The 57,671-nt window shown below is 39.0% G+C and carries 47 protein-coding genes, 2 tRNA genes and 2 pseudogenes (2 of these 51 only partly in view); 29 read left to right on the top strand and 22 right to left on the bottom strand.

Going from position 1 to position 57,671, the window contains the following annotated elements:
* Together MKX14_RS10045 and MKX14_RS10040 are read left to right on the top strand one after the other, a co-directional pair.
* Positions 1–307: the end of an aromatic ring-hydroxylating oxygenase subunit alpha gene (locus MKX14_RS10045; protein ID WP_240282371.1), read on the top strand. 770 nt of this gene lie to the left of the window's left edge; the window shows 307 of its 1,077 coding nt (coding positions 771–1,077); its start codon lies beyond the left edge, outside the window; its stop codon occupies positions 305–307.
* A 12-nt stretch (positions 308–319) separates the two neighbouring features.
* Complete coding sequence (locus MKX14_RS10040; RefSeq protein ID WP_240282370.1) at positions 320–1,264, top strand: PDR/VanB family oxidoreductase; 945 nt, start codon at positions 320–322, stop codon at positions 1,262–1,264.
* A gap of 41 nt (positions 1,265–1,305) precedes the next feature.
* On the opposite strand, the gene vanR is transcribed toward MKX14_RS10040, so the two are convergent.
* The 3 genes from vanR to mhpT form a co-directional block, all read right to left on the bottom strand.
* The gene (gene vanR / locus MKX14_RS10035; RefSeq protein ID WP_005802836.1) at positions 1,306–1,998 is read right to left on the bottom strand and encodes a GntR family transcriptional regulator; all 693 of its coding nucleotides are present in this window, start codon (positions 1,996–1,998) and stop codon (positions 1,306–1,308) included.
* Between the two features lie 123 nt (positions 1,999–2,121).
* Positions 2,122–2,577: a MarR family winged helix-turn-helix transcriptional regulator gene (locus MKX14_RS10030; RefSeq protein WP_014206159.1), complete on the bottom strand. Its 456-nt coding sequence runs from the start codon at positions 2,575–2,577 to the stop codon at positions 2,122–2,124.
* 70 nt (positions 2,578–2,647) lie between these two features.
* On the bottom strand, positions 2,648–3,880 hold the full coding sequence (mhpT, locus tag MKX14_RS10025) for a 3-(3-hydroxy-phenyl)propionate transporter MhpT (RefSeq protein WP_240282369.1): 1,233 nt from the start codon (positions 3,878–3,880) through the stop codon (positions 2,648–2,650).
* Positions 3,881–4,128: 248 nt separating this feature from the next.
* Here mhpT and hcaA point away from each other — a divergent pair, with 248 nt between their 5' ends.
* From hcaA to MKX14_RS09980, 9 genes are all read left to right on the top strand, one after another.
* The gene (hcaA, locus tag MKX14_RS10020) at positions 4,129–4,968 is read left to right on the top strand and encodes a p-hydroxycinnamoyl CoA hydratase/lyase (RefSeq protein WP_169538806.1); all 840 of its coding nucleotides are present in this window, start codon (positions 4,129–4,131) and stop codon (positions 4,966–4,968) included.
* Between the two features lie 37 nt (positions 4,969–5,005).
* Positions 5,006–6,457, top strand: coding sequence for an aldehyde dehydrogenase (gene hcaB / locus MKX14_RS10015; protein WP_240282368.1), 1,452 nt, complete (start codon positions 5,006–5,008; stop codon positions 6,455–6,457).
* 82 nt (positions 6,458–6,539) lie between these two features.
* Positions 6,540–8,426: a feruloyl-CoA synthase gene (gene hcaC / locus MKX14_RS10010; protein ID WP_240282367.1), complete on the top strand. Its 1,887-nt coding sequence runs from the start codon at positions 6,540–6,542 to the stop codon at positions 8,424–8,426.
* 74 nt (positions 8,427–8,500) lie between these two features.
* Complete coding sequence (gene hcaD / locus MKX14_RS10005; protein WP_133480663.1) at positions 8,501–9,640, top strand: acyl-CoA dehydrogenase family protein; 1,140 nt, start codon at positions 8,501–8,503, stop codon at positions 9,638–9,640.
* A gap of 81 nt (positions 9,641–9,721) precedes the next feature.
* Positions 9,722–10,972 carry an OprD family porin gene (locus MKX14_RS10000; RefSeq protein ID WP_240282366.1) on the top strand — a complete coding sequence of 417 codons (1,251 nt, stop codon included), beginning with the start codon at positions 9,722–9,724 and terminating at the stop codon, positions 10,970–10,972.
* 57 nt (positions 10,973–11,029) lie between these two features.
* Positions 11,030–11,566 carry a DUF3237 domain-containing protein gene (locus MKX14_RS09995; RefSeq protein ID WP_046812362.1) on the top strand — a complete coding sequence of 179 codons (537 nt, stop codon included), beginning with the start codon at positions 11,030–11,032 and terminating at the stop codon, positions 11,564–11,566.
* A 41-nt stretch (positions 11,567–11,607) separates the two neighbouring features.
* On the top strand, positions 11,608–11,997 hold the full coding sequence (locus MKX14_RS09990) for a PaaI family thioesterase (RefSeq protein WP_046812363.1): 390 nt from the start codon (positions 11,608–11,610) through the stop codon (positions 11,995–11,997).
* A gap of 32 nt (positions 11,998–12,029) precedes the next feature.
* Positions 12,030–13,781: a tannase/feruloyl esterase family alpha/beta hydrolase gene (locus MKX14_RS09985; RefSeq protein ID WP_240282365.1), complete on the top strand. Its 1,752-nt coding sequence runs from the start codon at positions 12,030–12,032 to the stop codon at positions 13,779–13,781.
* A gap of 144 nt (positions 13,782–13,925) precedes the next feature.
* Positions 13,926–14,822, top strand: a complete 897-nt coding sequence (locus tag MKX14_RS09980) for a DMT family transporter (protein ID WP_240282364.1) — start codon at positions 13,926–13,928, stop codon at positions 14,820–14,822.
* 15 nt (positions 14,823–14,837) lie between these two features.
* On the opposite strand, the pseudogene MKX14_RS09975 reads toward MKX14_RS09980, so the two are convergent.
* Positions 14,838–15,907: pseudogene (locus MKX14_RS09975) on the bottom strand (AraC family transcriptional regulator).
* 129 nt (positions 15,908–16,036) lie between these two features.
* Here MKX14_RS09975 and MKX14_RS09970 point away from each other — a divergent pair.
* Positions 16,037–17,497 carry a coniferyl aldehyde dehydrogenase gene (locus tag MKX14_RS09970; RefSeq protein ID WP_240282363.1) on the top strand — a complete coding sequence of 487 codons (1,461 nt, stop codon included), beginning with the start codon at positions 16,037–16,039 and terminating at the stop codon, positions 17,495–17,497.
* A gap of 51 nt (positions 17,498–17,548) precedes the next feature.
* On the opposite strand, the gene MKX14_RS09965 is transcribed toward MKX14_RS09970, so the two are convergent.
* The 4 genes from MKX14_RS09965 to MKX14_RS09950 form a co-directional block, all read right to left on the bottom strand.
* Positions 17,549–17,914 (bottom strand): hypothetical protein, encoded by a 366-nt coding sequence (locus MKX14_RS09965; protein ID WP_017400408.1) that lies wholly within the window; start codon positions 17,912–17,914, stop codon positions 17,549–17,551.
* Between the two features lie 239 nt (positions 17,915–18,153).
* The gene (locus tag MKX14_RS09960) at positions 18,154–19,617 is read right to left on the bottom strand and encodes an amino acid permease (RefSeq protein ID WP_000042092.1); all 1,464 of its coding nucleotides are present in this window, start codon (positions 19,615–19,617) and stop codon (positions 18,154–18,156) included.
* 398 nt (positions 19,618–20,015) lie between these two features.
* Positions 20,016–21,110 carry an arginine N-succinyltransferase gene (gene astA, locus MKX14_RS09955; RefSeq protein WP_240282362.1) on the bottom strand — a complete coding sequence of 365 codons (1,095 nt, stop codon included), beginning with the start codon at positions 21,108–21,110 and terminating at the stop codon, positions 20,016–20,018.
* Positions 21,107–22,342 (bottom strand): aspartate aminotransferase family protein, encoded by a 1,236-nt coding sequence (locus MKX14_RS09950; RefSeq protein WP_240282361.1) that lies wholly within the window; start codon positions 22,340–22,342, stop codon positions 21,107–21,109. The genes astA and MKX14_RS09950 overlap by 4 nt, the downstream gene beginning before the upstream one ends.
* 135 nt (positions 22,343–22,477) lie before the next feature.
* On the opposite strand from MKX14_RS09950, the gene MKX14_RS09945 reads away from it, so the two are divergent.
* The gene (locus MKX14_RS09945; RefSeq protein WP_002001056.1) at positions 22,478–22,900 is read left to right on the top strand and encodes an Lrp/AsnC family transcriptional regulator; all 423 of its coding nucleotides are present in this window, start codon (positions 22,478–22,480) and stop codon (positions 22,898–22,900) included.
* Positions 22,901–23,012: 112 nt separating this feature from the next.
* Here MKX14_RS09945 and MKX14_RS09940 read toward each other — a convergent pair whose 3' ends face one another.
* Positions 23,013–23,462 (bottom strand): hypothetical protein, encoded by a 450-nt coding sequence (locus tag MKX14_RS09940; RefSeq protein WP_240282360.1) that lies wholly within the window; start codon positions 23,460–23,462, stop codon positions 23,013–23,015.
* A gap of 468 nt (positions 23,463–23,930) precedes the next feature.
* On the opposite strand from MKX14_RS09940, the gene MKX14_RS09935 reads away from it, so the two are divergent.
* From MKX14_RS09935 to MKX14_RS09900, 8 genes are all read left to right on the top strand, one after another.
* The gene (locus MKX14_RS09935) at positions 23,931–25,361 is read left to right on the top strand and encodes a gamma-aminobutyraldehyde dehydrogenase (RefSeq protein ID WP_240282359.1); all 1,431 of its coding nucleotides are present in this window, start codon (positions 23,931–23,933) and stop codon (positions 25,359–25,361) included.
* Between the two features lie 28 nt (positions 25,362–25,389).
* On the top strand, positions 25,390–26,160 hold the full coding sequence (locus MKX14_RS09930) for a nuclear transport factor 2 family protein (protein ID WP_016802970.1): 771 nt from the start codon (positions 25,390–25,392) through the stop codon (positions 26,158–26,160).
* A gap of 55 nt (positions 26,161–26,215) precedes the next feature.
* Positions 26,216–26,935 carry a FadR/GntR family transcriptional regulator gene (gene rmpR, locus MKX14_RS09925; protein ID WP_032004087.1) on the top strand — a complete coding sequence of 240 codons (720 nt, stop codon included), beginning with the start codon at positions 26,216–26,218 and terminating at the stop codon, positions 26,933–26,935.
* A 65-nt stretch (positions 26,936–27,000) separates the two neighbouring features.
* The gene (locus MKX14_RS09920; RefSeq protein ID WP_240282358.1) at positions 27,001–27,708 is read left to right on the top strand and encodes a cache domain-containing protein; all 708 of its coding nucleotides are present in this window, start codon (positions 27,001–27,003) and stop codon (positions 27,706–27,708) included.
* Positions 27,709–27,894: 186 nt separating this feature from the next.
* Positions 27,895–29,226, top strand: a complete 1,332-nt coding sequence (gene puuP / locus MKX14_RS09915) for an APC family permease (protein ID WP_002120563.1) — start codon at positions 27,895–27,897, stop codon at positions 29,224–29,226.
* Between the two features lie 18 nt (positions 29,227–29,244).
* On the top strand, positions 29,245–30,690 hold the full coding sequence (puuB, locus tag MKX14_RS09910; RefSeq protein WP_240282357.1) for an NAD(P)/FAD-dependent oxidoreductase: 1,446 nt from the start codon (positions 29,245–29,247) through the stop codon (positions 30,688–30,690).
* A gap of 145 nt (positions 30,691–30,835) precedes the next feature.
* On the top strand, positions 30,836–32,194 hold the full coding sequence (locus MKX14_RS09905) for an amino acid permease (protein ID WP_141315089.1): 1,359 nt from the start codon (positions 30,836–30,838) through the stop codon (positions 32,192–32,194).
* Positions 32,195–32,569: 375 nt separating this feature from the next.
* Positions 32,570–32,929, top strand: a complete 360-nt coding sequence (locus MKX14_RS09900) for a hypothetical protein (RefSeq protein ID WP_002120526.1) — start codon at positions 32,570–32,572, stop codon at positions 32,927–32,929.
* A gap of 208 nt (positions 32,930–33,137) precedes the next feature.
* On the opposite strand, the gene MKX14_RS09895 is transcribed toward MKX14_RS09900, so the two are convergent.
* From MKX14_RS09895 to MKX14_RS09880, 4 genes are all read right to left on the bottom strand, one after another.
* Positions 33,138–33,491: a hypothetical protein gene (locus tag MKX14_RS09895; protein WP_240282356.1), complete on the bottom strand. Its 354-nt coding sequence runs from the start codon at positions 33,489–33,491 to the stop codon at positions 33,138–33,140.
* Positions 33,492–33,702: 211 nt separating this feature from the next.
* The gene (locus tag MKX14_RS09890; RefSeq protein ID WP_240282355.1) at positions 33,703–34,056 is read right to left on the bottom strand and encodes a hypothetical protein; all 354 of its coding nucleotides are present in this window, start codon (positions 34,054–34,056) and stop codon (positions 33,703–33,705) included.
* Positions 34,056–35,303, bottom strand: a complete 1,248-nt coding sequence (locus MKX14_RS09885; protein ID WP_240282354.1) for a hypothetical protein — start codon at positions 35,301–35,303, stop codon at positions 34,056–34,058. The genes MKX14_RS09890 and MKX14_RS09885 overlap by 1 nt, the downstream gene beginning before the upstream one ends.
* 2 nt (positions 35,304–35,305) lie before the next feature.
* On the bottom strand, positions 35,306–38,071 hold the full coding sequence (locus MKX14_RS09880; protein WP_240282353.1) for a type VI secretion system Vgr family protein: 2,766 nt from the start codon (positions 38,069–38,071) through the stop codon (positions 35,306–35,308).
* 356 nt (positions 38,072–38,427) lie between these two features.
* Here MKX14_RS09880 and MKX14_RS09875 point away from each other — a divergent pair, with 356 nt between their 5' ends.
* Entirely contained in the window at positions 38,428–39,516 is a 1,089-nt protein-coding gene (locus MKX14_RS09875) for a YjgN family protein (RefSeq protein WP_069122592.1), read from the top strand.
* 20 nt (positions 39,517–39,536) lie between these two features.
* On the top strand, positions 39,537–40,637 hold the full coding sequence (locus tag MKX14_RS09870) for a M48 family metallopeptidase (protein WP_240282352.1): 1,101 nt from the start codon (positions 39,537–39,539) through the stop codon (positions 40,635–40,637).
* An 11-nt stretch (positions 40,638–40,648) separates the two neighbouring features.
* Here MKX14_RS09870 and MKX14_RS09865 read toward each other — a convergent pair whose 3' ends face one another.
* The 3 genes from MKX14_RS09865 to MKX14_RS09855 all read right to left on the bottom strand — a co-directional run bounded on the left by MKX14_RS09865 (position 40,649) and on the right by MKX14_RS09855 (position 43,540).
* A complete protein-coding gene (locus tag MKX14_RS09865; protein WP_080759572.1) occupies positions 40,649–40,966 on the bottom strand; it encodes a hypothetical protein in 318 nt (105 codons plus the stop codon).
* Between the two features lie 368 nt (positions 40,967–41,334).
* Positions 41,335–41,424: transfer RNA gene (locus MKX14_RS09860), tRNA-Ser, on the bottom strand.
* An 85-nt stretch (positions 41,425–41,509) separates the two neighbouring features.
* A complete protein-coding gene (locus MKX14_RS09855; protein ID WP_016802556.1) occupies positions 41,510–43,540 on the bottom strand; it encodes an NADPH-dependent 2,4-dienoyl-CoA reductase in 2,031 nt (676 codons plus the stop codon).
* 297 nt (positions 43,541–43,837) lie between these two features.
* Between MKX14_RS09855 and argG the strand changes: the two genes are divergently transcribed.
* Positions 43,838–45,196 carry an argininosuccinate synthase gene (gene argG, locus MKX14_RS09850; RefSeq protein WP_014206117.1) on the top strand — a complete coding sequence of 453 codons (1,359 nt, stop codon included), beginning with the start codon at positions 43,838–43,840 and terminating at the stop codon, positions 45,194–45,196.
* 61 nt (positions 45,197–45,257) lie between these two features.
* Here the strand turns inward: argG and MKX14_RS09845 are convergent, their stop codons facing one another.
* The gene (locus tag MKX14_RS09845; RefSeq protein ID WP_240282396.1) at positions 45,258–46,520 is read right to left on the bottom strand and encodes a GGDEF domain-containing protein; all 1,263 of its coding nucleotides are present in this window, start codon (positions 46,518–46,520) and stop codon (positions 45,258–45,260) included.
* Between the two features lie 149 nt (positions 46,521–46,669).
* Here MKX14_RS09845 and pyrC point away from each other — a divergent pair, with 149 nt between their 5' ends.
* The 5 genes and pseudogenes from pyrC (at position 46,670) to MKX14_RS09820 (ending at position 51,639) form a co-directional block, all read left to right on the top strand.
* The gene (gene pyrC, locus MKX14_RS09840) at positions 46,670–47,704 is read left to right on the top strand and encodes a dihydroorotase (RefSeq protein ID WP_199992661.1); all 1,035 of its coding nucleotides are present in this window, start codon (positions 46,670–46,672) and stop codon (positions 47,702–47,704) included.
* Positions 47,689–48,351 (top strand): ribonuclease T, encoded by a 663-nt coding sequence (gene rnt, locus MKX14_RS09835; protein ID WP_002117536.1) that lies wholly within the window; start codon positions 47,689–47,691, stop codon positions 48,349–48,351. The genes pyrC and rnt overlap by 16 nt, the downstream gene beginning before the upstream one ends.
* A gap of 18 nt (positions 48,352–48,369) precedes the next feature.
* A tRNA-Glu gene (locus MKX14_RS09830) sits at positions 48,370–48,445 on the top strand.
* A 176-nt stretch (positions 48,446–48,621) separates the two neighbouring features.
* A pseudogene (gene fhuA / locus MKX14_RS09825) lies at positions 48,622–50,736 on the top strand (TonB-dependent siderophore receptor).
* Between the two features lie 219 nt (positions 50,737–50,955).
* On the top strand, positions 50,956–51,639 hold the full coding sequence (locus MKX14_RS09820) for a glutathione binding-like protein (RefSeq protein WP_240282351.1): 684 nt from the start codon (positions 50,956–50,958) through the stop codon (positions 51,637–51,639).
* Between the two features lie 5 nt (positions 51,640–51,644).
* Here the strand turns inward: MKX14_RS09820 and noxB are convergent, their stop codons facing one another.
* From noxB to MKX14_RS09795, 5 genes are all read right to left on the bottom strand, one after another.
* Entirely contained in the window at positions 51,645–52,889 is a 1,245-nt protein-coding gene (noxB, locus tag MKX14_RS09815; RefSeq protein WP_240282350.1) for an NADH:flavin oxidoreductase/NADH oxidase family protein, read from the bottom strand.
* Between the two features lie 188 nt (positions 52,890–53,077).
* Complete coding sequence (gene yejF, locus MKX14_RS09810; protein ID WP_240282349.1) at positions 53,078–54,673, bottom strand: ABC transporter ATP-binding protein; 1,596 nt, start codon at positions 54,671–54,673, stop codon at positions 53,078–53,080.
* Positions 54,648–55,658, bottom strand: coding sequence for an ABC transporter permease (yejE, locus tag MKX14_RS09805; RefSeq protein ID WP_046812815.1), 1,011 nt, complete (start codon positions 55,656–55,658; stop codon positions 54,648–54,650). The genes yejF and yejE overlap by 26 nt, the downstream gene beginning before the upstream one ends.
* Positions 55,658–56,710 (bottom strand): microcin C ABC transporter permease YejB, encoded by a 1,053-nt coding sequence (yejB, locus tag MKX14_RS09800; RefSeq protein WP_240282348.1) that lies wholly within the window; start codon positions 56,708–56,710, stop codon positions 55,658–55,660. Before yejB ends, yejE begins: the two co-directional genes overlap by 1 nt.
* Positions 56,711–56,741: 31 nt before the next feature.
* Positions 56,742–57,671, bottom strand: the 3' portion of a protein-coding gene (locus MKX14_RS09795; protein WP_240282347.1) for an extracellular solute-binding protein. 906 nt of this gene lie beyond the right edge of the window; only the last 930 of its 1,836 coding nucleotides appear in the window; its start codon lies off the right edge, out of view; the stop codon is at positions 56,742–56,744.

Raw genomic sequence — 57,671 nt, 5'->3', positions numbered from 1 at the left:
TATTACACCAGAAACTAAAACCTCACACTGGTATTTCTGGGGAATGGCGCGTAACTTCCAGCCAGATAATGCTGAACTCACCGATCAAATTCGTGAAGGCCAAGGCAAAATCTTTACTGAAGATTTAGAAATGCTGGAGCAACAGCAGCAAAACATTTTAAACAATCCACATCGCAAGTTACTGATGCTCAATATCGACGCAGGCGGTGTCCAGTCTCGTAAGGTCATTGACCGACTCCTTGCCGAAGAAAATAAAACGCCTCCTGAAACGTCCACACAGAAGTTTCCAAACATTCGGATTATTTAAAGGAGCATGAACATGGACGTTATCATTCAAAAAATTCACCAGCTCACCCCGACTATTCGTGCATTTGAATTGGTTGCAGCAAATGGTACGGAGCTGCCGAGTTTTGAAGCAGGTGCACATATTGATGTGCACCTGAAAAATGGTCTAACCCGTCAATATTCACTTTCAAACTGCTGCACTGAAAAGCATCGCTATGTCATTGGTGTTTTACATGATGCCAATTCACGCGGTGGCTCACGTTGCATCCACACTGAATATCGTGAAGGCGATCATTTAAAAATTGGTGAACCGCGTAATTTATTTGAAATCCATCCTAAAACAAAACAAGCGGTTTTATTTGCGGGTGGTATTGGTATTACCCCTATTTTGTCGATGGCGTATCGGCTTAAGTCGGCCAATATTCCTTTCGAATTGCACTACTTTGTTCGTAGTCATGAAATGATTGCCTTCTATGGCAACTTAACTGAGCACTTTGGTGACCAAGTCCATTTTCACATTCAAGATCAACCCGACACCGAATGTAATATGGCAGAGGTTTTAGGCCAAGCTTCATCTGATAAACACTTATATGTGTGTGGACCTACAGGGTTTATGCAGTTTGTCATGAGCTCGGCTGAACAAGCGGGTTGGCATAGTGAACAGTTACATCAAGAGCATTTTGTCGCGCAAAAAGTAGATACGTCTAACGATGAAGCTTTTACCATCGAAGTAAAAGGTACAGGCCGTCGAATTGAAGTACTACCAGAGCAGACTGCTACTGAAGCATTAATTGCAAATGGTTTTGATATTCCTGTTTCATGTGAACAAGGCATTTGCGGGACCTGTATTACCCGCGTAGTAGAAGGCACGCCAGATCATCGGGATATGTTTATGACCGATGAGGAACATGCATTGAATAACCAGTTTACACCCTGCTGTTCTCGTGCAAAAACTAAAAATCTTGTAATTGAACTTTAACTCTTGAGTTCCTTTATTCAAAAATAAAGGAACATTTCACCTTAAGCGCTGAGAACATTTCTTAGCGTTTCACCCAAAATCACCACACTACTGTGTTCACGCATTAAAGTTTCAGCACGCCCTGCCTGACGATGTACCAATGCATCGAAAATCGAACAATGCTGTAAATGCGCATAGTGCAAACGACGATATTCCGATAAAGCTTGGTTCTGGTCATAGGTAATGGCTTGGGCAGACGCCATCGGCAATTGATTGTTTTTCGCTAAGGCTTGGATGAGTGCGACGTTTTGCGCACCTTCAATAATCGTGTCATGAAAAATGACGTTGAAATGGTGATAACGTTCCAGTTCAGCATCACCAAACTCGTCTGTTTCATTAAATAGTTTTTCAGTTTCTTGAATGCAATGTTGCAGTGTCTTTTTCTGCTCTTCGCTTAAGCCTTGTTCTGCCAAAGTTTTTGCAGCCAACCCTTCCAGCACACCGCGCACTTCGAGCGCATCATGAACGAGTTGTTCTGAAATTTCACGAACCGTGTAACCACGAGTTGGGTTTTTAATAAGGAGGCCTTCTTGCTCGAGCAACCGAAAGGCAATACGAACAGGCTGCCTTGAAACACCAAGTAACTCGGCAGTCGGAATTTCGGCAATTCTGGCACCGCCTTCAAGTTCCCCTGAAATAATCATTTTTCTTAGTTTAAGTAAAACTTGTTGTCCTGAAGACATTCGCTGCCACACATCACCAAAAACGTCACTTCGATGCTAGCAAGTTCATTTGTAAAATGAAATAAATTTTCTGTGCGAATCAGTGCTTAAACCATTTGTACAGCGTTTAATAAATTAAATTGCAACTACACTTGATCAAAGGTTCTTAAGATTATTGACCATAATATCGAGATTATTGCGGATTAAATAAGCTAAGTTAATATCAATGCCTTCAAGCATTTTTTCTTCAACTTTTAAAACCACTTCATTGCATTTATTTAACTTTTCAACACCACTTTCGGTCAGGGTAATTAAAATACGGCGGCCATGTGTTGGGTCAGGTTTTTTCTCAATCCAACCATTCACCAGTAAATCTTGCAAAATTTTGTTGGCTGATTGCGGCTTAATGAAAGAGCGCTCAGCAAGCTTGGCATTGGATAAATTACTTTTTGAAGCTAAAACAGAAAGTGCAGTAAATTGCGGCAAGGTAATTTCAAGCTCTTTTAAATGTTCTGTTAAATGTTTACTAATAATTCGGTCAACACGAGCAATCATATAACTTAATTTAGGCTCATCTTCTACTTTTTTTGGAACTAAATTCGAACGTACCATAACCTTTCATTCATCATAAGAAAATCTGTAGTGAAAGTATGAGGTTCTAACCCCATACTTTCGTTAAAACTTAGCGAGCACCTGAGCTTTGCACTAAATGTACAGGCTGTTTAGGTTTTTTGACAAGAAGTAATGCAGAGATCGCTGCAATTAAAATCACTGGAATGCTTGAACCAATCACGATGGTCGAGCTTTGTCCAAGCGAGAGTAAAAACCCTGCCATTAAAGGCCCTGCAAACGAACCAATACGGCCAATTGCAACTGCTGAACCTACACCAGTTCCACGCATTTCAGTTGGATAATACATAGCAGCCAGACCATACAGCGCCGATTGTCCACCCACAATGAATAAGCCACAACCCACTGCCGAAAGTGCAAGTAAAGCCACTGTCGGAGAAATTGCTAAACAGCATAGCGAAAATAAAATGCCGAGATAAATCAGCTTAATCACAAAGCTCATGCGTAATTTATCAAGCAATACACCCATGAGGATTGAACCTAAAATTCCGCCAACGTTGTAGCCCATCTGTACATAGTTTGCCTGGAGTTTTGATAGGCCTTGCGCGCCCATCAGCAATGGCAACCAGTTCAACAAGAAATACAGTACCACTAGCGTGCAGAAAAAACTGACCCAAAGCTGAATGGTTGACATACGACGCTCTTTCGCAAATAAAACTTCCAAGAATGGTGTGGTTTTTTGCGCTTGAACTTTACGTTGCAGGTAATCATTTGACTCAGGTAAAAAGCGCACAATCAGTGGAATGAGTAAAATAGGTGCAATCCCACCAATATAGAAAATATGACGCCACTCTGCATCGCCTGCCAACGACATCGCAACCACAGAAGTGAGTAATCCGCCAAAAGGAATGCCGCTATACATAATACTCACTGCGGTGCCTTTGTGCTGGTCAGGAACAGCTTCAGAGGCAAGTGTAATCATCATCGGGAGTGCCCCACCCATTCCTAAACCTGTACAAAAACGAATGAGCAATAGCAAACTAAAGTTAGCAGCATAAGCCGTTAGCAAAGACATAATTCCAAAAAGTAAAATACTAAAAATCAGAATTTTCTTACGCCCGACAATATCAGCAAACCGACCGCCTAATATTGCACCTGGTAACGTCCCTAAAATTGCAGCACTAAACGCCCACGCCATCTGGGCATTGTCCAACATAAACTCAGCCCGCATTCGTGGAGCGGCTACCCCCATTGATTGAAGATCAAACCCTTCAAAAATTGCTATGGCAAAGCACAGTAGCAACGTGATTTTTGCCCTTGAAGGCTGTCCTGATATTTTTTCCATTGTGTTGTCCTTTATTGACTAGTCGTTCCATTTAGCCCTTTGTGTATTGTTGTTTAAACACACCAAAAATATCAGTTAAACTTACTAAAAAATCAACATATTTTTATATTAAATTAATTTGAAAAATAATTAGTACTTAAAATACAATGAATTAAAAAATATTTATGAAATTTTATAAAAAAGACTTGAATGTAAGTTTAACTGATATTAGATTAAATCCCAGAACAGCTAAAAATCATTCAAGGAGTATGAAGATGAGTTATGAAAACCGCTGGGAAACAGTAGATGTCAAAGTTGAAGATGGAATTGCATGGGTAACACTAAACCGCCCAGAAAAGAAAAATGCCATGAGCCCAACACTCAATCGTGAAATGATTGATGTGCTCGAAACTCTTGAGCTTGATCAAGATGCGCGTGTTTTAGTTTTGACTGGTGCTGGTGACTCTTGGACAGCGGGTATGGATTTGAAGGAATATTTCCGTGAAGTCGACACTCAGCCTGAAATTTTCCAAGAACGTATTCGCCGTGACTCTTGTCGCTGGCAGTGGCAACTTCTTCGTATGTATTCAAAACCAACCATTGCTATGGTCAACGGCTGGTGCTTTGGAGGCGGTTTCTCACCTTTAGTGGCTTGTGACCTAGCAATTGCAGCAGATGAAGCAACTTTCGGTTTATCTGAAATTAACTGGGGTATCCCACCGGGCAACCTTGTAAGTAAAGCAATGGCAGATACCGTAGGTCACCGTGCATCTTTGTACTACATCATGACGGGTAAAACCTTTAGCGGTAAAGAAGCTGAAACCATGGGCCTTGTCAATAAAAGCGTACCGCTTGCCCAATTAAAAGCAGAAGTGACTGAACTTGCAAATTGCTTACTTGAGAAAAACCCTGTGGTTCTTCGTACAGCTAAAAATGGCTTTAAGCGTTGCCGTGAACTGACTTGGGATCAAAACGAAGACTACTTATATGCCAAACTTGATCAATGTATCCACCGCGATACAGAAAATGGCCGCCAAGAAGGTTTGAAACAATTCTTAGATGAAAAATCAATTAAACCGGGTTTACAGAGTTATAAACGTACTGGTTAACTTTTGATACTTTAATGGCAATGTAAGGACGCAACCCATGCAAAATGTACAGTTACTTATTCACGGTCGATCTGTTGATGCATCAAATCAGGCAACTTTTGAGCGTATTAGCCCAATTGATGGATCAGTAGCCAGTAAAGCTGCTGCCGCAACACTGGAAGATGTTGACCGTGCAATCGATTCGGCACAACAAGCTTTTAAAGTATGGTCGAAACTCTCGCCTACCGAGCGCCGCTTACGCTTATTAAAAGCAGCCGATTTAATGGACCAAAAAACCGAGCAATTCATTCAAACTGGAATGCAAGAAACAGGTTCAACTGCAACATGGTATGGGTTTAACGTTCACCTTGCTGCCAATATGTTACGTGAAGCAGCAGCGATGACCACACAAATTGACGGAAGCTTAATTCCATCAGATGTGCCGGGCAATCTTGCGATGGGTGTACGAGTTCCTTGCGGTGTCATTGTTGGCATTGCACCTTGGAATGCACCTGTCATTTTGGCAACGCGTGCGCTTGCTATGCCTTTGGCTTGTGGTAACACGGTTGTGTTAAAAGCATCGGAAGCCTGCCCAGCAACACATCGTTTAATTGGTGAAGTGTTACATGAAGCAGGTCTGGGTGAAGGTGTGGTGAATGTGATTACACATGCCGCAGAAGATGCGCCACAAATCGTAGAGCGTTTAGTGTCTCATCCAGCCGTGAAGCGCATTAATTTTACCGGTTCAACTAAAGTCGGCAAAATTATTGCAGAGACTGCTGCTAAATATTTAAAACCTGTTTTACTTGAATTGGGTGGTAAAGCCCCTGTTGTGGTTTTAAATGAGGCTGATATTAATGAAGCCGTAAATGCAGTCGCTTTTGGAGCATTCTTTAATCAGGGTCAAATTTGTATGTCGACCGAACGTGTTTTAGTTCAAGACAATATTGCCGACCAATTTATTGAAAAACTGATTGAAAAAACCCGCTCTATTCAGGCAGGTAATCCAACCTCAAAAGACAATGTACTCGGTGTTTTAGAAAGTCGCCGTGCTGCAAGCCGTATTCAGCATTTGCTAGAAGATGCCCAAAACAAAGGGGCTGACTTACCTTTAGGCATCCATATTGAAGACACCACCATGCAACCGACGTTGGTGCTCAATATTAAACCTGACATGCTGCTTTACCGTGAAGAATCATTTGGCCCTGTATGCACAGTTCAACATTTTTCAAGCATTGAAGAAGGTGTAGCACTGGCAAATGACAGCGAGTTTGGTCTGTCTTCGGCAGTGTTTAGCCAAAATATTTCACAGGCATTAGAAGTTGCTCAACAGATTGATTCGGGTATTTGTCACATTAACGGCGCAACCGTACATGACGAAGCTCAAATGCCATTTGGCGGAACAAAATCGAGTGGTTACGGACGTTTTGGTAGTAAAGTCTCTGTTGCAGAATTTACCGAACTACGCTGGATTACTATTCAAACCCAATCACGTCATTACCCGATTTAGTCAGGCTAATGCGAACACAGACATATTAAATAAAAATTGCATGATGCAAAAAAATAAAGCGCAGTGATGCGCTTTCCATGGAGTGAAAGAAATGCAAATGAATGCCACTCAATCACAAGACCGCGAACGGTTCGTAAAATTAGGGCAACATGATATTCATTATCACCATAAAGATGACACGCTCTATATCAGCCCAAAAGAGCAATTAAAACCGTATCCACAAAAACTGACAGATCGGTTAATTCATTTTGCACAAACCAAACCAGACCATATTTTTGCAGCAAAACGCAATGCTCAAGGAGAATGGGTCAAACTGAGTTATGCAGAAGTTTTACAACGCGCATGGCACATTGCTCAAGCTTTACATGATCGTAATTTAAGCCAAGAAAGACCACTGGTTATTTTAAGTGGTAATGATCTCGAACATTTAACACTCTCTATGGCTGCCATGCTGGCGGGTGTGCCTTTCTCTGCTATTTCCCCTGCCTACTCTCTGATTTCTCAAGACTTTGGCAAACTTAAACATGTGTTTGAAGTGCTCACTCCTGGTATGGTCTATGCCAGCGATGGACAAGCCTTTGCCAAAGCCATTCAAGCATGTATTACATCCGATATTGAAGTGGTGACCAATAAAGGGATTGTGGGCGATCAGATTTGCACATCTTTTCAATCGCTTTTAGATATGCCAGTTTCAAATGTTCAAGAATTTTATCAGACCCTTGATGAAAACCAGATTGCCAAATTCTTATTTACATCAGGTTCAACCAAATTACCTAAAGCTGTACCGACCACACATTTAATGTTGTGTGTTAATCAGCAAATGCTATTGCAAACTTTCCCTGAGTTTGAAGAAACGCCGCCTGTCCTACTCGACTGGCTGTCTTGGCACCACACATTTGGCGGCAGTCACAATGTCGGCATCGCACTCTATAACGGTGGTACGATTTACATTGATGATGGCAAACCCGTTACCGGAAAATTTGACGAAACTATTCGTAATCTCAAAGAAATTTCTCCGACAGTTTATTTAAATGTGCCAAAAGGTTGGGAAGAACTCACCGAAGCCTTAGAAAAAGATGAAGAATTAAGAGACCGCTTTTTTGCCAAAGTTAAAATTCTATTCTTTGCAGGTGCAGCGCTTTCAGAAGCGGGCTGGAACAGGCTCGATAGAATTGCTCAGCAACATTGTGGAGAAAAAATTCGTATCATGAGCGGACTGGGCATGACTGAAACTGCACCATCTTGCGCTTTTACAACTGGCCCACGTGTGATGGCTGGCTTTATTGGCTACCCTGCTCCGGGATGCGAAATTAAACTAGTTCCATGTGGTGACAAACTTGAGTTTTGCGTTCGTGGCAAACATGTCATGAAAGGCTATTGGCGGTTAAAGGCGGACCAGCAAAGCACTATTTTCGATGATGAAGGCTTTTTCCATACAGGCGATGCCGTTCGTTTAGTCGATGTCAATGATCCAACCAAAGGACTGATGTACGACGGACGAATTGCCGAAGACTTTAAACTCAATACGGGTACTTTTGTGAATGTGGGCACACTACGCAACAAAGTACTGATTCAAGGTAATTTACTGATTCAAGATGTTTGTATTAGTGGTTCAAACCTGAATGCTGTTGGTTTTCTGATTTTTCCAAAATTAGAAGCTTGTGCTCAATATGCAGGTCTTAAGCTTGGTGATCATTCTGCAACAGAGATATTGCAGCACCCTAAAGTCCAGCAATGGTTCCGCCAATTTTTAACGACCTTTAATAAAGATGCGACTGGCAGCTCAAATACAGTCTCAATGCTTTATTTAATGACCGAACCACCTCAACTCGATGCAGGCGAAGTGACCGATAAAGGCAACCTCAATCAAAGCAGTATTACCAAGCGTCGTGCAGCTTTAATTGATGAACTTTATCAAAAGCAGACTGATAACCCGCTGATTATTCGGGTGCCCACCTTAAAGCAATAAGCAATTGAAATAGAAAAGAAAGCTCAAATTTCGGTTTGAGCTACAGCCTCACTTTTGCCTAAAAAAGGTTCAACATGCCACACGATACAGAATTTGAACTATTTCGGGACAGCTATCGCAGGTTCTTAAAAGAACAGGTTGCCCCGTATTATGAACAGTGGGAACACGATGGCCTTATCCCACGTGAACTATGGCTTCGTCTTGGGGAAAATGGCTTTTTGTGCGTCGATGTACCCGAGGAATATGGCGGCTACGGTGCTCCTGTTCATTACTCCCTCATGCTGGTTCAAGAAACTGCTCAAGCTGGCTTTGCATCTTTGGCAGTTGCCATTGGCGGGCAAAATGAGCTGGTCTCTCCTTATCTGCAAAATATTGGAACTGAAGAGCAAAAACGTTATTGGTTACCCAAAATGGTGACAGGCGAAGTTGTCACTGCAATTGCCATGACCGAAGCCAATGCTGGTTCAGACTTACAAGCCATACGCACTCAAGCGATTTTAGAAAATGACCACTATTGTATTAATGGTTCAAAAACGTTTATTTCAAATGGATTGCATGCCGACCTGATTGTTCTGGTGGCGAAAACCGATCCGCAAGCCAAAGCAAAAGGCATTTCGATTTTTCTAGTTGATGCTGCTTTAGACGGCGTTAAAAAAGGCCGTTCATTACAAAAAATCGGGCTGCATGCCCAAGATACAGCCGAATTATTTTTTGATGATGTTTGTGTGCCTGCAACTCAGCGTTTAGGTGAAGAAGGACAAGGCTTTGCTTATTTAATGCAAGAGTTACCGCGTGAACGTTTGAGTATTTCTATGATGGCGTTGGGGTCAATTTTAGGCGCCATCGAACTAACCAAAGACTATGTATTAGAGCGTAAAGCTTTCGGACAACCTTTAAGCCAAATGCAAAACACACGCTTTGTGCTCGCAAACGCGCACATCAAAGCAAAAGCCGCTCAAGCTTTTGTAGATCAATGTGCGGCGCTGTATCAACAACACCAGTTAAGCGTCACTCAAGTTGCCGCACTGAAATGCTTTATTACCGATGCTCAATGTGAAGTGATTGATCAATTACTTCAGCTTTTTGGTGGCTACGGTTACATGCAGGAATACCCGATTTCACGCTTTTTTGTGGATGCGCGGGTACAAAAAATTTATGGGGGAACCAATGAAATTATGAAAGAAATCGTCGCCCGAGAACTGCTCGGAAAATAATTCGATTTAAAACCAAACAAGGCAGACACAACAACTATGCCTTGTTTAAAACAAAAAAATGTTATTTCAGGAAGAAATGCTATGTCGAAATTATGGATGTACTCTACCCTCATGCTCTCTGGTTCAGTGTGGGCTGGCAATTTTATTGATAACAGTTCAGTAGAACTCACCACACGAAATTTCTACTTTGACCGCGACTATCAAGAGCAATCTGCTTACCCTGCTGCCAAGGACTGGACACAAGGATTTATTCTCAAAGCCAATTCAGGCTATACCGAAGGAACCGTTGGTTTTGGACTGGATGTGCTTGCAACGGCGGGTTTTAAACTCGATGCCGACGCAGAGCATGGCGGTACAGGAAACTTACCTAGAGACACGCGTACCAATGAACCTGCTGACTCTTATGGGGAAATTGGGGTCACCGCAAAAGCAAAAATGAGCCAAACCGAGCTACGCGTTGGTACGCTCATGCCAATGAACCCTGTTTTAGTGGCTTCACCTGCTCGTTTACTTCCCCAAACTTATCGAGGCATTTCACTGACCAGTAAAGATATTAAAGATTTTGATTTACAGGCAGCTTACCTCGATAAAGTGAATCATCGTGATTCAACCAACTATGAAAAAATTAAAATTTCTGGAGTGAATGGACGATTTAAAAGTGCTGAAACTGACGGACTCTATTATTTAGGTGGAAACTATCAGTTTAATCCGGCACTCAAGCTCACCGCTTTTTACATGGATGTTGATGATCTTTATAACCAAACCATGGTCGGTGCTTTACATCAACACAAAATTAATGACACCACTAACTTTAGCTCACAATTACGTTATTACCGTAGCCGAGATGACGGACAAGCAAAAGCAGGTTTAGTCGATAATGACCTTTATCATGCGCATTTCGAACTCAAACATCAAAACCATAAATTTATTTTTGGAACCTTCCAACATCACGGTGATACAGCTTTTCCGTATTTGACGGGAGGTGAAACGGGTCTACTCATTGATACATGGCCGGGCGAGTTTTTAAACCCAAAAGAAAAAGCATATAGCTTCCGCTATGAATACGACTTTAAAGATTATGTGCCGGGTTTACGTTTTATGACTCGTTACACCACAGGTCACAATATTTATGCACCTAACTTAGGCGGAACCAATCTAAAAGAACGCGAAACAGACTTTGATTTAGGCTACACCATTCAAAGTGGCTGGTTAAAAAATTTAGGGTTACGCGCGCGCTATGCCATTTATGACAACAACATGCTCTCTACAGCGAACATCAAACCTGTAAACGAAACCCGCATCAACATCGACTACACATGGAAATTTAAATAATTCAAAACAGGAGGTTCTGTCACACATAGAACCTCTTTTTATTTTGGGAAATTCATCATGAAGAAAGTTGTAACGCTGCTCTGCGGCATCAGCCTCATTAGCCTGACTCATGCCGAAACACAATATAGTCCACCACCTATTCAGCTTGAACCTTTAGCAAAATTTAGTGTTGATCTAAATGCGCCTGTTTGGGAGTTAGGCACCACCAGTGATGCTGGTAAACGCCGAATTATTCCTATTACAGGTGGCACATTTGAAGGCAAAACACTTAAGGGCCGTATTTTAAATAATGGCGCAGATTGGCAAATTGTCGACAGTAAAGGGCTAGCCATTATTGATACGCGATATTTGTTAGAAACTGACGACGGTGCGCTTATTTACCTTCAAACCAAAGGTTACCGACATGGCTCAGCAGAAACGCTAAAACAGCTTGCCCAAGGCAAAGATGTCGACCCGAAAAATTACTATTTCAAAATTACAATGCAGTTTGAAACCAGTTCACCTAAATACTCATGGCTTAACCAGACCGTTGCGGTAGGTAGTGCAATGCGGTTGGGTAAAGCGGTTATTTATGATGCCTATACCCTGAAATAATAATTTTTATAACACCAACAAAAAAGGATGGACCCTTCATTATGGATCAAAAAACTTTAGAACACTTACCTCCCATCCATCACCATTTGGGTGGACATAATATCCATTGGAATGACCAAAACACTGAACTCACCATCCACTACACGGCGCTAGAAAGCTTTACCAATCCACGCGGCACCGTTGAAGGCGGCATGATCTGCGCCATGCTTGACGATGTGATGGGACTTTTTGCATTTCTTGCAAATGACAGTAAACCCGCCACCACCATCAATTTAACGATGGATTTTTTAAGGCCCTGTGCTGTGGGTGAAGTCATTACAAAATGCCGATTCATTAAACAAGGCAAAACCGTACTGAATATCGAAAGTGAAGCTTGGCAAAACAACAAAATGATTGCACGAAGCACAGCTAATTTTCTGGTTTTAGATTAATTACACCATTCATTCAATAAGGATATGAATAAATGAATTACACCAGTAATAAACGAATTTTGACCCACTCCGCTTTAGTACTTGCCATGCTTGGTTCTTTGGCAGGCTGTGGAAGTGATAGTGATGACACAACGTTTCCCTCAACAACGAAACCACCTCAGTTGTCTCCTGCTGTGGGCGTAAAAATGACAGGAAGCTGTACGGACTTACTCGGATTTCAATACAACAATACGGTCATTAGCTCAGCTACCCTTCAAGAAGCAGGTACCTTGACTGTCGCCAACAAACCGATTGGCGCTCATTGTTTGGTCAAAGGTTATATGGACCAACGTGTAAGCCCTGTTGATGGACAAACCTATCAAATTGGTTTTGAAATGCGCTTACCAATAGACTGGAATGGCCGTTTTCTCTATCAAGGCAATGGTGGAACCGATGGTAATCTAGTTCCTGCAACGGGTCAGGTCGGCAGCGGTGGCCCGCTGACCAATGCTCTACATGATGGTTTTGCTGTTATTTCTTCCGATGCTGGACATAATGCTTCACAAAATCCAATGTTTGGTTTAGACCCTCAAGCCAGAATTAACTACGGCTACGGTGCGATTACCAAACTCACGCCTATGGCAAAAAATCTAATTAAAGCCGCCTATGGTAAATTGCCAGACCGCTCCTATGCAGGCGGCACATCGAACGGCGGACGTCATGCCATGATTGCCGCAACCCGTTTGGGCGACCAATATGATGGAATTTTGGCAAGTACACCGGGTTTTCACTTACCTCGTGCAGCCGCGGCTCAACTCTACACAGCACAACAGCTTCGTCGTGTCGCAACAGATGAAAATGACCTAAGTACTGCTCTAACTCTTCCAGAGCGCAAAGTATTAGCAAAAGCTATTTTAGATCGATGCGATGCCTTAGACGGTGTTGCAGATGGGCTGGTTCAAGATGTCGAAGCTTGCCGTACAGCTTTTGATATTCACAAAGATGTACCCGTTTGCTCAAGCACAAGAGATGGTACTTGTTTAAGCACCGAACAAATTGATGTATTAGCCAACATTTACCGTGGTCCTGTAAACTCTGCTGGACAAGCCCTCTATGCAACCCAACCTTTCGACCCCGGTTTAGTCGGTAGTAACTGGGCAAGCTGGAAATTCGAATCTTCGGTGGGAACAGCACGTGACCCCGTTGCAGTCGGCATTCTTTTTCAGGTTCCACCAGACCCAACTGTGACTCAAAACTCTAGACAATTTGCCTTTAATTTTAACTTCGATACTGACTATCCAAAACTCTCGGCAACCAATGATGTCTATACCGAAAGTTCGATGTCCTTCATGATGCCGCCCGATGAGCTTAATCTAGATAAACTCCGTAATCACGGTGGAAAAATGATTGTGGTACAAGGCACAGCAGACGGCGTTTTCTCTGTAGATGACACCCAAAATTGGTACGATCAACTGCTACAACACTATAAAAATGATGCGAAAGGTACAGCACCTGAATTTGCGCGTTTCTTTAGAGTTCCGGGTATGAACCATACCCGTGATGGCATTGCGACCGACCAATTTGACGCATTAACTGCTTTAGTTAATTGGGTGGAATATGGGCAAGCACCTGACAAAATCATTGCGACTGCACGCGGCGCAGGTAATCCGAGTGGTCAAGTGAATACTGAACTTCCACAAGACTGGGCACCAGACCGTACCCGTCCACTTTGTCCTTACCCACTGATTGCTCGTTACAATGGTCAAGGTGATAGCGAAAAAGCTGAAAACTTTAGCTGTAAATAACACCCTATAAAATTAAAAGAGAGCTGACCTAGGCTCTCTTTTTTATTTTGCTAAGTATCACTATTGAATCATTATCAAATGATATTTCATCCAATGCCTGCATCGCTGCTAAGATAACACCGAAAACCAAAAACTCATTTCTCTATGCAAAATCAGACTGCTCCAAATCTCCCCTCAACTCAACTTGGAAAAGCTCTGCTTTGTCTTATGACATCGGCATTATTATTTTCCATTATGGGAGTGTGCATTCGTTTTGCTTCACAAACAGTAGACAATGCGACCGTCGTGTTTTTTAGAAATGCAGTAGGTTTATTTATTTTTATTCCAATGTTGTTTAAACAGGGTTTAGACTTTATTAAAACCGATAAACTCTGGATGCATACTTGGCGAAGTATTGTTGGGCTAGCCGCCATGTATGGTTTTTTCTATGCCATTGCGAACTTAAAACTATCGAACGCTATGGTTTTTAGTTATTCATCTCCTATCTTTATTCCACTGATTGCATGGCTTTTCTTAAAAGAAAAAATTACCAAATCGATGATTTTTGCCGCTGTGATTGGTCTCATTGGGGTTTTATTTGTCGCTAAACCCGACCAAGGTCTACTTAACGCATTATCTTTTATTGGCTTAGGTGCATGCTTTTTATCAGCAATGGCCTTTGTGACTGTAAGAGCTTTAACCAGTACAGAGCCGCCTGAACGTATTGTTTTTTACTTTTGTGTTTTTGGTAGTTTAATTTCCTCTATTCCAATGTTCTGGCATTGGCGTATTTTCACTTGGCACGAATTAAGCCTACTCATTGCCGCAGGACTTTTAGCAAACATTAGCCAACTATTTATGTCTTATGCTTATAGCTTAGCCCCAGCAGGACAAATTGGCCCCATGAATTATATTGCCATTATTTTTGCAGGAGTTTGGGGATTTGTTTTTTGGCATGAATTACCTGATCTGTTTAGCATTATCGGCATATTTATTATTTTATTTGCGATTTTGCTCTGTAATCCATTTTTGCAGAAAAAGTTACTTTCTCGATTTAAATAACAAACAAACCTTAATCTAATTTAGGTACTGTATTCGATACTCATTTGGCGAAATGCCTGTCCAATGGCGATAGGCTTTTCTAAAATTAGAAGTATCTGAAAAGCCAATTCTCTCAGCAATTTCATCTATGGTTAAGTTGTTTCTCGCAAATACTCATCCGCAAGACGGCGCCGAGTCTCATCTAACAATTCTTGATAGGTTAAATCAAAACCTGCCAAACGCCGATGTAAAGTCCGCTTTGATATATGTAAGCGTTCAGCCATTTCTTGAGCTGATGGAAAAAGCCCTGTTCCATCCAATAGTATTAAACGAATCGTTTTCACCAACTCGGGCTCTTCAAGTTCAGCAGCGCCTAGCATCCGCTCACAAAACGACTTACACATGTCCGCAGTAATCGGGTTGGCATTTGGACAAGGTACATCGAGCCACTTTAAATCAAAATGCCATTGCATCACCCCAGCATTAAACTGAACGGGACAATGGAAAACTTTTTCATATTCTTCTGCATAGTCAGGCGCTGGGTATGGTAATAAAAGCTTCTTCGCTTGAAATGGTCCTTCAAGTACTCGTTCAATTAAGGTTTGCATAGAGCTAAACCAAAACTCGCATACCAAAGGCAGAAGCTTACCAAGCGCAATAATGTCCTGCCCTTCAAAAACGGCAACATCATCTCGAATATAAAATGACTTCTTTAAAATAGGACCGGCAAGCTTAATGTGTCGAATGCCAAGCTCTACCGCTTGTCTAAAATTACGTGAGGAATATAACGCATAGCCATATACCCCAAAATCAGACAACAGCTGCTTTTGCCCTGCGCGTAGTCCAATGAGCGGATCATGTGACAAACGTTGAATATTTTGAAATAGCTGAATTTTTTGGACTTGGGAAATATATAAAGAGGATTGATTCATCTCAACTGTTGAAATATTCGTGCCAGATAAAACATCGGATATTGAATGGCCTTGCAAACCCATTTCATCAAATAAACTGGTCAAACCTAGCAAATATGTATTGGCACCTAAGAGTGTATTATCATAATTTCCTTCGATAATAGCATTTGTATCTTTATAAAGATTTTTAGGCATTTAACTCACACCATCCCTAGAGCGACGTGCATAATGGCACTAAACTACCTCTTGTTGTCTCAATTTAACATCGACCATACGACGCTTCAAGCATAAAGTATGATAAGCAAAAGTATGGAAGGAATAATAATGGAACAGTCCACCTTAAAAGAATATAGCGGCTCTGCCACTGAACATATGGAACTTATTTTTTCCAAACAACGTGCCAATTTTGAGGCAGATCCTTACCCAAGTCTTGAAGCACGCCGCACAAAACTGCATCAACTCAAAAAACAAATTATCCGTTATCAAGATGCTTTAGCTGCTGCGATTAATTCTGATTTTAGTTCAAGATCACTTGATGAATCTAAGCTATTAGATTTGCTTGGTTCTGTGTTAGAAGCTGATCATGCGATTCATCATTTACGCCGCTGGATGCGCCCAAGTAAACGCCGTACCGAGCTTTTATTTTTATCAAACCGTTTAAGTGTGCAATACCAACCTAAAGGCGTGGTTGGTGTAATTGTTCCTTGGAACTTCCCCGTTTATTTAGCACTTGGCCCACTCATTGCCGCATTAGCTGCGGGCAATCGAGTCATGATTAAACTGCCTGAAATTACCCCGAATACCAATGCGATGCTTCGCCGCATGCTGGCAGAAGTCTTTAACGAAGATGAAGTGGCCGTATTTGGTGAAGAAATTACAGACCCAGCAAGATTTACCTCTTTGCCATTTAACCATATTGTATTTACAGGTTCTCCTGCCATTGGCAAAGTTGTCATGCGAGCTGCTGCTGAAAATCTAACACCTGTTACACTTGAGTTAGGCGGTAAATCACCTGCAATTGTGAGCCGTAATTACCCACTTGCCGATGCGGCAAAACGCATTACCCATGGTAAAGCAACAAACAGTGGTCAAATCTGTGTAGCGCCTGACTACGCGTTGGTTCCCAAAGAAAGTATTGATGAATTTGTTGAAGCTGCGAAATCAAGCTTTATAAAAATGTTTGGTCAAAACATTGAAAATAATGAGAATTACACATCCATTGTGAACGACCGCCATTTAAAACGTATTCAAGATATTTTGACCGATGCACAAGAAAAAGGTGCCCGTATTATTCCTTGCGACACGTATAGCTTCGATCAACAAGGCCGTAGAATGCCTGTACAGATTGTGCTGAATTGCACACCAGATATGCGGATTATGAAAGAAGAACTCTTTGGCCCTATTTTACCTGTGGTGGCTTATGATTCTTTAGATGATGCGATTACCTATGTGAAATCGGACGAACGACCTTTAGCACTTTATTGCTTTACGCATAGTTCAGTAGAACGTGATCGTATTTTACGTGAAACTCATTCGGGTGGTGTGACCATCAATGACTGGGGTTGGCATGTAGTTAACCATGACGCTCCTTTTGGCGGTATCGGCAACTCAGGTATGGGGTCATATCATGGTGAAGAAGGTTTCCGTGAACTTTCACATGCAAAAACTGTATTTATTCGTCATCGGTTTTTCCCGACTCAGCTTTTCCACCCTCCTTATGGAACATTCCTACAAAAACTAGCGATTCGCTTTTTCTTGAAAAAAGGCGATCCAAATATTAAATAAGAATTATAAAAAAAGCCTCGTAATGAGGCTTTTTTATTGGGTTTTAATTAATCAACCGGACGTAATAGAAAAATTATGAAATTTACAGATCTTTAAATAAGTATCTTCAAATAATTTTTCCATTTTAGGATTCCCATCATGATAGTCATCCCAAAATTCTCCACTAAATTCTTTAGGTTCAATAGTCGTCGTTATAGTATCTTCCTGTCTATAAAATGAAATTTCCCAACCTTCAGGTATACTAGGATTAATTATTTCAAATTTAGAAATATCTACAATAACAGGGGTACCATCTGAATCACGGCGAACGGATACCTTTGTTTCATTTCGATATTCATTAAATTGCATCCCAAAACAGATATATCTTTTCCCCATAGTAAAATCGTACAAATTACTATCATTACACTTAAGTATCATGGGTTTACTATTCCTTTTACTTTGTAATCTTTAGTTTTAAAATCAATTTAATTCATTTTAATATTTATGACTATATTTAAAATCCTGAAAAACATTTCAGACCTTACAAAAATTTTCTGAGTAAGTTTACTGCTAAATGTTGGAACCATAAACAAATTATCTTAACTAAAAATTATTATTTTAAAAATAAAAAAGCTAGACTCACGCCTAGCTTTAATATAAAAACAACTATACTTGACTTAAATATAATCAACCTTTTGAGCTTTTAAGATATCAAGCTGCAACATCTTTTTCTTTTTATATTTATAGGCAATAAATAAACCAATAAACCAGATTGGTGAACACTCAAGCGCAATTAAAGTGTCATGGTCTAAAGCCAAAATTACGATAGTAAACACTAAAAACAACATGGTCATCCAAGCCATAAATAAACCACCCGGCATTTTATATTTTGACTGGATATGTAATTCAGGGCTTTTCTTACGATAATAAATATACGAAAGCACAATCAGCATGAATGTAAAAATACATAAAATTGAAGTGAGTGCTGAAATAATCGTAAATGCCGTCATAACGTTTGGAACAATAAACAAAATAGATGTTCCAACCGTCACACACGCCATTGAAAATACAAGTCCGCGAATAGGAACTTTTCTTTTTGACAGCTTACTAAAGCTTTTAGGTGCATCGTTGTCTAAAGCCAAGCCATATAACATACGACTGGTCGCAAAAATTCCACTGTTTGCCGAAGATAAAGCTGAAGTCGCAACAACAAAATTAATTAAACCCGCCGCAATTGGTAACCCGACCAAAGTAAACATTTCTACAAATGGACTTTTTTCTGGTGAAACTTTTGCCCAAGATGTGACCGCAATAATACAAACCAATGCGCCTACGTAGAATAATAAAATGCGTAAAGGAATGGAGTTAATGGCTTTTGGAAGTGAGGTGTGCGGGTCTTTGGTTTCAGCAGCAGTTGTACCAACAAGCTCAATACCCACAAATGCAAATATGGCAATTTGAAAACCTGCCAAGAAACCTGTTACACCATAAGGAAACATTGATTCTGTTTCAAACAAATGGCTCATTGAAGCCTTAACACCATTTGGAGAAGTAAACCCGGTCCCAATTAAATAAATACCAGCCAGAATAAACAGAATAATTGCAGTAATTTTGATGAGTGAGAACCAAAACTCGAGTTCACCAAACAATCGAACGGCCACAAAATTGAGTATGGTCAAGATCGCTAATGATGTAAATGCTGGAATCCAGACGGGTAAATCGGGATACCAAAACTGCATGTACCCTCCAATTACAATTACATCGGCAATCGCAGTAATAATCCAGTTACACCAATAGGACCAACCAAGGAAAAACCCCGCCCATGGACCGAGATAAGCTGTTGCAAAATCGGCGAAGGTTTTAAAATTCGTGTTGGCAAGCAACAATTCACCCATTGCCCGCATCACGAAGAAAAAGAAGAAACCAATAATTAAATAGGTTAAAACAATTGAAGTACCCGAAACACTTAATGTTTTCCCGGAACCCATAAATAATCCAGTACCAATTGCACCACCGATTGCGATCATTTGAATATGACGATTTGTCAATGAGCGCTGCAATTTCTCTTCTTCTTGCTCAGTCATATGTTGACTACCAAGAAGATCTCCTTCCAGGAACTGCTTTCCGTTATTCTTACTCATGTAATATTTACTCCAATTTATAGCAACCGTCGTAAATGCTTTAATAATAAACAAATTATATGATTATTAATTTAGTCCATTAAACCATTCTAAAATATTATTAAATCACTTAAGACCTTATAAATTCCTTTTTAAAAGCCATCACCTATAACAATAAAAATTATTCATCATTCCTTTCCTTCATTATTATATTAGCCTGATTTCCAAAATATAATTTCAATAAACATTTAAAATATATAGATTAATTAAATATTTTATTTACTTACTCTTTATATAGAAAAACAGGCTAATTAATCTCAGCTCAGCGAGCAAGATTGTATTTATCCATATACCCATCTTGCGCTAGCGATAATATATTATTCCTTCTTAAATTTGGTGAAATGTATAGTAATTTCCGCTTAATTAACAGCCATTCGAAAATGTTCAGTGGCTTTGAGTTTATTGACCACTTCTGGATTCGAAACAAGTTTAACTTGAACACTTAGCACCCGAACTAAAGAGCCATTTTCAACATTCAATTGTTTTGCCTGTTCTTTTGTTAACTGCAATATGTTCTGATGAGGTTTGCTATACACAAGAATGGCGCGATAATTTTCATAATCATCATTAGCCACAATGTAAGATTCATCCCCTACAGCAATATTTTCAGTTTGTTCGACTTGTACCGTTACAGACTGACTCTCTTTAATGGCCCGTAAATTTTCGATATCTGCTTGCAGCGTCGCACCACCATCAAAAATATCGACATAACCTTTATAGCGTAGCCCCTCTTCAAGTAAGAGGTTGTAGGCTGGTCGAGTATTTGGATGAACAATGCCAATCGCGGCTTTAGCATCGTCAGGCAGCATATCGACATAAAGTGGATGCCTTGGCATCAGCTCAGCAATAAAAGCCTTTTGCCCGACTCCACTTAAATAATCGGCCTTGGTAAATTCAATATTAAAAAACTTATGACCTACTGCATTCCAAAATGGTGATTGTCCATTGGCGTCAGAATATCCACGCATTTCGGCAACAATGGTTTCTTCAAAATATTGACGGAATGCTGAGAGAAATAAGAAACGGACTTTAGATAGAAACTTGCCATTTTTATTTAAGCGATAGTCAGGATCTAAAAATAACGTACAAAGCTCACTACAGTTAGTATGGTCATTACTCAAATACAAAGTCGGCAAAGCGTTATAAACACTTAACGGTTCAGAAGCATGAACTTGTGTTCCTACATGGAAGTTATACCAAGGCTCTTTTAAACCAAGTGCGACTTCAATACCGCAAACACCGACAACTTTGTTGAGTTCAGTATCTTCTAAAACAAATAAATAAACCTGATCTGCCTTTGGGAGTTCGCCTGCGACTGTCTTACACGCCCTCTCAATACGAGCAGCAAGTTTTTCCATATTGGGCTGCAAAGATGTCAAACCAAAACCCGCTTTTTTTGCCAACAGGTAAAGGTCATTAACATCTTTAGGTTCGATGTAACGAATAATCATCATGCTGCTTGTTCATCCTTTTGAATTTCAACAAAGCGAGCAAGCGCACGTTCAAAGCGTTTTAAACCTTCATCAATATCAGCAAATGGAATAATTAAAGACGGCGTAAAACGTACAACGTTTGGACCAGCAATCAGACTCAGTAAACCTTCTTCGCCCGCAAGGTTATTGATGTCTTTTGCTTTACCAGCAAATTTGTCTTCTAAAGCGCAACCTATCAATAAGCCTTCACCGCGAATCGTTTTAAAGACTTCATATTTTTCATTTAATTGATTTAAAGCGTTTTTATAGTAATCATGACGCTCTTTAACGCCATTAAGCACTTGAGGCGTATTAATAAACTCAAATACTGCACCTGCAACCGCACTTGCTAACGGGTTGCCGCCATAAGTCGTACCATGTGTACCCACTGAAAAATGTGGAGCAAACTTATCTGTTGTTAGCATTGCGCCGACTGGGAAACCACCACCTAATGCTTTTGCAGTCGTTAACACATCTGGAATAACGCCAGAGTTCATGTAAGCATACAGTGCACCTGTACGGCCAACACCGGTTTGTACTTCATCAAAAATCAGTAAGGCACCAAACTCATCACACAGTGCACGTAAACCTTTTAAAAATTCGATGTCAGCAGGAATAACGCCGCCTTCACCTTGGATCGGCTCAACAATAACTGCACACGTTTGTTCATTAATGACCGCTTTTGCAGCTTCTAAATCATTAAAGGCAACATGGTTGATACCATTTGGAAGAGGTGCAAAGTCTTGTGAATATTTAGGTTGACCACCCGCTGAAACGGTAAATAAGGTACGGCCATGGAACGCATTGTTAAATGCCACAATACCACTTTTGCCAGCAACACCACTGTCGAGTCCAACTTTACGAGCTAGTTTTAATGCCGCTTCATTCGCTTCTGCACCTGAGTTACAGAAGAATACTTTATCTGCAAATGTATTTTCAGTGAGTTGTTTTGCGAGGCGTAGAACAGGTTCATTTGTATAACCATTGCCTACATGCCAAAGTTTTGTTGCTTGTTCTGTTAAAGCATTCACTGCCACTGGATGCGCATGACCTAATGCGTTTACTGCAATCCCGCCTGCAAAATCGATATATTCTTTATTTTCTTGATCCCAAATACGTGAACCTTCGCCACGTACCGGAATGAAATTTGCCGGTGCAAAAACTGGAACCATCCACTCGTTAAAGTCATTACGAGAAACTGAAAAATTATTCATCTTATCTAGTCCATTAAATTGAATTATTAGGCTTAACCGATGCCCCTATTATTCAAAATCAAATTGATTCACAAAATTTGTAATTCAGTCAAAAATGAATTATTTTTTACCAATTTGATAATTGACAATTACAATATGGATAACATTGATCAAATTATTTTAGGTTTACTTAAAGATAACGCACGGATGTCTGTTACCGAGTTAGCCGAAAAAGTTCACGTTTCAAGAGCAACTATCAAGAAGAGAATGGAGTATCTGGAGTCTTCGGGCATTATTACCGGATATACGGTTCGTTTTAAACCGAATGCTGAACGCAACGTCATCCGTGCATGGATGAGCATTATGGTCGAAGGCACTAAAGCACAGTCTGTGATTAAAGAATTACGCCTAGAAAGTGCCGTGGAATGTTTGCATAAAACCAATGGCAAATGGGATATTTTGGTCGAGCTACGTTCTGACACTTTAGAAAACTTCGACAAGGTTTTAGAGAGGATTAGGAATATTTCAGGTATTTATAATAGTGAAACCAGTATTCTGCTTGCGAGTCATAAGACCTGAGATTAATGGTTTTCTTATTTTTTCAAGCTAATAACCTACAAACATATTCAATATATTATTCTACAGAATAGGACATCTCTTTCTCTAGAATATATTGAAAGACTATCTATGATCAGTTTGAAATTTTCATTTCAAGAACAAACTTATGCTTTACATTTTCACCAGTTGCATGATCAATTACTTTCATATCTTCTATATAATAGATAATCTCTATCCTCTTCCCTACCATAAAGAGATTTATATCGGATTCATTATTTAAAAAAATACCTTGCTTCACAATTTTGCCGATATCTTTTAATTCGATATCTATAGTGTCTGGTATGTTGCCATTATCCATATCAGTTGTATAAATACGCCGAATTGTTCCTGATATTTCTTGACGTGGAATTGTCCCCGACTCTAAATTATTTAACCACTCAAGCGAACCATATAGCCCATATGTGCCTTTCAATCCATGCATTGGTCTTAATTCATTTAAAGTTAAATCCTGAACTTTTTTTATATAATTAGGATCTTTTCTTATTTTATCTCTAACATGATATACCAAATACATAGTTTCCATATATTATTCTCATTTAAAATGATATTTTTTCTTTCAATAAATTATTAATAAGAAAGAAATCTTTACTGAACTTATTTTATCATATGAATTTAAATGAATCTCTAACTCATTATCCTCATTAAAAATATAAGATACCTTTGAATAAAACTACAAAGTTAAAATATAAAGCTGAAGTAATTCACGTAACTTTTTGCAAATGATGTTACCTTTCCAAAAATTTGCATCCTCCTCTCTCTAAAAAGGTTCAGAACTATCTTGTAGTAGTGAATCAATAGAGAACAATTAAAAATCTTCAATAAATTTTTAATGTTTTTTAAACAATGAAATCAAAAACTTAAAATCTAGTTTGATTTAAATTCCAACTTTTTTCACTTACTCCCCTCATCAAAGCATTTGACAGAAAATTTAAAACATAATACATATAGTATTATATGTTATATGTTAAAACCTAAGGACAAGGTATAAAAAATGGCTAAAACTCAACTACAACACTTTATTAACGGCGAATATGTTGCTAGCAAAGGAAATGATTATTTCGACTTGGTAAGCCCAGTGACTGGTGAAGTTTATGCACAATCACCGAATGCAACGGAGGCCGAAGTTGATGCAGCTTATGCTGCTGCAAAAGAAGCATTCAAAATTTGGGGACGCAGCACACCTTCAACTCGTCAAAAAGCATTATTGAATTTGGCAGATGCTATCGAAGAAAATGCAGAGCGTTTGATTGAAGCACAAAGTCGTAATACGGGTCAGTTAAAACACTTAATTGCATCTGAAGAAGTGGGTGCATCGGCAGATCAGGTTCGTTTCTTTGCAGGCGCTGCCCGTTTACTCAATGGCACAGCTTCAGGTGAATATTTAGAAGGTTTAACCTCTTCTATCCGCCGTGAACCAGTCGGTGTAGTTGGTCAAGTTACGCCTTGGAACTATCCACTCATGATGGCTGTTTGGAAAATTGCTCCAGCTTTGGCCGCGGGTAACACAGTGGTACTTAAACCAAGTGATACAACACCAGAAAGTACGCTTTTACTGGCAGAAATTGCTGCACCATTTTTCCCTAAAGGCGCATTTAACGTCGTGTTAGGCCAAGCACAGGTAGGCTCAAAAGTTGTATCACATAAAACCCCTGCACTCGTTTCTATTACAGGCTCAGTTCGTGCTGGATTACAAGTTGCAGCTTCTGCCGCAGCAAATCTAGCCAAGGCGCATCTTGAGCTTGGTGGTAAAGCGCCTGTAGTGGTTTTTGAAGATGCTGACCTCGATAAAGCAGTTGAAATGATTGCATTAACGGGCTATTTCAACGCAGGCCAAGACTGTACTGCGGCAACACGTGTGATTGTGTCTGAAGCAGTTCATGATGAATTTTTAAGCAAGTTAGTTGAAGCTGCAAAAAATACCCGTTTTGGTGAACCCGATGATCAAGACGCACTTTATGGCCCACTCAACAATGCCAACCAATTAAAAAATGTTAAAGCCTTTATCGACAACTTACCTGCTCACGCCAAAGTTGAAACAGGTGGAAAACAAGCAGACCGTCCAGGCTTCTATTTTGAACCAACCGTTATTAGTGGCTTAAAACAACACGATGAAGCCATTCAAAATGAAATTTTTGGACCAGTGATTACCGTTCAAAAATTTACAGATGAAAATGATGCGATTGAAAAAGCCAACGATGTTGAATATGGCCTAGCTTCAAGTGTTTGGACTAAAGACCATGCCCGCGCCACTCGTCTGTCTCGTGAACTTGATTTCGGTACAGTTTGGATTAACACCCATATTCCTTTAACCGCAGAAATGCCACACGGCGGTTTCAAAAAATCAGGTTATGGTAAAGATTTATCTGGCTATGGTTTTGAAGAGTATACTCGCGTTAAACATGTGATGAGTTCAAATGAATAATAACAATGAGCTTTGAAAGGAGATCAAAATGAATAAGCAAGAAATGAAAGACTTGGTGACTAAAGCCCATCATGAGCTATTTAATTTGCACGACACCACTGCTCTGGATCGTTATTTTTCTGAAGACTTTATAGAGCACTCACCACTCGTTGCAAATGGCATTTCGGGCCTTCGCCAATTGGTAGAAGACTGTCCTGACATGCAACATGAAGCTGTGCGTGTATTGGCAGATGGTGACTTGGTTGCAATTCATGGCCGCTTTCAAGGCTTAGATGAGAACCCATTGGTTGGGTTTGATATTTACCGAGTGAAAGATGGCAAAATTGTGGAACATTGGGATGGTCTGGTGGCAGAAGCCGCGCCAAATGTGAGTGGTAGAACACAATTAGATGGCCCAACCGAAATCGTAACTCACCATGACCCAGAAAAAAATCGTGAGATTGTGACCTCTTTCTTTAAAAAGTCATTAATTGATGGCAATTACGAAGCATTTAAAGAATACACTCACGACGATCAGTTCATTCAACATAGTCCAGACATTGGCGATGGTGTTAAAGCAGTCATTGATTTTTTGAACAATATCCGTAATGAAGGACAAGGTTTGGTATACTCCAAAACGCATCGCTCCATTGCTGATGGTCAATTTGTCTTGACACATTCCGAAGGAAGTATTGCCGGAAATCGACATGCCTATTTTGAATTATGGCGAGTCGATAATGGCAAAATTGTTGAACTTTGGGATGCAATACCAGCTGTGCCTGAAGATGAACAGGCCGTCCATCAATATGGCGTGTTTTAATCATTTATCCGTTTCATTAAGCTAAGTCTCTGACTTAGCTTTTAGAGAATTCGCCATGTCAGCATATACGATAATTTTTGCACCTATCGCTCAGGCAACTCGATCGGAACAAGTTGTGGAACGCTTGGAAAATGCAATTATCTCTGGATTGCTCAAAAGCAATGAACAGCTTCCTAACGAGGCGGATCTAGCTCGCTTAATGGGAGTGTCACCCATTACGGTCCGTGAAGCGTTAAATACTTTACGCGTAAAAGGCCTGATTGATACACGACGCGGGCGAAACGGCGGAAGCTTTGTTTGTGAGTTACCTTCCGATTTACTCTTAAACAAGCACCCTCTTCGCCAAGCGTCCAATGAATATCTAGCTGATTTAGGCGAATTTCACAGTGCAATTTTAAGCCATGGTGCATATTTGGCAGCACAGAGAACCACTGAATATGAACTGGGTAAAATCAAAGAGCTTATTGATCAATTTGAACAGGCCGTTGAACCAGACACACGTGCCCAACTTGATTTACGTTGTTTGCTCACACTTACCTCTTTTGCTCAATCAGCTCGACTGGCAAATCAAGAGTTAACCATACAAGCCGAATGGGCACCGCTCATTGCTGTGCTTTATCAAGATGATCAATTTCATCAATTGGTCGTCGCACAATACCACCAACTTTTATCATCTTTTGTTCAAGGCAATGAAGATGATGCTGTTATTCAAGCGCGAAAAATCATTTTGATGCTAACAGACCAAATGCTTCGATATAAGTTATCTATCGAATAAAAACAATAAAGTAGAGCACTTATAAAATATCGAGTGAGAAATACGGAATTTTAGGAGTTATAGGAATGACCCAACATTTAGATATAGAAGAGCTTCAAAATTTGTTAAAGACGGTGGTTGAAGAAACGACAGCCATTACAGATAAGCTTGCAACTAAAGCGAGCAAAATTCTTTCGAAACATGAACCTGAAAAAACAAAAGACGTTAAGCTTTCAGGTTCAGAACGCACAGCTTTGCAAAAGGAAATTAAAAAGGCATTACAGGAAAGCCATTACAGTCAAGGCATTGGTTTTGCAAGTTATAGCCCTGCAACGCAAGAAGAACAGGATTATTGGACACTCGAATGGTGGTATAAAAAAGAAGATCAGTTACAGCAAGCCAAACTTGAAAACTATCAAAATGCTCAGCGATTTTTAGATTTTCGCTCTTTCGAATGGTTTCATAAGCCTGCTCAAAACAAAAGTCCGTGCATCCATGGACCCTATGTCGACTATATTTGCAATGGTGCATACACCATCACCCTTGCCCATCCGGTCATGATTCGTGATCAATTTATCGGTGTAATTGCTACCGATATTTTAGTTTCCGCACTCGAAAAACTTCTTATGCCGAAGCTCAAGAATATTAAGCAAAAAGCAATTGTGATTAACGACTCTTCTCGAGTGATTACTTCAAATGACATCACCATCAGAACAGGCACATTATTTAAAGACCAAAGCCCCGAGCAAGTTCTCTCACGACCGTGTCAATCTTTTCAACTGGTCGTGATCTAGAGTGAAGCCGAAAATATAAATATCTGATCTTGCTTTAGGGCATCACTAAAGCGAAACAGCCCCTAGCTTTTGTTCAAAGTTTCTTCAAATAGACGTGTTTATTCAGGTCTAGGGGAAGTTTTGGCTCAAAAATAGCATCGCTTTTCCGGATGAAAAGCAAAACAACGAATTTGAGGTTGAAATGACATGGAAAATAAAACGTCTTCCTTAAAAAAACTGTCTCTTTGGCAAGTCACGATTATTGGTATTGCCTACATGACCCCTATGACGGTATTTGATACCTTCGGTATTGTCTCTGGAATTACCAATGGACACGTACCACTGGCATATTTACTCGCACTTGGCGCCATGCTACTCACCGCTTGGAGCTATGCAAGATTTAGTCAAAATTCAGAAAAATCAGGTTCAGCATATAGTTATACCGCTGAAAGTTTAGGGCCTAAAAGTGGTTTTTTTGTCGGTTGGTGTTCGCTACTCGACTATTTGTTATTACCCCTCATTAATGTTTTGCTAGCTGCGATTTATCTCACAGCCCTTATCCCAAGCCTGCCTTACTGGTTCTGGGTGCTTGTATCGGCAAGCCTAGTCACTTTAGTGAATTGTTTCCGCATTCGATTACTCGCCAATTTAAGCCTGTTGTTTGTATTTGCCCCTATCATACTTATGGTCATTTTTGTTTATTTAGTGATTAAAGGTATTGGCTCGACTCAAGGTTATGAGCATGTGCTTACTTTGGCGCCACTCTGGCATGAGCACCAATCTTTACTTCCCCTCGTTGCGGGTGCCTCAGTTTTGTGCTTTTCATTTTTAGGTTTTGATGCGGTTACCACGCTTTCTAATGAAACCAAACAGCCCACCAAAAATATTCCCCGCGCAGTCATGTTAACGACTCTTGCAGGTGGACTTATTTTCTTCACAGCAGCTTGGTTTATTCAACTTTATTTTCCAAACAATCTACGCTTTCAGCATCCATCTGAAGCATTGCCTGAAATTGTGCTTTACGTGGGTGGTGCTTTTTTCCAATCTGTATTCTTATGCGGACAAATTATGAACACTGTCGCTTCTGGCCTTGCCTCTCATGCCAGTGCTTCACGTTTACTGTATATAATGGGTACCGATAATATTTTCCCTAAAAAGTATTTTGGGACAATCCATATCTCATTAGGCACACCATTTTTTTCGGTTTTGTTTGTTGGTCTTATTTCAATGTCCGCGGTTTTTCTAGATTTAGCCCAAGTCGTAAGCCTCATCAGCTTTGGTGCCCTAGTCGCTTTTACAGCCGTAAATTTCTCTGTTTTTATGAAGTTTTATATTAAAGATAAACAGCGCGCAGGTTTTAAAAACAAATTTCTAAACCTATTTTTACCGCTTATCTCTGTAATCAGCATTATTTGCCTCTGGCTTAATCTTGACTCATCTTCACTGATTTTTGGATGTTTCTGGTTAGCTTTAGGTATTCTCCTATTTATCTATAAAACGATTAAAAAACAAAGTATTGCTATCAGTAATGCTTATTAATTTTTAAGGAACTTCGTCATGAAAATTATTTCTAAACCTCAACTTTTAAAAGACGTGGAATATAAACCAAGTAAATCTCTACAAGTAGGCAAAGAGTGGAGTTGGTTAAATCCAAAGCATGCAAAATTTGACGCAACAACTGTAGAAGGTGCATCGGCAGATAATCCAGCAAACTACTATGAAAGCTCACTTTCTGATTGGCATACTTTTGACAGCTTAAAAGCTGATATTGAATGTGATGTCGTGGTTATTGGCGGTGGTTTATTAGGTTCATCGAGTGCATTACATTTAGCTGAACAAGGCGTAGAGACTGTTTTATTAGAAAAAAATCGCATTGGTAGTGCAGCTTCTGGCCGAAATGGCGGACAACTTACCCCCGGTTTAGCTCGCTGGGAAGCTCAAGAAATGGCCGATCGCTTAGGCTATGAAGATGCCAAAAAACTCTGGCATTTTACCTCTACGGAAGCGATGCAACTCATTGATGACATCTCGGAAAAATACCAACTTAACTTTGACCGAAAATATGGTCACATTACTGCCGCCGTTCATGAAGGACATTTAGTTGGCTTAACACAAGGCGCCGACGCACGAAAATATTTAGGTGAAGACCATACCCGCATTGTGGGTAAACATGAACTCATGGACTATATTAAGTCGGATTACTATACAGGTGGCTTAATTGATGAGTTGGGAGGACAAATCCATCCTTTAGCTTTGAACCGTGGCTTAATTTATGGCTTTTGCCAAAACGGCGGTTCTGTCTATGAACAAACAGAAGTTATTTCAATAGAAGAAAAAGCAGATGGTATTTATGTTCAAACAGCAAATGCTGTCGTAAAAGCTAAAAAGTCTGTGGTGTTAGCCGTGCACCATGCTTCGTTTAAACTTTTATCAGAGCAAAACAATACCACAATTCCGTTTTATACCTATGTTGCGACGACTGCCCCGCTAGAGCTTGATACAAAAGAGCTACTCCCATTTGGGCATCCGGTCTATGACACTCAGTTCCAGATTGATTACTACCGTCCCGTGTTTAATAACCGCTTATTGTTTGGTGGCCAAGGTACAGGAACCTGCTGGGGTCCAGAGAAAACTTTAAATTATCTAGAACATCGAATTCATACGGTTTTCCCTCAAATTAAAAATTTAGAGATGGATTTTGTCTGGAGTGGCACGACCGATTTAACCGTAAATGGTGCAGTCGATAGCCGTAAGTTTGGTCATAAATTCCCGATTTATGCTGTTCACGGCTGGAGTGGTCATGGTGTTGCACAGACAGTACGTATTGGTAAAGCCATCGCAAATGACTTTGTTGGGCAATCTAACGACTTCGAAATGTTATCTAAAATTGATCATCAAAATATTATTTTTGGTCGTACCCTTGCTCCCGTTGTTATTCCACTCGCTAAAAGTATGTATGGCATCGGTGCAATGATTAATCCGGGCAAAATGGTATCTTTCTAATTTATAAAATAACCGATTTCAAAAAGGGATCCGTATAGCTTTGTACGGATCCTTTTTATTTAGCCGACTAAAATCTTTTTCAAACTAGGTTATCCCTAACCAATCTATTACAATAGCGCCAGCTTTTTTATTCAGCGCATATATTTTGAGCAATTCATCTTCCCAATTAAAACGCGGACTTAAAAATCGCCATATCCAGTTAATCGCTATGGGTGGTGCTGTCGGGACAGGTTTATTTTTAGGCTCTGCACAAGTCATCCAGTCTGCTGGTCCTTCTATTATTTTAGGTTATGCCATTGTCGGTTTGGTCGCATTTTTAATTATGCGCCAAATGGGTGAAATGATCGTAGAAGAACCTGTGGTCGGTTCCTTTAGTTACTTTGCACAAAAATATTGGGGGAAATTCCCCGGTTTTTTATCGGGCTGGAACTATTGGGTTGTTTATATTCTGGTCGCGATGACCGAACTGACAGCAGTTGCTAAATATGTGCATTACTGGTGGCCCCATATTCCTGCTTGGATATCAGCCTTATTTTTCTTTGTTTTAGTCACATGCTTGAACCTAGGCAACGTTAAATTTTATGGTGAATCTGAGTTTTGGTTAGCCATTATTAAAGTTGCAGCAGTCATTGCCATGATCGTGTTTGGCTTATATCTGTTGCTCACCGCGGGTAATGACTCTATCGCTAGCTTTGCAAACTTATGGCAGCATGGCGGATTTTTCCCGCACGGGTTTTCGGGCCTATTTTATATGCTCGCCTTTTTAATGTTTGCTTTTGGCGGTATTGAACTGATCGGGATGACTGCTGCTGAAGCCGAAAATCCTGAAAAAAGCATTCCACAAGCCATTAACCAAGTCATCTTTCGAATCTTGGTTTTCTATGTAGCTTCGCTTGCCATCATCATGTCGCTTATTCCGTGGAATCAGCTTGACCTCGGTGGTTTAGATAAAAGTCCATTTGTGATGATTTTTAGCCAGCTTGGGATTGGCTGGGCAGCGCATTTGCTTAACTTTATTATTTTGACGGCTGCCTTATCAGTTTATAACAGCGGTATGTATGCCAACAGCCGTATGTTATATGGTCTAGCAGTACAAGGCCATGCATCCAAAATTTTTACCAAGGTCAGCAAACAAGGGGTTCCAACACCTGCTGTTATCTTTTCTTCTATTCTGATTTTCGGTTGTGTATTGCTGAACTACTTTATTCCAGAAGAAGCTTTAAGCTATCTCATGTACATGGCCGTAGCTGCACTGGTTTTAAACTGGGCAATTATTAGCTTTACACATTTGAAGTTTAAACGCGCAATGAAACTTGAAAATAAAGTTGCCAAGTTCCCTGCTCTATTTTCACCTTTAAGTAACTATATCGTTTTGATTTTTATTGGTATGATTTTATATATCATGTGGACCCAAGGGTTTGAAAAATCTGTTATTTTAATTCCAATCTGGATTACATTCATGTTTGGACTATATAAATTTCTGAGTTGGAAAAAAGCACTCTAATATTCAAAAAAGGCTTATTCAAACAGGATAAGCCTTTTATCATTTAACAGTTCGTCACCCTGAGCAACTTCAGAAAATCTATTCAAAAAACCATTCACATTCTATTCATCATTATTGAATTGCTCTCTGCTAGACACATGGATATGTAAACCTTAGTCATTCTAAACATTGGTATTTAATGAGATAATTATTAAAGTACAAGTGTTTACATGATCTATAAATATTTGTGCCAATGTTCAGCTAAAATCAAAGCAGACCAGTTATCGTTACGATCACTCAATAGGCAAAAGATACTGCATCGCAAGACAGGCTCTTTACCCACTTTACTGATTTAGCCGTCAACTGTGTCACTCAATGATGAAGACAGGAAATTTTATGGAAAAAGCTCTGCAATGTCCTAAGTGTGGTTCTACAGAAATTGAAGCACGTGACCATGACAAATTACTTAGAACAACTGGCGGTGTTTTACTCACAGCTGCCGGCACAACGGCAGGCACTGTAGGTGGTGCTGCGACTGGTGCTACTGTTGGAGCAGCTATTGGTACTGTTGCTGGTCCTTTAGGTGTAATTGTTGGTGGAACTGTAGGGACTTTTGTTGGTGCCATTAGTGCAGGAATTACTGGCGGTGTAGTTGGTAATATTTTTGGTAAGAAAGCTGGCGTAATAATCGACAAGAATATTTTTCAAGATTATCGCTGTTTAAAATGTAAATACCGCTTTAAGCAAAAGAAGTAATGTTTATTTAAATTAAGCTCAGTTTTAATTTATTTTCAAAGTAAGGAAAGTAAGCAACTTTGGTTACTTTCCTTTCCCATTCGTCCTTATGTTTCCTATCACAAAGAAATAAAGAATAATCTAATAACATTTTTGATCGACACTATTTTTATATTTAGTTAATCTGGTTCGATAATAGACATGTAGATTAATTTAATTTTTAAAATCCCTACTGAACTGTAAAAATATAGGTTTTATTAATTTCATTACCTCCACCTGCATAAAAACCAACCCAAATATGAATTGTAAATGTACCTTTATACTTTGGGGTTCCCTTGACCTCAATAATATTATAACCATCTCGATCATTAGCAGGTTGAACTGTTATTCCTAAATCTTCAGGTATATCTGTTTTTAAAGGCGAACTTGTATCACTAACTTTACCTCCAGAAATCTGAATAAGTTGTCTATACTCCTGATTAACATGAGCTATAGGCAAACTATCAGGAGTAATCGTATATTTCTTACCACAACCTGTAAGTATCAATAATATTGAGAAAATAGCAATAAGTTTAATTTTCATTAAAATTTCTCCTTTTTAACAATTGAAGCAAAAAATACTTTTTTTTCGGAATTAACTACCGCGACTAAGCAAGCTTTCAAATATTAAAATTTATTGTTAAATTTCCATTTATAAAAAGTGTAAATAAAAAATAGCCTATAAGTAATAGACTATTTTTTTATTTAGAAAGAAGTAAAAGTTTAATTCTACAAATTCTTAAAATGTAAAATATTTATTTCTCAACTTTAAGAGTATAGGTTTTATTTATTTCAGCATCACCACCAGCATAGAATCCCGTCGAAATATAAATAGTAAATACGCCTGTATATTTTGGAATACCTTTGATCGTAATTTGATTATAGCCACTACTTTCATCTGGACTAACCGATATACCTAAATCATCAGGAATATTATTTTTAAAATCCACATATTTATCCACTGTTTTACCACCTGAAATATTAATAATTTGTTGATAATTTTGATTAACATGAGCTATAGGCAGACTATCAGGTGTTATTGTGTATTTCTTACCACAACCAGTAAGCATCAATAGGACTGAAAAAATGAAGATTAGTCTATTTTTCATTAGAAATTTTCCTTTTTTATTACAAGTGCAAAAAAAACCTTTCGATCAAAGCTATATAAAGATAATTCTTTCTTCAATCTTGTTCTATTCTCACCCCAAGTAAACATTTTGAGTGTTACTTTTGTATCAAATGTATTTGAAGATTCATTAATGGGTTGACCATTTAAGTTCCTTAACTTATCGGTCCAAACAATCCAGTGATCAGGAACCAGTTTAGTTCCTGAACTAATACCACTATCCAATAGACTTGCTGAAATTAAAGTCACAATATAATAATCAGGTCCAGCATATTTACTGTTAATGTCAGAAATAAAATATCGATCATACCCTCCCATTTTGATTGGGTATGAGGCAGCTATGTGAAAACCTGATTTTCTAAACCATCGTTCTAACTCCATAGGCGTCGTAATCCCTGCTACCTCATGTCCGGGATCATCTAATTTTAATTTAAAATTTTCTGACTCACGTAAACTTGCAAGTGTAATCCAGTCAATTGGAGGAACTTTAGGTATACCATTAGGACGATAGAAATTTTTTACTCGTCTACATCCATCCTGTGAAGGTTGAATTGAGAGTTCACCAATTTTAGTTTGACCAGTTTCCCATAGTTGTTTTACTGCTAATTTATATTTAGAGGGACTTAAGTTTATTAGACAAAAAAAGTAAGCAGCTGCACCACACAATGATGAAAAATCCTGATCAGGAAAAGGCTCATTTAATCGGGATTGTAAACCAGCTTCAATTTGGGCCTTAGAAAAAGGATCTTTTGCCTCTCCTGGTTTACATCCTGGATCAATGCACTGAAAAATTCGATTTCGATTTAAAGCAAGTTCAAAATTATTTTTAGAAACATCACCTTTAACAACTTTAGTGAAAGCGGTAGACTCAACGTATTTTGTTACTGGAATATTTTTATTCTTTTCATGATTTGGGTAAGGATAAGATTCAATTTTATCTGGAATGATATAGCGACTCATTACTAAACTTTCTTGCCCAGAAGTACTTAGTCGATATAAATTAAGAATAATCACACAATCTCTTAGTCGTTCTAACCCTATTTTTGAACTATCAATTTCAATCGATTTAGTTTGATAGAGCTCATTACCTATTTTCTTAAAAGCAGTATCTTTAAAAAGAATAGCTGTCTCAGCTTGGTTAAGTACCGTGTTGTATATATAAATATTATATTTTAACAACTTAGGGCTAACATTTGTTTTTAAGACAACGTATGGATAGAATTTTGTCATGGCTAATCTATATTAATTTCTTCATTGTTATACAAGTGGAGAGATATTTCTTCTGGACGTACTGTTTTAATTAACTGAGTATATCCATTCTCATCAGTGATACCTTCCAGCTTTTTCCCATTTGGCATAAAAGCAATATATTTATGATGAGCAAACGGAATACCTTCTTTATCTTTCAAAAGATACCGCAAATTATGCTGATTTAGCTCTCCCAACACAGGTAACTGTGGAGTATTTGCACTCACACTTGCTCCAGAAGTAAATACATGCTGCCCAGCTTTCACCTCAAACTTCCCACCTGTGACGGGGAAAATTCCCGAACTATTGATCTTAATTTGGGAACCGCCAGATGTGATTACAACTTCTTTAGAGGCAGTAATTTCAATTCGATCTTCTGTAGAAATAATCTGAACGCCTTTACGTGCAATTAAGTCTGCTCCGTCAGCTTGAGCTTGTATCTCAACTTTCCCTTTACCCGCATAGAGCCTAGCTCCCTGTTGGGCTGCAAAAAGACTGATCTTATTTTGTGCATGTGCAATTATGTTCTTTTGAGTACTTAAATTAATACTATCTCCAGCACTTTGGCTTAATTGGCCATCTGCACTTAGATGTATATCTTCGTTACTGGCTATAGCCACGCTATTTGGTGCACTTAACACCATAATAGCTTGCTTAAATACAGCTGCTTTATCTTTATCTTGCTGTTCAATTTGTTCTAAAAAAGTTTTTAGATTTTCAAGCACTTCTAGTGGATCGGTTTGCTGATTTTTAGCAACTTCACTAAGTGCTTTGGCATTGTTGAGGCTATCCTCTATTTGTTGTTCGGCATTATTTGCATCAAGGTGTACACCTTGGGCTTGGTCTTGTTTATGAGTAGTAATGAGTAAACCACTACCAGCTCGAACAGCCCCCCATTGATCCGTTCTGAGTTCAAACCCCTCACCACGACCTTCACTTGTCGCACTTTCTTTAGGATGGCTCAAATTACCAAGGTTTAACTGACTAACAGCATGGCTACTTTGTAACTGTGCACTAATTTGCCCAGTCGTATCATCAAGTCGTAACTGGTTAAAGCCTTTTCCACCCACCTCTTCTGAACGAATCCCACTTAGTTTTTTGGTATCGGGTAACTGTCCTTTCTGGTCAAATCGGGTTGGATGACGTTCGGCCTCGTGAATGCGTCCAACTACAAATGGGCGATCAACATTACCATCAAAGAAATTAATAGCAACGATTTCTCCAACACGTGGCAAGAAACGTACACCATAACCCTTTCCAGCCCAAGGCGTTAAAACATCGACCCAAGCCGAATCAGTATCATTGTCATTACATCCCGCTCCACCATCGTGGTTATGGTCATCACTTCGGGTAAACAAGAAACGAACTTTAATGCGTCCCCATTGATCAACATAAATCTCTTCACCCTCTGGACCAACGACACGTGCACGTTGAGGAGAAGCTTTAGGTCGATTTTGTAATGGTTGATATTCAGGCACAATTTGAATATTGCGGCGTTGTAAAATCAGCTCATTACCCTGACGTTCTTCTGTGTTACCCAACTGCCAATCGCTTTGTTGAACCAAAGCTTGAATTTGCTGATTTAAATCTTTGGGTAAATTGTTTTGATTATAGTAACTCTTACCAATAATTAAGAACTCTTTGTCTGCTCCACTATGTAGATCAATTTCTGGATGCTCATTAAGTTCAAACCAATAGCCGACTTGTGTATCCCGTACAGTAGTTTGAGCAACAAACTGCTTAGATTGAGCATCATGATAAGCACTTAAGTTTTGATTGAACTTTTCTAGCTGCTGACCACTTGCTGGTGTTGCACCATCTTCACCTTTCAAATCTTGTATCCATGCTGGGCTAAAATGCCAAGCATCTTCAAGACTTAAACTCTGATTGTCATAATTACTGCTATGTTGATGTTTGCTTTGTACATTACCAGCCCCATCTGTTTGTTGTAATACATCTGACTGCCAACGCTGCACATACACAGAAGTCGGCTGTAAACTACGACCAGCGATTAGACTAGTCATGCTATCAAACTGTTCAGTTGCATGACTTCGATGGTAACGAACCGTTCTTCTTGTCAGCGCTTGAAATTGGTTATTATCATCAATGAGACGTAATTTTTGTGCCTGAATATGATCTGTATTATTCGGTACAATCAGTTCCGCTTCATCAATCAGCCAATTAATACCTTCACTTCGCCATAAACGAGTTAGAAAGTCATAGTCAGTTTCGTTCAACTGCATAAGGAAAGGACGAGTATCATATTGCTGTTTTAACCCACTCAAATCTAGTGTAAGGCTAGCAGCAAATAATGGGCTTTTCCCTTGCCATTCTTGAAAAAGAATTTCACTAATTTCTTTCACACTCTTGTTCATAAACACACGGCTATTTCTGCGTTTATGCCAAAGATAAGTTGAATCACTTATTGTGAGTTTATATAAAGTTAGAGCACCATCACTTTGCCCCTGTGATGCTCCAGTAATAATACCTGTAGTACGAAATAATTGTCCTTGATCTGTCACCTGATCAACAGCAACCTGTACACCTATAAATTTTTTAAGTGGAAGGTGAGCATTGGTTGATAAACAAATCAAATCTGCAGCTATGCCCTGATTAAGATAATGTTGCCCATCTATACGTTGTAAAAAAACTTGACTATTCAGGGATGCATCTGAAAATTGAAGGTATACCGAACGATGTTTTGAGAGAAAACCAAAATTCTCTAAAATTTGAAAGATATTATTAAACATCACTTTTTTATAAATCTGAGTTATAAACTACTATATTTTATAAAAAATAGACAGATTTGTCTATTTTCAAATCTATCCTTTTACAAATAATAACTTCCTAAAATCTATGTAATAAAATTAAAAATCAACTCTTTACAAAACACAATTTCATAAAAAAATGTAAAAATAAATAAAAAAATTTTATATAAAATAGGGTGGCCTATTGATAATAGATTCTTCATATAATGTATATTCTATTAATGCTTGCTTTTTATTCTATTTATTTCAATTTATAAAAAATATATAATATTCTCAATAGTTTTCTAATTATCTATTACATTCAATCAAGATCATATATTTTCAATAAAGAGAATAAAATGCAAGACCAAGCTTTAACCTCTCTTCCTCAAGATGTAAATGAGGATCAAAATATTACAACTCCACCAATTTCACACTCAGGAATTCATCATTTTAAGTTTCATGGGAATGCCTCAGAATATTTTGGAATCTGGATCGTTAATATTCTTTTGACTATTATTACTTTAAGCTTATATGCGCCTTGGGCTAAAGTTCGTCGCTTACGCTATTTCTATGGTAATACAGAATTTTTTGAACGTCGCTTTGATTTTACAGGGATTCCAACCAAGATTTTGATTGGACGTTTAATTGCATTAGGAATTTACGTCGTATTTGCAATTTCATCACAGTATTCAATGATTGCGACTGTGGTTGGACTAATTGCATTATATGCAGCAGTACCTTGGCTAATTCGCGCTACTTTGCGTTTTACTGCAAGAAATAGTAAGTTCGGCAACGCACGTTTTTATTTTGGTGGAACGATAAAAGAATCTTATAAAGTCTTTCTTTTGAGTATATTGGTATATATTTTCACTTTAGGAATCTTTACACCTGTAGCTATTTGGCTATATAAAAAATATTATCTTAACAACTTATATGCAGGACAATTAAATTTTAAATTAAACGCGAAATGGTCTGCATATATGGCTGCAGTTTATATACCAGTTTTTATTGCAATTGGTATAATTGCTATTTTTTCAATCATTTACTTTGCTATGGCAGGAACAATTTCTGGGTTCTCACCGAACGCTATATTCTTCGGAATATTTACGGTATATGCATTTATTGGATTATTTATTTATCCATTAATTGCTGCACGTATTTTTATTACGACATGGAACAATACTACAGTTGGAAACAGTCAATTTAAAACAGACTGTAACCAATGGCGTTTTGCATGGATTGTAGCATCGAACTGGATTGTAAAAATCTTATCCATAGGTTTAATGTCTGCTTGGGCTGCAGTTCGTATTCATAAATACCAGATTGAATCGATGAGTTTAATTTTATTAGATGATCCAGATCAAATGATGAATCTAGCCCAACAAGAGCAAAGTGCTTTAGCTGAAGAAATCAGCGATATTTTTGATATCGACATCTCTTTATAATAATCTGAGTTTAATAATTTATGTCCCACGCAGTAGATATCACTTTCTATGATGGCCTAGTGTCTAAACCATACCCTGCTCAGATTTCAGCTCAATCTGAATCTGAAGTTCTAATTCGGTATGGTGAGCAATTAGAACTTCAGCGTCATTATCAATATACTGATATGAAATTGATTGGTGCGCTGGGACAGTTACACCCAGTAATTGAATTATCTGATGATGCACGGATTGAATTTCATAGTGCATTACCTGAATGGTTTAATTACACAACTAAAAAGGTTCAACATTCGATCTGGAAATTTGAACGTTCTCCGGGACTTATTCTTTTTAGTGTAATTTTTGTGATTACTTTTGCGATCAGTCTAGTCAAATGGGGGGTTCCTGCAACGTCCCATTATCTTGCTTTTCAATTACCTGAGAATACTTTAAAGAAACTAGGTGATGAAGCCGAGAATTATGTATTAAATAATTGGACTGCACCCAGCCAATTAGCACAAACTCAAAAAGATCAAATTACTAAACAATATTTGAATACTGTTGCTGAAAACAAACCAGCCAAATTAGTCTTCCGTCAAGGTAATCAAATAGGGGCAAATGCTGTAGCGCTACCCAATAATACGATTATTATCACAGATGAACTGATCAAATTGGCACATACGAATCAGGAAATCTTAGGCGTATTAGCCCATGAACAAGGCCATTTGGTTTATCGCCATAGTTTGCAACAAGGGTTAGCGAGTTTAGGCCTAAGTATATTATACATTGCAATGACAGGAGATAATTCAGACTTATTTACGTCCTTACCTGCCGCTATGATTGGTGCAAATTACTCACGTAAATTTGAGTCCGAAGCCGATCTATATGCTTTACAGCTGATGGATAGGAGGCATATAGAAGTCTCGCACTTTGCAAATTTCTTACAACGTTTAAGCGGTACAACAGAAGAAGGTATCGATAAAAAAAATCAGTCCAATCCACTAACTTCTCAGGAAGAATCTTCAGCTAATAAACTATCTACAGCTGTTCTTGATACTTTATCCTCTCATCCTGCAACCGAAGAGCGTATTCGAATGGTTCATGATTATGAGAAAAAACAGAAAGGCGCACAAAATAATTTATAGGCTCACAAAGTCTATCTAGAAAATTTATGGTCTTTAGGAAGTGGAGCATCACATGGTTGATCTGTCTTTACATTGACCATTTTCACAGGCCCATCGTTGTAGATTGTTACCTTACAGCCTTTTACGACATATTCTTGTTGAATGCCACCATACATTTCATCCTCAGAAACAGCAGATGCAACATCACATGCCTCGTCAGCACGGCATATATCCTCTTGCCCACCTACAGCTTCTGCTCCAGCAGCTTCCATTACATCTACAGCACTCTCCTGTACTTCAGCATCTACAGCCTGTATTTTTGCTGCATATGTATTTGAAAGATTCATCATAAGAAAAATTGCAAGAAAGAACTTACTACTGTGATTTATTAAATTCATGAATTATCCATATCTCTTAATTTAAATTTGGTACATATCAGGCGATTTTACTTTGCAAGTTAGTGATGCAAAGGGATTGGTATTATAAGGAGCTATTCTACCCATAATTATACATATAGCAGCAATAGTCGCCCCGAAAGAATTCATCAAACAATTACAAGATATTGACCATTATGAGGGTGCGATTAACTACACAGTATAAAATTAAATTGAAATCAAAATCTGTCTAACACAATCCAAATTTTTATGGAGGGTAAGATGAGGGATAAAATAATAGATATAAAAAAAAGCCCCTGCTTTTAACAGGGGCTTTTCGAATTTGGCGGAAGCGGTGAGATTCGAACTCACGGAGGACTCACACCCTCGTCGGTTTTCAAGACCGGTGCATTAAACCGCTCTGCCACGCTTCCATGTGCGTAAGAATACAAAGCTTATTCATTTTATTCAAGAAAAATATCATCGCTTTGTGTTCAAGTGCATATTGTTTCATCAATTTTACAGTTGCGCAGCCAATTCTGCTCCTTCTTTGATCGCACGCTTCGCGTCTAACTCTGCTGCGAGCTTTGCACCACCAATAATATGATAGTTCGCTATAGTCGACTCACCTTCTTTTGGCATCAAGTCTTTTACCGACTCTTGACCTGCACACACTACAACTGTGTCTACACGTAAAAGCTGGTCTTGACCATTGTGCTCAATCCAAAGTCCTTCATCAGTGACTGCTTTATATTGCACACCACGCAGCATACGTACGCCATGCTTTTTAAGTTGTGCACGGTGTACCCAACCCGAAGTCTTGCCAAGGCCAATACCGAGAGGTGTTGTTTTACGTTGTAGTAAATAAATTTCACGGATTGCTGGTTCAACTTCTGGCGGCTGCATACCACCTTCAGAAACATAGTTCGGATCTGGGTCTACACCCCATTCACGTTGCCAATCAGCCAAAGGTTGCGGTTGTGGTTGATGTGGCGGTTTAAGTAAAAACTCTGACACGTCAAAACCAATACCACCCGCGCCAATCACTGCAACTTTTTGCCCGACTTCTGCCCCTTTCAAAACTTGAGCATAAGAAAGGACTTGTGGCGCGTCACTTCCTTCAATTTTTAATGCGCGAGGGATTACACCTGTTGCAACAATTACTTCATCAAAACCTTCGCGTTCAAGCTGCTCACGATTTACGCGAGTATTTAAACGTACGTCCACTCCAGTTTTTTCGAGCTGGACTTTAAAATAACGAATCGTTTCGTGGAATTCTTCTTTACCTGGTACAACTTTGGCAAAGTTAAATTGTCCACCTACATCTGAAGTTGCTTCAAATAGCGTCACTGCATGACCACGGCTTGCCGCAACAGTTGCCGCCGACATACCCGCTACTCCACCGCCCACAACTGCAATTCGCTTAGGCTGTTTAGTCTTTAAATAGACCAGTTCAGTTTCATGGCCTGCACGTGGGTTAACCAAACAAGATACACGCTTATTTTTAAAAGCATGGTCTAAACAGGCTTGGTTACATGCAATACAGGTATTAATTTCATCAACACGGTTAGTCGCAGTTTTATTTACCCAAAATGCATCGGCCAATAAAGGACGCGCCATTTGAACCATATCTGCTTTACCAGTTGCCAAAATTTCTTCGGCAGTTTCAGGCATGTTAATTCGGTTTGACGCAATAATCGGGATAGAAATATGCTGTTTTACATGAGCAGTGTAGTCGACAAAAGCGGCACGAGGCACAGACGTGACAATGGTCGGAACACGAGCTTCATGCCAGCCAATGCCGGTATTTAATAAAGTCACCCCTGCTTTTTCTAAAGCTTTGGCTACAGTCACCACCTCTTGCATGGTGTTACCGTCATGGACTAAATCAAGTAATGACAAGCGGAAACAGATAATAAACTTCTCACCGACTTTGGCACGGATCGCTTTAACAATCTCGACTGGAAAGCGCATACGGTTTTCAATTTCACCACCCCAACGGTCAGTACGCTGGTTCACGTGGCGACTTAAAAACTGGTTAATTAAATAACCTTCCGAACCCATAATTTCGACACCGTCATAACCTGCTTTTTTGGCAATATCGGCGCACTGTGCGTAATCTTCTATTGTGCTCAGAATATTTTTTTCAGAAAGCTGGCGTGGTTTAAATGGGGAAATTGGAGATTTAATTGCAGTTGAAGATACAACAAACGGCTGGTAACCATAACGACCTGCATGCAAAATTTGCATTAAGATTTTTGAACCATGTTTATGCACAGCATGTGTAACCAGACGATGCTGTGGAATATCAAATAAGCTATTCATGGTTCCGCCAGCAGGTGCTAACCAGCCTTGACGGTTCGGTGAAATACCACCTGTCACAATCAGGCCCACCCCACCTTTTGCACGCTCTTCAAAATAAGCTGCCAGCTTTGGGTAATTGTAAAAACGATCTTCAAGCCCCGTATGCATGGAACCCATCACCACACGGTTCTTAATGGTGGTAAAGCCTAGATGTAATGGTTTTAATAAATTGGCGTAACTTGTCATGCTGCGTCCCAATAATTTTTTGCAACTTGTTGCATAGTACTTTAATACTTTTTTGATAATTTTGGATGACCAAGCAAAGAAATTTATCGGAGCTTATGGTCAATCCATTTATTTAAGAACAATACTTCATTCACTTCTTCTTATTCTATAAATAGCCTTATATTTTTTATCAAATTAAAACTTCAAATCAGAACAAGTGAATTAATGCTTTTTTTGCGAAAAAAAGCACCATGAATAGTGCTACAATAGCCGCCATTCAGAATTCTCAAGACCGCCTATATGGGGTCTTTTTCATAAATGTTAGGATTAGCAATGACTGATAATGCAACTATCTTGCAGCATGTACCAGTAGGCAAAAAAGTTGGGATTGCCTTCTCCGGAGGCCTAGACACTTCAGCTGCCTTATTGTGGATGAAACAAAAAGGCGCAGAACCTTATGCATATACTGCAAACTTAGGTCAGCCTGATGAAGATGACTACGATGCAATTCCAAAGAAAGCAGAACAATACGGCGCTGTAAAAGCTCGCTTAATTGACTGCCGCTTACAACTTGCGCTTGAAGGTATTGCTGCGATTCAGTGTGGTGCATTCCATATCAGTACAGGTGGTGTTCCTTATTTCAATACGACTCCACTCGGTCGTGCAGTAACAGGTACAATGCTAGTTACCGCAATGAAAGAAGATGACGTAAACATCTGGGGTGACGGTTCAACTTATAAAGGTAACGATATTGAACGTTTTTATCGTTATGGTTTGTTGACTAACCCGAATCTTAAAATTTATAAGCCTTGGTTAGATCAAAACTTCATCGATGAGCTCGGTGGCCGTGCAGAAATGTCACAGTTCCTGATCGACAACGGTTTTGACTACAAAATGTCAAAAGAAAAAGCGTACTCAACTGACTCAAACATGTTGGGCGCGACTCACGAAGCAAAAGATCTTGAATACCTAAATGCTGGTATCAAAATCGTTGACCCAATTATGGGCGTTGCTTTCTGGAAAGATGAAGTTGAAATTACCCCAGAAGAAGTGACTGTACGTTTTGAAGAAGGTGTACCTGTTGCATTAAACGGTCAAACTTTTGACAATCCGGTTGAGCTTATTCTTGAAGCAAACCGTATTGGTGGCCGTCATGGTTTAGGTATGTCTGACCAAATCGAAAACCGTATTATCGAAGCAAAATCACGTGGTATTTATGAAGCACCGGGTATGGCCCTTCTTCATATTGCTTACGAGCGTTTGGTTACTGGTATTCATAACGAAGATACGATCGAACAATACCGCATTAACGGTTTACGTTTAGGCCGTTTACTTTACCAAGGCCGCTGGTTCGACTCTCAAGCACTTATGTTGCGTGAAACTGCACAGCGTTGGGTTGCTAAAGCGATTACTGGTGAAGTAACTCTTGAACTTCGTCGTGGTAATGACTACACCATCATGAACACTGAATCTCCAAACTTAACGTACGAAGCTGAACGTTTAACAATGGAAAAAGGCGATTCAATGTTTACGCCAATGGACCGTATTGGTCAGTTGACTATGCGTAACCTCGACATTACCGATACACGTGCAAAACTTGGTATCTATACAGATGCTGGTTTGCTTTCAATCGGCCAAGGTTCTGCTGTACCACAACTTGATAGCAAGAAAAAATAATTTTCTTACTTAATAAAAAAGCCACCGACAAAGGTGGCTTTTTTATTTCAAATATTTGTGCTCAAACAAGTTCAACCACTTCTAACGGTTGATAATAAATCTGGTTACGTCCAAGCTGCTTAGCTCGGTACAAAGCTTGATCCGCAGCGTGAATTAATTTTTCCTGATTTACTTTAAAACCTTCTGTATAAACAGTAAAACCTAAACTAATCGTGACATGCTTAGAGACTAAAGATGCTGCATGAGGAATGGCTTGTCGCTCAATCGCTTTATAAATATTTGCAGCGACGGCATAGGCACCTTGAGCAGGTGTTTTCGGTAACAGCACGACAAACTCTTCTCCTCCATAGCGAGCAACAAAATCAACATGCCGAATCGAATTTTTAATTGCAGCAGCAATAGATGAGATAACTTTATCCCCCATTTGGTGTCCATAAAAATCGTTATAATTTTTAAAAAAATCGATATCAATAAACAAAACGGCCAATGGTCGCTTTTCTTGTTTTGCACGATAGTAAAAAAAGTCGAACATCTCATCAAAAGTACGTCGATTTGAGATATTAGTCAGTGCGTCTTGCTGGCTTAAATGAAGCAATTCAGATGCCTCAATACGTAAAATTTGTTCATTAAGTTCAGCAAGCTGATTATTTAAAAAAAGGCTTCTTTCTCTAGAGATAAGCATGGTGCTAATTGAAAAACCTAAAATACAAGTACCGAACAAGGCTCGACCAAGTGCAATATAATCACAATTTACGTTGAGTAAATTAAGAAAAATAAAAACCAATATTGCTGCTGATAAGCCTACATACAGCATATGTAGTGGTTTGATCCCACTTAAGATAAACCCAAGCATATATAAAAATGAAAGTAGCAACATCGACTGATTTTTAAGCGCCATATTTCCGACGCTTAGCAACAACATTGCACTTGTAATAATGCTAAAAAAAACAATGCTACATGCAGCAAAATAAAAGTGCTCGGAGAGCTTTTTAGATTTGGCAAAAATCCAAAATAGTAAGAGCGCAAGCGCAATATTCATTGCACTTAATAAACAATGAATAAAGTCCAGAGTAATATAAGGCTTACCTATCACTAAGTAATCGGTTGGCAACACCAACAAAATAAAAATAAGATAGGTTAAAACACCACTTGCTAAAAATTTTGAGATATTTTGTTTAGTTCGCTCAAGATTCAGACACCAGAATTTTTTTTCTAATTGGTGTGGCAAAGGCATGTTGGCATAACGATGGGTATGTAGAGTTACTAAATATTCTATTTCTTCTTTTGCTTTGAGTAATTCATGTACATTTCCCCTATTCACCACTACTTGATTCCTGCCCATTACACATTAACAAAATATAACATTATTTTTTAAGGCCTCTGCCGCTTTATTTTGCCATTTGTCCGTAATTCTCGTTACCATTTTCACACTTTATCGATTATCATTTGTTTTATTTCGAAGTTTGAACTGCCTTGGATTCTATTACCCTGCTCCAGCCAGATGACTGGCATGCACATTTACGTGATGGTTTAGCATTAAAACGTACTGTACCTGATTTGGCCAAGCAATTTGCTCGTGCGATCTGTATGCCAAACCTTGTTCCACCTGTAAAAACTGTGGAAGAAGCATTGGCTTACCGTGAACGTATTCTTGCTCATGTTCCAAAGGGTCTTAACTTTGACCCACGTATGGTGCTTTATTTTACTGATTTCACCTCACCAGACGAAGTTCGTAAAATTAAAGAATCTGGACATGTAAATGCCATTAAACTTTATCCAGCAGGCGCGACCACTAACTCTGATAACGGTGTAAGTGACATTCGTAAAGTTTATGCGGTCATTGAGCAACTAGAAGAGCATCAAGTTCCGTTATTACTTCATGGTGAAGTGACTCATAACCACGTTGATATTTTTGACCGTGAAAAGCGTTTCTTAGACGAAGTTTTATCACCGTTATTAAAACAGTTTCCAAAGCTTAAAGTGGTACTTGAACACATCACAACAAGCGATGCTGCGCACTTTGTTTTAGAACAAGACCGCAATGTGGCTGCAACCATTACGCCTCAGCATTTATTATTTAACCGTAATGATATGTTGGTTGGTGGTATTAAACCGCATTTCTATTGCTTACCAATTTTAAAGCGTCAAACTCACCAGACCACTTTGCTTGAAGTTGCAACGAGCGGTAACCCTAAATTTTTCTTGGGTACAGATAGCGCTCCTCACTCGCAAAATGCAAAAGAAAATGCGTGTGGCTGTGCGGGCTGTTATAGTGCGCCTAATGCAATTGAACTTTATGCTCAAGCATTTGACCAAGTGGGTAAATTAGAGCGTTTAGAAGGTTTTGCAAGCCACTTTGGTGCAGACTTCTACGGGCTACCACGTAATACTTCTACCATTACTTTGGTAAAAGAAGATAACCTCGTTCCAGAATCTTTTGATTATTTAGATGATCAAAAAATTATCCCGCTGCATGCCGGGAAAACGCTGCAATGGAGAAAAGTGTGACACAAGAAACCTCTGTCCCGGTCATTGGCCAACGTTTTCGTGGCTTCTTACCTGTTGTTGTTGACGTTGAAACGGCAGGTTTTAATGCCCAGACAGATGCATTGCTAGAAATTGCGTGCATTCCAATTGTGTATGATGCTCAGGGACAATTTGTCCCTGGTCCAGCATTTCATGCGCATATTAACCCGTTTGAAGGGGCTAATCTCGATCGCCGTTCGTTAGACTTTATTGGTATTGATCCATTCAATCCAATGCGTATTGCAATGGCTGAAGATGAGCGCACTGCATTACGCCGTATTTTTAAATCGGTGAATGAAGTCCGTAAACAGCAACATTGTACCCATGCAGTCTTAGTAGGCCACAATGCGCATTTTGACCTTGGTTTTGTACAAGCAGCAATTGCGCGTACAAGCACAAAAAACCAAAACCCATTTCATAGCTTTTCAGTGATGGATACGGTTACTTTAAGTGCTGTTATGTTTGGACAAACTGTGCTTGCTAAAGCCTGTATTCAAGCTGGAATTGAGTTCGATGGTAAAGAAGCACACTCTGCTTTATACGATACTCAGAAGACTGCTGAACTGTTTTGCTATATTTTGAACAAACTGTCACCTTACCTCCTTGACAGTTTGGTGGCGGCTTCTTAAGATACCGCCATCCTCAACGTCCCTATCGTCTAGAGGCCTAGGACATCGCCCTTTCACGGCGGTAACCGGGGTTCGAATCCCCGTAGGGACGCCATATTCTCTTCTTATAAATTCCTTTCTATTTTAATTTTTTTATAGTTCTAATCTTCTGTATTTCTTAATAAAATACACTTGTACACATATATCACGGATCCGGTATTTTCTTTACATAGATTTACAATATAATAATTCTTATTTTTATACTGATATTTATTATCAACAAGGTTTTAAATGGATCTTAAGCTTCGCCTCCTCTCCCTAAGCATCGCCCAACTGTGCTGTATCTCAAACGCTTTTGCAGAAACCAATAGTTCATCAACAACACTTGCTACCATTAAGATTAAAGCCCAACAAGCTGCTGACCAAACTTATAAAGTCGATAGTTCAAGTAGCGCAACACGTAGTGAAGTCGCATTAAAAGATACGCCACAATCTGTCAGTGTAGTGACTCAAAAAGTAATTGAAGATATTGGCGCGACACGTTTAATCGAAGCGCTTGATTTAGCTGGCGGTGTGACTCGTGCTAATAATTTTGGCGGCCAAGGGTTAACAGGCTTTAACCTTCGTGGTTTCACTAGCGGTGAATTTTATCGTAATGGATTCCCGATTAACCGTGGTTACCCAAATGCCCCTGATAGCAATACTATTGAACGTGTAGACGTTTTACGTGGTCCCTCTTCTAGCTTATATGGTCGTGGTGACCCGGGTGGTACGTTTAACTTAATTTCTAAAACACCGAAGTCTGAGCAACAAACCACTTTAGGTGCCCAGCTTAGCAGTGAAGGTTTATATCGCACTACGGTAGACACCACAGGTACTATTCCAAATGCAGAAAATATTGGTTATCGTCTAAATGTGATTGCAGAAGGCGGTGATAGTTATCGCGATCATGTCGAGTCTAAACGTTATGGAATTGCACCAGTCATTCAATGGCAAGCTTCTGACGCAACAAAAGTTACTTTTGAAGCGGATATTTTACGAAATCAGCATCCGCTTGATCGTGGTCATACACGCTATGCAGGTCAGAAGTCTTTTAATAGTTCACCCGAAACCTATTTATGGGAAACAGGTAAATACAACAACCGACTCTACAATGATAACAATATGACTCAATTACGAGTCGAGCACGACCTTGGGAATGACTGGAAGCTGAATGCTGGTGTGCAATATTTAAATGGTAAATTGCATGGCTATGCGGTAGAAGCAAATGATATTCAAGATGACGGCGAAACTTTAAACCGAAATTACAACTATCGCGAATTAAAATGGCAAGATACCGATGCCCAAATTAATCTAACAGGTAATTTCCAACTTTTAGGTCTAGCTCATACCTTAGTGACAGGGCTTGAATATGAAAATTATGATTATAAGTCATATATTATTCGTTCAGATGCTAAGTCAAATAACTACCCGATCAATATTTATGATCCAGTTTTAGGCCAACCACTACCTGAACTTAATACAGTTTCTACGCATGACCGTGAAAACTTAAAAACAACGGCTCTTTTTGTACAAGACCAAATCGAATTAAATGAACGTTTAAGTGCACTATTAGGTTTACGTTTTGAGCACTATGAACATGACTATCAGGATTTGCGTCCGGGTAAACCCAATTGGAATACCAGTCATGATGCATTTATTCCACGGTTAGGTTTAGTTTATAAAGCGAATGATAACCTTTCACTCTATGGCAATGCTGCAAAATCTTTTAAACCCAATACTGGTACAAGTCATGGTGGCGAAGGTTTTGATCCAGAAGAAGGTACGGCTTATGAACTAGGGTTTTAATGGTTAGCTCTCAACAATATGCTGTCAGTCGACTCTGCGATTTTCTATGCCAATAAAGAAAATGTCTTAACGGATGATCCTTTATTTCAAAATTATAAAGTTGCTGCTGGCGAAGTTCGTAGCCAAGGTATTGAGCTAAATGTTGCAGGGCAAATCACTCCAGCGTGGAAAATTATTGGTGGATATGCCTATACAGATGCAGAAGTGACTAAAGACAATACTTTGAAAAAAGGAACCGCTTTAGCGAATATTCCCAAGAATAGTTTTAATCTTTTAAATATCTATGAATTTCAGGATGGCCCTTTACAAGGCTTAGGTCTGGGCATTAATCAAAAATATATTGATAAGCGTGCAGGTCAGACAGCCAATAGTACCTACACAATGAAGGGTTATGCAGTTACAGATTTGGTTTCTTATTATCAGGCGACACCCAAACTTCGTCTTAACTTAGATGTGAAGAATATTTTTGATAAAGTTTATGATGAAAGTGCTTTCCGTTCCTATGCTTATCCAGGTGAATCACGTACGGTTCAAGTGGGTATGAGTTATACGTTCTAAACTCTAAAGGCACCTAATAGACAGTCTTTTCACAGCGATAACCTAGCTTAAAATCTCACTAGGGATATCAAATACTAAAAAGCCACTCCATTTTTAAGGCAGTGGCTTTTTATTAAGTTACTTTTATATAAAAAATATAATTTACTGATTTATAAATATTTTTATAATTAAATTATGTTCTATACTCAACATAGATCAAAACTATAATTTGAACATGACATGCAAATTCGATTATTTCACTTAAAAAATTCTCGCTCTCAACGCATCATTTGGTTTTTAGAAGAATTAGGACTCAACTATGAGCTCACTATTAAAGATCATTCAGGCATAGACAAAGATAAAAACTCACCTCATCAATTATCAAAATTTCCAACTCTCGAAATTATTGAACAAGGAAACACTTCAGTCTTAGCTGAAACCTCAGCAATTTTAGATTACCTATCTCATTTACACCCACAATTGGGACCGAACAGCCTATCACGCCAACAACTCCAAAATTTTTATTATTGGAAAAATTATTGTGAGGCAACATTCATTCCCGATTTAGTACTCAAACAAATCTTTCACCAAATTGCACAACGTACACCTTTTCCGATCCGTTTTATTCCTAAACTTTTAAAATATGGATTCGATCAAGGCTATCTCAATCAATCATTACAACGACAAATGAAAATGATTGATGAACATTTAGAGCAACATGCATGGTTTGCCGGAGATCAGTTTACTATTGTTGATATTTTGATGTGGTTTCCATTATTAGCTTGCTCACAAAATTACAGTCAGTTTAAACATATACACCGTTATCTTACCCAAATAGAAAACAGACCCGCCTTTAACAATGCTTTAATTAAAGGCCAATGGTCTGCTTCTACATTTAAAGCTTACTGGACTACGGCTTGGTAATTTATCTACGCAGACTTACGTGAATTCACTTGTCCTTGAATCACCGCTTTAATATTGCCTTTAGCATAATTTAAAAAGACAACAAGTGGGGAAAGCTTTGGATTTGGTTTTTTACCTTTGCCAATCGTTTTAAATTGAGCGGCGTACCAAATGATTTCCATAATTGCCATTTTATCGACAAAAGGTAAGCCCGTTTTAATCGGTTTTACGGCATAACGTACGTCTTGCCCTGCAATTAAACGTTCTGCTAAATCAGTTTCTACTGCAAATGGACGAGCAATACCAATAAAGTCACATGCTCCACTTGCGAGTGCAGCATTCATGCCCTCTACAGTACGGAAGCCACCTGTCACCATAAGCTTACACTTAACATGCTGGCGGATTTTTTCAGCAAAATCTAAAAAGTATGCTTCACGTGCAATTGTACTTGCCTTACGTTTATCCGCCTTAGCTCCAGCCATTGCTGGTGCCTCATAAGTGCCACCTGAAATTTCAATTAAATCGATACCAGCTTCATCCACTGCTTTAAACACTGAAATTACATCTTCTTCGCTAATACCACCACGCTGGAAGTCGGCAGAGTTAAGCTTCACTGAAATGATAAAATTATCTGAAGTCGCTTCACGTACCGCTTTATAAACTTCTAGTAAAAAACGAGTACGATTTTCAACTGAACCGCCCCACTGATCTGTACGCTTATTGGTTAATGGCGATAAAAACTGACTAATTAAATAGCCATGTGCACCGTGTAATTGCACCCCTTCAAAACCTGCTTTTTCACAGATGTGAGCTGCTGTCGCAAAACGTTTAATAATATCTAGAATTTCATCATGAGTAAGTTCACGTGGCGTTCCGAACATGGTTGCTAAAGCTGGACTAAAAGGTACCGCTGATGGCGCTACGGTTTCTTTATTTAAGCCTTTTGGACACTGACGACCTGGGTGCGACAATTGAATCAACTGCACCATGCCATATTTTTTACCTAATGCCGCCCATTCTTTTAAGCGCTCTAGATCACGTTCAGTTTCAATAACAACAACACCCGGTTCATTTTTTGCTCCGACATTTACCATGACATTGCCAGTAATTGCACAGCCAAGCTCACCTTTTGCCCATGCACCATATAAACCCAGATGTAAGTCATTTGGCTGGCCTTCATAATTTGCAAGTGCCTCACTCATTGCACCTTTAATAATTCGGTTTTTAAAGGTGGTATTGCGAATTGTGATGGGTTGAGCAATCTGATTCATGGTTAACCTCTGTTCTTTGAATTTTAGAGCAATTACTCTAATTTAAATGAGTTATTGGGCGTGTCAAGACATAATCGATAACTGACAATAGCACATGTCAATTTTAAAGAACATAAAAATATGCAACTTTTTGCATTAGAAGTTTAACAAAAATTTATCTATATAAAACAATTAATTAAAAAACATCTTTAAAAGGATGCTTTAATTAACTGTTTCGTATATTCACTGTTAGGCTTAGAAAATAAGAGTTCAGTTTCCTGATATTCAACAACTTTTGCATGACGTAATACCATCACTTTATGGCATAGTGCTTTTACTATATTGAGATCATGACTAATGAAAATATAACTTAACTGCTCAGTTTGCTGTAATTGTCTCAACAGCTTGATCATGGCTTTTTGCGTGGTTCGATCTAAGGCAGAGGTAGGTTCATCCAAAATTAAAAGTTTAGGTCGAACCACCAAAGCTCTGGCTAAGGCGACACGTTGACGTTGCCCGCCTGAAAGTTCATGAGGGTAACGATGTTGAAAATCTTCAGCCAATTCAACTTTTACCAATACAGATTCAACTTGCTGTTTGATCTCGTTATCAGCTACTGCTTTCACTTTCAATCCTTCAGCAATAATCTGCCCTACTGTCATACGCGGGTTTAAACTTCCAAATGGGTCTTGGAACACAAGTTGAAAATCTGATCTCATCAAGCGTAGGGCTTTGGGCTGTAGCTGATTTAAATCTTGCCCTAAAAAAACAATTTTCCCGTTACTCTTAATAAGCTGAACCAAAGCCAGGGCTAAAGATGACTTACCCGCACCACTTTCACCAACCACCCCAAGTGATTCACCTTGAGCAAGATCGAAACTCAAATCTTCTATTGCAGTGAAATACCCTTGAATGCGATTTAAAATTCCTTTTCTTATAGGAAACTGCACGCTGAGCTGTCGAACTGATAAAACATTCTGTTGAGCGGGTCTAGACTCTACACTTCCAAAATCATGATCTAATAATTGTGCTGTATAACTTGTTTTAGGATTTGCAAAGATTTGGCTCAGTTCACCTTGCTCTACGACACGCCCACTTTGCAATACAATAAGTTTCTCAGCATAGCGATGTACTAAATTGAGGTCATGACTAATTAAAATAAGTGCCATCCCATATTTGCTTTGCAAAGATTTTAATAGCTCTAAAATCTGTATCTGTAAAACCACATCCAACGCAGTAGTAGGCTCATCAGCAATCAAAATTTTAGGCCGAAGTGCCAATGTCATCGCGATCATGACACGTTGCCTTTGCCCACCAGAAAGCTCATGCGGATAACGTTTTAAAATTTGTTCTGGTTCAATAATTCCAACATCTCTTAGTAATTCAACTATTTGCTGTCGAACTTCTTGTTTTGAAAAACCAGATAAAAGAAGATTTTCACCTATAATTTTTTCAACCCGATAGAGCGGATTTAACGCAGTAGCAGGCTCCTGAAAAATCATTGCAATTTGTCGACCACGTAAATTTGATTGAGCTCTTTCATCTAACTCAAGCATATTTTCTGAGCCAATCCAGACCTGACCCGTTACTTCTAATTTCTCTTGTAACAATCCCATTATTGCTAAGCAGCTCATCGATTTACCAGAACCACTTTCGCCTACAATAGCGAGTGTTTCACCTTCACTTAAGTAAAAATTTAGATCTTCCAATAAAACCTTTTGGTCTTTGGTTTGAACCGAAAGTTGCTCTACTTTTAATAATGCTAAAGCGGGATTTAAATTATTTTCTTGGGTCAAAAGCATCACGAGCCGCCTCCCCAATATAAATTAAAAGTGAAAGAACAATCGCCAGACTAAAAAAGCCTGAAATTGCTAGCCATGGCGCATCTAAATTATTTTTACCTTGTAGTAATAATTCACCTAAAGAGGCCGCATCTGGCGGTAGACCATATCCTAAAAAATCAAGAGCAGTTAAAGCGCTAATGTTAGTTGTTAAAATAAAAGGTAACTGAGACAAACTCGAACTAATCGCATTAGGCAAAATATGCCTAAAAATAATCGCACGATCAGTCACTCCCAAAACTTGGGCTGCACGAACATAATCTAGCTGGCGAGCTTTCAAAAATTCTGCTCTAACGATGCCCACCAAAACAGTCCAGCCGAAAAACAACATAATGAAAAATAGCCAATATACATTTGGAACAAACATACTGACTAAAATCATGACCATAAAAAGCATGGGTAAGCCATTCCAGACTTCAACTAAACGTTGCCCCAATAAATCGACCCAGCCACCATAGTAACCTTGAATAGCGCCAACGGTAATTCCAAATAAAGCAGAACAAAAGGTTAAGGCTAAGCCAAAAAGCAACGATACTCTTAAGCCATAAAGAATACGCGCAAGAACATCCCTTCCCTGATCATCTGTTCCCAACCAGTTTTGCTTGGAAGGTGGTGATGGCACAGGAACTGCCAAATCTAAATTGGGCGTTTGATATGAAAATTGAATGAGGGGCCAAACCGCCCATCCCTTAGTATTAATAAGCGCTTGTACAGCAGGGTCTTTATAATCCGCTTCTGTTTCAAACACCCCACCAAACACCGTTTCAGGATAAGTTTTCAACACAGGTAAATAGAAAGAATCTTCATACTTTACTAACAGCGGTTTATCGTTAGCAATTAACTCCGCGGCTAATGACAAAACCAAAATCAGACTAAATAGAATAAAGCTGGCCCAGCCCAATTTATGCTGTCTAAAACGCTGTAATCGTGTCCGCACAATCAAGGACATTATTTGCCTCCTTGTGCGTCAAAGTGAATTCGTGGATCAATCCATTGGTACAACACATCACAAATGAGACGTAAAATTAAGCTAAATAGAGTAAAGAAAAATAAAACCCCAAAAATAACAGGATAGTCACGCTGGACAAGAGCTTCAAAGCCCAACAAACCCACCCCATCTAGGTGAAAGATGATTTCTACAAACAGGTTACCTACAAAGAAAATACCTGCTAACGCTTCTGGCAATCCTGCGAGCACAACTAAAATGGCATTACGAAAGACATGCTTATATAAGACCTGTTGGCTGTTCAACCCTTTTGCATAGGCTGCCAAAACGTAGGGTTTATTGAGTTCTTCTAAAAATGAGTATTTAGTTAAATAGGTTAAACTGGCAAAACCGCCTAATACCATGGTAATTAGTGGCAAAGTCACATGCCATAAATAATCGGTAACTTTGCCCCAGAGACTGAGTTGATGGAAGTTATCTGAGACTAAGTTTTGTAGTGGAAACCATTGGAAATAAGACCCACCTGCAAAAAAAACAACTAACAAAATGGCAAATACAAAACTTGGTACGGCATATCCCACTACGAGGATTAAAGAAGTTGATCGATCAAACCAAGAGCCCTGCTGTTTAGCCTTTTTAATTCCCAGTGGAATAGAAATGAGATAAATTAGAAAAGTGCTCACCAGCCCAAGTGAAATGGAAACAGGCATTTTTTCCCATAACAATTGCACGACAGATTTATCTTTAAAGAAACTTTGTCCAAAATCTAAAGTTAAATAGCCTTTTAACATTAAGAAAAACCGTTCGGGTGCAGAACGATCAAAGCCATACTGTGCCTTAATTTGTTCAACCATTTCAGGGCTTAAACCTTGAGCACCTTGATAATAAGTTTCTGCACTTAATGCACGACCAATTCCCAAATCGCTTTGTGCCTGATGTATTGCTTGCTCAACTGGCCCACCCGGTGCAATTTGCACAACCACAAAGTTAATCAATAGAATGACAAACAATGTGGGAATCATTAAAAGAAGTCGCTTGAGAATATATGAACCCATATAACAGGATTTCCTTTATGGCAGGTGCTTTTTATTGTTGATGTAAATATTTGGCAACTTTTTTTGCTTTGTTTGCATCACTCCACCAATATTCTATCCCAGAAGAAAGTGCTGGTTTAATTTTAGGTTGTTGATACATATTCCAATAAGCATACCAGTTTTCACCTTTACCATAAGTTGGGATTTGATAATAACCAGCTCTAAGCAATCGATCGAGAATGCGAGTATAAATAATCTGTTGTTCACGGCTTTTACTTGCAACGAGTTTTGAAATCACTTGATCAATTACTGGATTGCTAATTCCGGCATAATTGTAATTTCCATCCTGAGCTGCGGCGATACTCCCCCAAAACTGAGTTTGTTCATTTCCAGGATTGAGAGATTGAGGCAAATTCATTGTGGTCATATCAAAATCGTAACGGCGAGTCCGTTCTAAATATTGCGGAGCATCCACCTGACGCAAATTAACCGCAATGCCTAACTTTTTTAAGTTACGGATAAAAGGTAAAAGTGTTCGTTGTTTACCATCTTGCTGAATTAAAAATTCAAGCTGAACTTTTTTCCCTTCTGGCGTAAATAGCTGCCCTTCTTTAACTTTATAACCAGCTTGTATAAGCAATTGCCGCGCAATTAATAAATTCTGACGATTGAAACCACTCGCATCAGACACGGGGTATTTCCAGTTTGCTAAAACACCTTGCTGCATGAGTGGAGATAACTTAGGTAATAACGGTTTTAACAACTCTAATTCAGTTTTTGAAGGTCGACCTGTTGCTGCTAATTCACTATTTTCAAAATAACTTTGTAGTCGCTGATATTGTCTATAAAACAAAGCTTTATTTTGCCATTCAAAGTCATAGGCATAGGTTAAAGCTTGTCTAAAACGAATATCATTTAAAGGTTTTCGTCGCGTATTAAAAACATAGCTTTCAGTGGCGATAGGATTATGGTGACGAAACTT

Source organism: Acinetobacter pittii, assembly GCF_022449185.1.
Classification (GTDB): domain Bacteria; phylum Pseudomonadota; class Gammaproteobacteria; order Pseudomonadales; family Moraxellaceae; genus Acinetobacter; species Acinetobacter pittii_I.
The sequence above is the reverse complement of the archived record's forward strand: the minus strand, read 5'-3'. Positions and strand labels throughout refer to the sequence as shown.

Excerpts from the sequence above, each read along its gene's own strand:
- MKX14_RS10040 (WP_240282370.1), top strand. The coding sequence starts at position 320 with ATGGACGTTATCATTCAAAAAATTCACCAGCTCACCCCGACTATTCGT.
- MKX14_RS10030 (WP_014206159.1), bottom strand. The coding sequence starts at position 2,577 with ATGGTACGTTCGAATTTAGTTCCAAAAAAAGTAGAAGATGAGCCTAAA.
- mhpT (WP_240282369.1), bottom strand. The coding sequence starts at position 3,880 with ATGGAAAAAATATCAGGACAGCCTTCAAGGGCAAAAATCACGTTGCTA.
- hcaA (WP_169538806.1), top strand. The coding sequence starts at position 4,129 with ATGAAGATGAGTTATGAAAACCGCTGGGAAACAGTAGATGTCAAAGTT.
- hcaB (WP_240282368.1), top strand. The coding sequence starts at position 5,006 with ATGCAAAATGTACAGTTACTTATTCACGGTCGATCTGTTGATGCATCA.
- hcaD (WP_133480663.1), top strand. The coding sequence starts at position 8,501 with ATGCCACACGATACAGAATTTGAACTATTTCGGGACAGCTATCGCAGG.
- MKX14_RS10000 (WP_240282366.1), top strand. The coding sequence starts at position 9,722 with ATGTCGAAATTATGGATGTACTCTACCCTCATGCTCTCTGGTTCAGTG.
- MKX14_RS09995 (WP_046812362.1), top strand. The coding sequence starts at position 11,030 with ATGAAGAAAGTTGTAACGCTGCTCTGCGGCATCAGCCTCATTAGCCTG.
- MKX14_RS09990 (WP_046812363.1), top strand. The coding sequence starts at position 11,608 with ATGGATCAAAAAACTTTAGAACACTTACCTCCCATCCATCACCATTTG.
- MKX14_RS09985 (WP_240282365.1), top strand. The coding sequence starts at position 12,030 with ATGAATTACACCAGTAATAAACGAATTTTGACCCACTCCGCTTTAGTA.
- MKX14_RS09980 (WP_240282364.1), top strand. The coding sequence starts at position 13,926 with ATGCAAAATCAGACTGCTCCAAATCTCCCCTCAACTCAACTTGGAAAA.
- MKX14_RS09970 (WP_240282363.1), top strand. The coding sequence starts at position 16,037 with ATGGAACAGTCCACCTTAAAAGAATATAGCGGCTCTGCCACTGAACAT.
- MKX14_RS09965 (WP_017400408.1), bottom strand. The coding sequence starts at position 17,914 with ATGATACTTAAGTGTAATGATAGTAATTTGTACGATTTTACTATGGGG.
- MKX14_RS09960 (WP_000042092.1), bottom strand. The coding sequence starts at position 19,617 with ATGAGTAAGAATAACGGAAAGCAGTTCCTGGAAGGAGATCTTCTTGGT.
- astA (WP_240282362.1), bottom strand. The coding sequence starts at position 21,110 with ATGATGATTATTCGTTACATCGAACCTAAAGATGTTAATGACCTTTAC.
- MKX14_RS09950 (WP_240282361.1), bottom strand. The coding sequence starts at position 22,342 with ATGAATAATTTTTCAGTTTCTCGTAATGACTTTAACGAGTGGATGGTT.
- MKX14_RS09945 (WP_002001056.1), top strand. The coding sequence starts at position 22,478 with ATGGATAACATTGATCAAATTATTTTAGGTTTACTTAAAGATAACGCA.
- MKX14_RS09940 (WP_240282360.1), bottom strand. The coding sequence starts at position 23,462 with ATGGAAACTATGTATTTGGTATATCATGTTAGAGATAAAATAAGAAAA.
- MKX14_RS09935 (WP_240282359.1), top strand. The coding sequence starts at position 23,931 with ATGGCTAAAACTCAACTACAACACTTTATTAACGGCGAATATGTTGCT.
- MKX14_RS09930 (WP_016802970.1), top strand. The coding sequence starts at position 25,390 with ATGAATAAGCAAGAAATGAAAGACTTGGTGACTAAAGCCCATCATGAG.
- rmpR (WP_032004087.1), top strand. The coding sequence starts at position 26,216 with ATGTCAGCATATACGATAATTTTTGCACCTATCGCTCAGGCAACTCGA.
- MKX14_RS09920 (WP_240282358.1), top strand. The coding sequence starts at position 27,001 with ATGACCCAACATTTAGATATAGAAGAGCTTCAAAATTTGTTAAAGACG.
- puuP (WP_002120563.1), top strand. The coding sequence starts at position 27,895 with ATGGAAAATAAAACGTCTTCCTTAAAAAAACTGTCTCTTTGGCAAGTC.
- puuB (WP_240282357.1), top strand. The coding sequence starts at position 29,245 with ATGAAAATTATTTCTAAACCTCAACTTTTAAAAGACGTGGAATATAAA.
- MKX14_RS09900 (WP_002120526.1), top strand. The coding sequence starts at position 32,570 with ATGGAAAAAGCTCTGCAATGTCCTAAGTGTGGTTCTACAGAAATTGAA.
- MKX14_RS09895 (WP_240282356.1), bottom strand. The coding sequence starts at position 33,491 with ATGAAAATTAAACTTATTGCTATTTTCTCAATATTATTGATACTTACA.
- MKX14_RS09890 (WP_240282355.1), bottom strand. The coding sequence starts at position 34,056 with ATGAAAAATAGACTAATCTTCATTTTTTCAGTCCTATTGATGCTTACT.
- MKX14_RS09885 (WP_240282354.1), bottom strand. The coding sequence starts at position 35,303 with ATGACAAAATTCTATCCATACGTTGTCTTAAAAACAAATGTTAGCCCT.
- MKX14_RS09880 (WP_240282353.1), bottom strand. The coding sequence starts at position 38,071 with ATGTTTAATAATATCTTTCAAATTTTAGAGAATTTTGGTTTTCTCTCA.
- MKX14_RS09875 (WP_069122592.1), top strand. The coding sequence starts at position 38,428 with ATGCAAGACCAAGCTTTAACCTCTCTTCCTCAAGATGTAAATGAGGAT.
- MKX14_RS09870 (WP_240282352.1), top strand. The coding sequence starts at position 39,537 with ATGTCCCACGCAGTAGATATCACTTTCTATGATGGCCTAGTGTCTAAA.
- MKX14_RS09865 (WP_080759572.1), bottom strand. The coding sequence starts at position 40,966 with ATGATGAATCTTTCAAATACATATGCAGCAAAAATACAGGCTGTAGAT.
- MKX14_RS09855 (WP_016802556.1), bottom strand. The coding sequence starts at position 43,540 with ATGACAAGTTACGCCAATTTATTAAAACCATTACATCTAGGCTTTACC.
- argG (WP_014206117.1), top strand. The coding sequence starts at position 43,838 with ATGTTAGGATTAGCAATGACTGATAATGCAACTATCTTGCAGCATGTA.
- rnt (WP_002117536.1), top strand. The coding sequence starts at position 47,689 with ATGGAGAAAAGTGTGACACAAGAAACCTCTGTCCCGGTCATTGGCCAA.
- MKX14_RS09820 (WP_240282351.1), top strand. The coding sequence starts at position 50,956 with ATGCAAATTCGATTATTTCACTTAAAAAATTCTCGCTCTCAACGCATC.
- noxB (WP_240282350.1), bottom strand. The coding sequence starts at position 52,889 with ATGAATCAGATTGCTCAACCCATCACAATTCGCAATACCACCTTTAAA.
- yejE (WP_046812815.1), bottom strand. The coding sequence starts at position 55,658 with ATGTCCTTGATTGTGCGGACACGATTACAGCGTTTTAGACAGCATAAA.
- yejB (WP_240282348.1), bottom strand. The coding sequence starts at position 56,710 with ATGGGTTCATATATTCTCAAGCGACTTCTTTTAATGATTCCCACATTG.